This window comes from Rhodanobacter sp. G1, from assembly GCF_055397855.1.
In genome coordinates this window covers 2,365,055-2,422,725 of sequence record NZ_AP039674.1, presented here as the reverse complement: position 1 = coordinate 2,422,725, position 57,671 = coordinate 2,365,055, and the positions used below count along the sequence as shown (strand labels likewise).

The following is a 57,671-nucleotide window of genomic DNA, read 5'->3' as shown; positions in this document are numbered from 1 at the left end:
CGCTGCACTTCGTGCCGCCGATGCTGGAAGTGTTCCTCAACGAGGTGGGCGCAGGCGGCGGTCGGACGCTGCGGCAGGTGATGTGCAGCGGGCAGGCTTTGCCCCTGGAACTGCAGCAGCGGTTCTACGCCCATTGGGATCACGTGGCGCTGCACAACCTGTACGGGCCGACCGAGGCCTCGGTGGACGTGACGTACTGGGCGTGCCGGAAAGACACGACGCTGGGCAGCGTGCCGATCGGTCATCCGATCGCGAACATCCAGATTCACCTGCTGGACGAGGCGCTGGAGCCGGTGCCGGTGGGAGTGGTGGGGCACCTGTATATCGCGGGCGTGGGCCTGGCGCGGGGGTATCTCAAGCGGCCGGAGTTGACGGCGCAGTCGTTCGTGCCGAACCCGTTCAGTGCGGAGCCTGGGTCGCGGATGTACAGGTCGGGGGATCTGGCGCGCTACCTGCCGGACGGCACGATCGAGTACCTGGGTCGCAGCGACCACCAGGTGAAGATCCGTGGTCTGCGGATCGAGCTGGGGGAGATCGAGTCGGCGCTGGCGGGACAGGCGTCGGTGCGCGACGTGGTGGTGCTGGCGCGGGAGGACAGCGCGGGCGACCAGCGTCTGGTGGCCTACGTGGTGGGCCAGGACGGTCGGGTGGCGCCGGAGGCGGACGAGCTGCGGGCGGTATTGGCGCAGACGCTGCCGGAATACATGGTGCCGGCCTACTACGTGGTGCTGGAGCGGCTGCCGCTGACGGCGAACGGCAAGGTCGACCGCAAGGCCCTGCCGGCGCCGGACATGAGTCAGGGCAGCATCGGCCGCGTGGCACCGCGTACCGTCGCCGAGCAACTGGTCGCGGACATCTGGCGGGATCTGCTGAAGGTCGACCTGGTCGGCATCCATGACGACTTTTTCGCACTCGGCGGCCATTCCATGCTGGCCGTGCAACTGGTGTCCCAACTGCGCAAGCGCACGGCGGCGGCGATCGAGCTGCGCCACCTGTTCTCGTATCCCACGCTGGAGGCGCTGGCGGCCTTCATCGATTCGAACCAGCCGAAATCCCGGCATCCGAACCTGGTGCCGATCCGCCCGCAGGGCCGGCGGACGCCGCTGTTCCTGATCCATCCGGTCGGCGGTGAAGTCCAGTACGCCTTCGAGCTGGCACGCCATCTCGATCCGGATCAGCCGGTGTATGCGCTGGCCGCCAGCGGCCTCGCCGCCGGCGAAACGCCGCGCAGCAGCATCGTCGAGATGGCGGCGGCTTACCTGCAGGCGATGCGCGAGATCCAGGCCCACGGCCCGTATAGCGTGGCCGGCTGGTCGCTGGGCGGCATGATCGCCTACGAGATCGCCCACCAGTTGCTGGCAGCCGGCGAGGCGGTGAACTTCGTGGGCATGATCGATACCGGCAGCAGCCAGTTCCTGCGCGACCGCTGGTATGCCGAGAACGATGCCGAATTCGACGAATGCCAGGCGTTCCTGAACTGGATCGCTGACCAGCGCGCTGAATGCGGCGATGCCGGGCCGCATGCCGAGTTGCTCGCACTGGCGCAGGCCAAGGACATCGACGCGATGATCGCGTTCTGCCAGCGCGAGGCCTTGTTGCCGGAGCAACTGGACATGGCCTGGGTGCGCCGCATCCTGGCAGTCTATTTCAGCGGTGCCAAGGCGGCCATCGGCTACCACGCGCCCCCTGCGGCAGCGCCGGTGATCCTGCTCACCGCCGACCACGGCCAGGACGAGGACGCGACGCTGGGATGGGGCAGCTTGGCGGGAGATCGGTTGCAGCTGGTTCCCGTCGGCGGTAGCCACCTCACGATCGTGAAATCGCCCTGCATCGAAAAAGTGGCGCGCGAGTTCTCGGCGCGGATGCGCCGCCACGTTCCGAGCGCCCAGCTCTCCTATGCCGACTGACTGGCTCCCGGCCAAGACTGCAAACCGCTCCCCATACCTAGGAGACCATCCATGAATTCAAGCACGCTACCCCCAGAGCTGGACGCGGCCGACAAGGGTGCATTCAAGTATTCGCGCACGATCGCGGATCTGCCTGGCCCCAAGGGCCAGCCCCTGGTCGGCAACATGCTGCAGATCGGGGGGCGACAATCGCATCTCACCTTGGCAAAGTGGATTCGCGAGTTCGGCCCGATGTTTCGCATCAACGCCTTCGGGCGCCACATCGTGGTCATCTCGGATCACGCATCCGTCAACAGCATCCTGAAGGATCGCCCGAACGGCTTCAGCCGAAGCCAGAACGTCAAGACAGTGATGAATGAGCTGAACATCAGCGGCGTCTTCACCGCGGAGGGCGACGACTGGCGCAAGCAGCGCAAGCTGGTGATGGGCGGACTGAGCGCGGAGGTCGTGCGGAATTTCTTTCCCACCATGGTATCCATGACGGAGCGCTTGCTGCGGCGTTGGCGGGCGGCGGCAGAGGAGGGCAGGCCGATCGACCTGCGCCGTGACCTGAAGGCGTACGCGCTGGATATTACCGTGGGCATTGCGATGGGGCACGACATCGACGCGACCAACGACGACGGCAATCAGCTGCAGCGCAATATCGACAATGTGTTCCTGCGTCTGGAGAGTCGCAGCACGGCGCTCTTTCCGTACTGGCGCTATTTCCGCCTGCCGGTGGATCGGGCGGTAGACCGGTCATCGGCCGAGATCGAGCAGGCGGTGATGCAGTTCATCCGCAATACGCGCGAACGCATGCGGCAACAGGAAGGCCTGCGCCAGAAACCCGCCAATATGCTCGAGGCGATGATCCTCGCCAGCGACAATCCCGAGTCGGGCTTTACCGATCAGGAGTTGGTCAGCAATGCCTTGCTGAGCGTGATCGGCGGTGAGGACACGACTGCCAACACCATAGCCTGGATGATTAACCTGCTGGCCGAGAATCCGGCCGCGGCCACCGCGCTGACCGCCGAGGTCGATGCGGTGCTGGGTGATGCACCGCTCTTGCATGAATGGGAGTCGATGAAGCAGTTTCCCTATCTCGAGGCTGCCCACAACGAGACGCAACGGCTGCGCTCCGTCGCGCCCCTGATCGGGCTGATCAGCAACGGCGATTGCGTGGTGTCCGATACCTTCATTCCGAAGGGGACGGCGGTCATCGTGTCGAATATCGGCGAAGGCCTGGACGAGACGCAGTTTCCGCAGAACGACGTGTTCCGGCCGGAACGCTGGATCTTCGAACATCGGCCGCAAGGGGACGCTGATCCCACCCGCAAGCTGTTCCCGTTCGGCGGCGGCGTGCGTCTATGCCCTGGCCGCTTCCTGGCGCTGACCGAAATCAAGATGGTGGTATCGATGCTGGTTCGCAATTTCGAACTGGAACGGGATGCAGATGCTCCGCCGGTCGAGCAGATCATGAATTTCTTCGTCGGTCCAAGCGCCCTGCCGGTGCGCCTCAAGCTTCGTCGTTGAGGCCATGCTTTCTGGTCGGCAGCCGGCGGCGGGGAGAGCGTTCGGTGCACGCCGGGCTCGACCCATCAGCGTAGGCGCACGTTCGGTACGGACGAGTGGCCGAAAGACTCCATTGATAGACGGGGCATGCAACCGCTGCCGTGGCCTCTGCAACTGGCCGATCGCGGCGTTGCAGGGCGGCATTCCATTTACGGAGATATTGCGTTGAATTCCAGCAACCTCGGTCTCGATTTTCGGATCGCCAGGCGAATCCTGAGCGTCTCCATTCCGCTGATGGGTTCGATGGTCGGGAACCTGATCATGATGCTGGTCGATCGCATCTGCGTGGCCAGATATTCGAGCGACGCGTTGGCGGCTTCCGGACCCGCCATTTTCACTTCCATGGCCATCATCGGGGTATTCACTTCGATCGTGGGCTTCTCCCGGTCTTTCGTGGCTCAGGCATTCGGGCGCTCGGGACACGGCGAGGCGGCTTATCAGGCGGCAATCGGCATCCTGATCGGCGTCCTGTTCTCCGTCCTGCTGGCGCTGCTGGCGCCGCTGGTCGCGATGATTCCCTTCCTGAGCAGTCGGCCGCCGGCCGTTACGCATCTGGAATCGCAGTTCATGTATTGGGCCGCCCTTTTCGGCGCGGTGATGACGCTGAACATATCGCTCACCTCGTACTTCAACGGCATCGGCAAGACACGCATTACCATGGTGGTCGGCCTGATCGGCCAGGCGGTCGATGTCTTCATGAACATCGGCCTGGTATTCGGCAAATTCGGCCTGCCCGAGCTGGGCATGCGCGGCTCCGCGATCGGCACCTTGATCGGCACGCTGACGATGCTTGTCTGCTATGTCTGTTATGTGCCGGGCGAAGTCTGGTTCCATGCGCGATCCTTGATCCGCGGGCGCGGTAGGATCACCGTCGCCGACATGCTGCCGCGCATGAAGAAGAGTTTCGCGTTGGGTGCGGCGACGGGCATCGACAATTTCGGAAACGTGGCCTTCATCTGGATCGTCGCCGGTCTTGGCGCGATATCGCTCGCGGCTAACAGCGTCAATCTGACGGTGAACAACCTTGGGATCATTCCGCTGATCGGCCTGAGCATCGGTTGCAGCGTGCTGTGCGGCAATGCGCTCGGCGAGGACGATTATCCGCAGATATCGCGCATCCTTTTCGTGACCCTGGCGATTGAGCTGATCTACGTGGTGGTGATTTCCTTCTTTCAGATCGCGACACCGCGCCTTCTGATCGGCCCGTTCGGCGTTGCCGATAAGCCGGAAATCCAGGCCGTGTCCATCGCGACTTCACGTGTGCTGTGGGTCTATTCGGTGGCGTTTGCACTCGCGATGACCGGGGCTTCGGTGCTCGAAAGCTTCGGTCTGACCCGCTTCCTGTTCATGACGCGGTTGATCCTGATGTGGTCGATCAGTGTGCCGACGATCTATGCGATGGTCGCTTCGCATGCGGGCGAGGCCTCCTATCTCCCTGTCTGCTGGGTGGTTGGGTCGGCTTTCGAGGCCCTCATCGGTGCCCTGTATTTCTGGCGCATCTGGTTAGCAGTTAGGCATCGCCAGAACAGCATCTTGCTGGTTCGTGCTGCCGAGTTGAGCGAATCGAGACGAACTTAGTAGGCTGTTGAGAAATGCCCCGCAGTCGCGACAATAATAGCCCTCATCAATGATCGAGTGATGGCAGTGCGCGGAGCAGACATCTAGCAGTTGGGCATGTTCTCGTATGTGTCGGTGGAAAATCGCGTGCCGGCGGATCATCCGATCCGCAAGCTGCACGTATTGGTCGATACGATCCTGAAGGAACTCAATGCGCTGCTGGCATCGCGCTACGCGCCCGATGGCCGTGTCTCGATTTCGCCAGGGCGGCGGCTGCAGGCCGCGTTGCTGCAGGTGGTCTATAGCGTGCGCAGCGAGCGGCTGCTGATGGAGCAGTTGAACTACAACCTGCTGTTCCGCTGGTTCGTAGGCCTAAACATCGACGATCCGGTGTGGGATCACTCCACGTTTTCCTTCAGCCGCGACCGGCTGTTCGACGCGAAGATCGCGCAGGGGTTCTTTGCCCACACGGTGTTACTGAACCGCCTGGGCGAACTGGTCAGCGACGAGCACTTCTCGGTCGACCGCACGCTGCTGGAAGCCTGGGCCTCGCACCGCAGCTTCCGTCCCAAGGGCGGCTCGGACGAGGGGGGCAGCAATTTCCGCGGCCAGAAGCGCAGCAATGCCACGCATGCCTCGACGACCGATCAGGACGCGCGGCTAGCTCGCAAAGGCAACGGCCAACAAGCCCGCCTTGCCTATCTGGCCAATGACTTGATGGAAACCGCCATGGCTTGCTGGTGGGTGTGGACGTCCGTCATGCCATGGGTATGGGGGAACGGGAGGGCGCCTTGGCCTTGGTCGATGCGCACCTGTCTCGAGGCGCGATACTGGGCGCTGACAAGGGATACTAGGCCGATGAAGAGAAAGCCCTACCCAAGCGACATCAGCCGAGAGAAGTTTGCCGAGATTGAACCGCTGCTACGCAGCGTTCGGCGCAGTATCAAGCTGGTCACCGTTGATGTGTACGAGGTGTTCTGCGCAGTGCCGTACCTGCTGCGCACGGGCTGTCAGTGGCGCTTTCTACTGTCGGACTTTCCCAAGTGGCCAAGCGTTTACGCCTACTGGCGCAAGTGGAATGAGCCCGACCCGCACGGCACAAGCGTGCTGGAACGGGCCCTCAAAAAATCAGGTTGGCGTGGCCCGCGAGAAACGGGGGCGCAACGCCTGCAGGAGGCTCACCCCGTCCTTGTCGACTTCGCTCCATATCTGGAAATACGCGTGCACCGTGCGCCACTTCGGGAACCCCTCCGGCAGCATTCGCCACTGACAACCATTCTTGAGTGCGTACAGCACCGCGCAAAAGACTTCGTACAGCTCCACCGTCCTGGGTCGAGTCTTCTTCCGTGCCTCTTCCAGCAGCGGCTTCACTTGTTCGAACTGCCTGCGGCTGATGTCACTGGGATAGCTTTTTCTCATCTGCCTAATTTCGGCCATGCCGGAGAGATTTTGAACAGGCCAAGGGTTCGCAGACGCGGTCTGGCTGGCGCCGCTTGCCTCGACGTGGCAGGTTGAGCCTCATGGCCACGTAAACCCGCCAACTGCGGATCTTGCTGAAGCCCCTTGACTGCAGCGTCTGGTCAAACAGCAGGCCAAAGCCGTGGTCGGGTTTGTCCTTCAGGTGCACCTTGATCGCCTCGATACGTGTACACGCCGCTGGAGCCAATGTTTGTACAACGCGTACACATATTGGTTCCATGCCCACCGGCCATGACGATGCATCTATGACTTCCGGCGCATGCACTAGTGTGAAGTAAATACTATGCTTCAGTCCAAGCTATGCAGCAGGGCGGGCAAGCACGTGGACGAGAGCGACGGCCAACTGAAGAAGTTCCAGAAGGAGCTGTCCGCCGGCACCGTGTCGCTGGTGCTGCTGGCGGTGCTGGGGCAGTCGCGCCAGCCGCTGTACGGCTACCAGATCGCCAAGCGGCTGGAGCAGGCGGGCGAGGGCGTGCTGGCGGGCAAGCAGAGCGCGCTCTATCCGGTGCTGCGCAACCTGGAGGGCGCGGGCCTGCTGGCCAGCGAAGTGGAGCCCTCGGTGAGCGGGCCGCCGCGCCGCTATTACCGCATCACGAAATTCGGCCGCGAGGTGTTGCGCGAATGGATCGCCGCGTGGAACGCCAGCCGCGACTCCGTCGACAAGGTTCTGCAAGGGGAAGTGTGATGACCAAGCCGCGCACCATCAACGAGTACCTCGAACAACTGCGCGTCGCCTTGAGCGGCGCCGATCCCGCGCTGATCCAGGACGCGCTGTACGACGCCGAGGAACACCTGCGCGCCGAACTCTACGAGCGCCCCGGCCGCGATGAGGCCGCCATGCTCGAGCACGTGGTGGAGAGCTACGGCGCGCCGGAGGAAGTGGCCGAGATTTACCGCGACCAGGAGATCCGGATCCAGCGCGCGATCCGCCCGCCGCCGTCGCCGAAGCGGCGCTCGGCCGCCGGCCGCTTCTTCGGCGTGGTCGCCGACCCGCGCGCCTGGGGCGCCTTGTTCTACCTGCTGTTCGGGCTGGTCACCGGCATCGCCTATTTCACCTGGGTGGTCGCCGGCCTCTCGATGTCGGCCGGTTTTTCGGTGCTGATCATCGGCCTGCCGTTCATCATGCTGTTCTTCGGCAGCGTGCGCGGCCTGGCCCTGCTGGAAGGGCGCCTGGTGGAAACCATGCTGGGCGTGCGCATGCCGCGCCGGCCGCCGTATCCGCCGAAGCACATGTCGCTGTTCCAGCGTATCGGCGCGATGTTCACCGACCCGCGCAGCTGGAGTTCGATGCTGTACGCATTACTGCTGCTGCCGCTGGGCATCTTCTACTTCACGCTGGTCGTGACGTGGCTGGCCGTTTCGCTGAGCTTTGCCGCCGCGCCGGTGCTGAAGCTGGTCGCCGAACTGGGTCATTGGGACACCGGCACCTGCACCGGCCTGACGGACTCGGCCTGCCGCAGCATCGAGTGGCTGAGCGGCTGGGGCGGCGCGGGCGTGCTTTGCGTGCTGGGCGTGCTGCTGTTCTTCGTGCTGTTGCACGTGGTGCGCGGACTCGGCCGCCTGCACGGCCAGCTCGCCAAGCATCTGCTGGTGCGGAGGGCCTGAGCATGACGATGGAGAACGCACTGGGCCTGCTGGCCGGCGAATGGGAAGGCGAGGAGGTCATCGCCACCACGCGCTGGGGCGAAGGCGGTGCGGCCCGCGGATGCTTTTCCGCACGCCTGGATCTTGACGGGCGTGCGCTGCTGATGGACTACCGCGAGGAGCGCGGGGGCCGGATCGCACTGCAGGCGCATGCCGTGTTCACGGCCGGCCCGGGGCACGACGAGTATGCACTGCACTGGTTCGACAGCTACGGCTTCGTGCCTGCGCAACCGGCGCCGGGACATTGGGATGGCGGGCGGCTGGTGTTCCTGCGCAGCTCGCCGCGCGGGCAGACCCGGCACACGTACGCATTCCGCGACGGCGTGTGCGCACTCACGCTGGAGAGCTCGTTCGACGGCGGCGTGCATTGGGAACCGGTGATGCAGGGCAGCTACCGGCGCGTGGCGTAGCCGTCCCCTCTCTTGCGCGAGCGGGAGCGGGCAGGGGATCTTTCGCGCCGTTGACCCGGGCCGGCGGGCTTTCTACGCTGGGCTGGCGCATCTGCGCGCGACCAACGGGGAGAAACCATGCGCTTCCGCCGAACCGGGCTTGCGGCCCTCGCACTGGTTTCGCTTGCGGCCGCCGCCGCCGATGCGCCGGTCAAGGGCTTCCCGCCCGCCTTGCCCGCCGCCGACCTGGTGCTGCGCGACGCCAGCATCGCCACGCTCGATCCGCTGCAGCCGCACGCGCAGGCGTTGGCGGTGAAGGACGGCAGGATCGCCGCGCTGGGCAGCGACGAGGCCATCGCGCGCTACGTCGGCCCGAAGACGAAAGTGCTGGACTTGCACGGCGCCTTCGTCACGCCCGGCTTCATCGAGGGCCACGGCCATCTGCTGGACACCGGCGACTCGCTGATGCAGCTCAACGTGGGCGAGGCGCCGAACTGGGACGTCATCGTGGCGATGGTGACGGCCGCGGTGGCCAAGGCCAGGCCGGGCGAGTGGATCGTCGGCCAGGGCTGGCAGCAGAGCAAATGGGACAAGGTGCCCCAGCCCAACGTCGACGGCCTGCCGCTGCCGGCCAGCCTCGACGCGGTGTCACCGAACAACCCCGTGCTGCTCGCGCACGCCAGCGGCCACGCTATCTACGCCAATGCCGCGGCGTTGAAGCTCGCCGGCATCGGCCGCGACACGCCCGACCCCGTCGGCGGCAGTATCGTGCGCGATGCCCAGGGCAATGCCATCGGCGCGCTGCGCGACACCGCAAGCGACGCGGTGTACGCCGCCTACGACCGCTACCTTGCCAGCCTGCCGCCGCAGGAACTGGCCGCGCGCAAGGAGCAATCGCTGAAGCTGGCCATGCAGAATGAGGTGAGCAAGGGCATCACCGGCTTCGTCGACATGGGCGAGGACTTCAAGACCATAGCCTGGTTGAAGCAGCAGGCCGCCAAGGGCTTCCCGCTGCGTCTGTACGTCAACGTCGGCGTGCTCGGCGTCGACAGCCTCGACAGGAACCTCGCCAGGTACCGCACGATCGGCTACGCCGACGACCACTTCACCGTGCGCGGCGTGGGCGAGGACGTCTCCGATGGCGCGCTGGGCACGCACAGCGCGTGGCTCCTGAAACCTTACGACGACGCGCCCGGCGTCACCGGCAAGAACGTCACGCCGATGGCCACGCTCGCGAAGATCGCGCGCATCGCAGCGCGCGACGGCTTCCAGGTGTCGATCCACGCGATCGGCGACCGCGCCAACCGCGAGGTGCTGGACATGTACCAGCAGATCTTCGACGAAGATCCCGCCGCGCATGACCTGCGTTGGCGCATCGAGCACGCGCAGCACCTCGATCCCGCCGACATCCCGCGCTTCGCGCAGATGGGCGTGATCGCGTCCATGCAATCCATCCACGCCTGCTCGGACGCGCCCTACGTGGTGGCGCACCTGGGCGAGCAGCGCGCGAAAGAGGGCGCCTACGTGTGGCACACGCTGATCGATAGCGGCGCCATCGTGCTGGATGGCAGCGACACGCCGGTGGAAGACACCAACCCCATCGCCGGCTTCTATTGCGCGGTGACGCGCGACAACGGCCATGGCCAGCGCTTCTTCCCGGCGCAGGCGAAGACGCGGATGGAAGCCCTGCGCTCCTATACCTGGAACAACGCCTACGCCCTGTTTGAGGATCACCAGCTGGGCTCGCTCAGCCCCGGCAAGCTTGCCGACATGGTGGTGTTCTCAGGCAACCTGCTGACCATCCCCGACAATCAGATCCTGCGCACGCGGGTGCTCTACACCATCGTGGGCGGCAAGCTGGTGTACGAGCGTCCGGATGCCGGCGCGTGGCGCAGCGGGAAGCTGTTCAAGGCGATGCCGGAGTTTGATCATGTGAATTGAGGGGGCGGCATAAGAAAACACCCCTGGCGTGTTTGGAAAATATTCCAGGAATAGTATTGACGTGATCCTGGATTTAAATATAGACTTGCCTGGATACAAAAATCAGTCCGGGAGGTTCTATGAATATGAACGATGTCGTTGCGGCCGTGCCTGCCCCTTTTGAGTCCTTTAGCGACGTTTTGGCGGAGGGCGACACGAGCGAGAAGCCTTTTAAGGTCTTCGTTGGTCACAACCTTGGCTACAGGGTGAATCTGCTTCAGATCCCCATGCATGAGTTCGTGCAAATGTCGGCAGTCGCCAACGACCCGACCTTGGATGAAGGGCAGATCGCGCAGCGCAAGCTTGACCTGCCGCATGCACAGAAGCTGGCCGTCTACATCCTCAAGGGGCTGATCTACGGAGCAATCGACTTCCGGGCGGAGCGTAAGCAGCCGCTATCCACCGTACTGCAAGAGTTGCGCGACACACTCGGGCCGCAGCCATACGTTGCGCTCCAGCCACTCGTCGCGAATATCCGAAACTGCCGTCGGGCCGGAGAGGGTCTCAAGGTAAGGAAGCTGGTGACCACGGATGATCGCTTGGCTGCGTTTGAGGTCTTCTTGTCTCAGCAGCATGTGCTATGGGTGATCGACGGTCAGCATCGACGGAAGGCCATGGAGATCGTGTTCGATTTCCTTGATCACGTCCTGCGGACTCACACATATCCTAAGAAGGGGTCTCTGTATCCGGCCGTTAGCTTGGAAGTAGCTCCGGCCTACTTGGCGGCTTGGCAAGAGGTGATGACTGCTACTCGTTCCTTCTGCAAGGTGTCGGTCGAGCTTCACCTCGGCCTCGATATCGACCAGGAGCGTCAGCTCTTCCATGACCTGAATAACCTTGGCAAGAAGGTTGATCGAAACCTTGCTCTCAAGTTCGACAACTCGAACCCAGTCAATCTCTTCATCAAAGAAACCTTGCATGAGGAGATGGGGCTCAAGATCGTCGAGAAGGATGCGGTCGACTGGAAGGATGATCAGGGCACGCTAGCTTGGAAAGACGTGGTCGGCGTTAACGCGATTCTGTTCTTGAATAAGACGAACATCGGAGGAGCGAAGCCTGCTGATGTCACGGACAAGACGGAGGTGGCCAAGCGCATGTGGGAGGGCGTTATGGCGATCACAGGTTTCGGTGAGATGCACGCCAAGGAAAACACTGTTGCGGCTCAGCCAGTCGTTTTGAAGGCCCTGTCAAAGTTGACTTATGACTTCGCATTTTCAAACCGCCGACCCAAGGATGGTGAGCAGCTCCTGGATGTACTCCTCTCGTCTATCTCAGATATCGACTTTTCACACCAGAACCCAATGTGGCGCTACTACGAGCTTACTGAGGGGCAGCGATTGGATTATGGCCTGAGCGGGCTTGCCGACTATCTCCCTTCCACAGAAACCGGGAATCGGGACATCGGCTCATTCCAGGAGGGTGTTATGCGGTTCGGCGCAAAGCACAACGACATCTATCCGATCATCGGCGACATGATCCGCTGGAAGCTTGGTCTTCCCAGCAGGCATAAGCAGTAACAGCTGGTAACGCGGGCGACCAATCATCGCCCGCGTTACGTGTTCTCTAATTTTGGGAAATAGCGGCAGTATTTCGCCGTCCGTAGTCAGTAATCCCGCACGTCCAGCACCACGAAACCATGCGCGCTGTAGTCGCCATCCTGCGGCCATGCCAGGGCGGTCAGCGCCAGTGTCCCCGCCGCCCACGGCTCGTTGTCGAGCAGCACTTCGCAGCGCGCTTCGCCATCGGTGGTCTTGCGGTACACCAGTCGCAACCAGTGCAGCTCGGGAGTCAATGCCTCACGCTGCAGTGCGGACTCGATGGCCGCAGGCACCTGTTCCAGCATCTCCAGATCGGTGATGTCCGCGCCGTGCAGGGCGAAGGGGCCGGCGAACACGTCCCAGGTGCGGATGCCGATCTCCCATGCCGTGATCGTCAGCTTGCGGTCGTCGGTGACGTACCAGCAGGCGGTCAGCAGCGGATGCAGCGCGCTGTGCTCGAATGCGCGCAGGGCGGCCATGCAGCCGTCCGCGCCGTTGCCGTGCCCGGCGAAGCTTTCCTCGATGCAGCGTTCCTCGCTCAGCACGACGTCGATGTCGAGGCGTCCCGGTTCGTCGGCGGTATCCGCGTGCCATTGGGCACGCACGGACGGGAAGTCGCCGTCGGTGGTCAGCCAGCCGTCCTCGTCGGGATCGAGTTCCACGCCGTTCCGTTCGAACAGCCGCAACAGGTGTTTCTGCAGTGCCGCACTGTCCATCGTCATTCCTGCGGGTTGGTGGTGCTTGTTGAAGGCAGCCGGGTCGAAGGCAGCTCGCGCCAGGTCAGGTACATGCGCAGGTCGAATTCCCGCTGGTGGTAGTCCGGCAGCATGTGCTCGCACAACTGGTAGAACGCCTTGTTGTGCTCGTTTTCTTTCAGGTGCGCCAGCTCATGCACCACGATCATCTGCAGGAACTCCGGCGCGGCGGCCTTGAACAGGCTGGCCACGCGGATCTCCTTTTTCGCCTTGAGCCGGCTGCCCTGCACGCGCGAGATCGCGGTGTGCAGGCCCAGCGCCCGCTGCACCACGTCGAGCTTGCTGTCGTACAGCACCTTGTCGATGTTTGGCGCGGTTTTCAGGTGCCGCTGTTTCAGCGCGGCCACGTAGCCGTACAGCGCCTTGTCGCTCTGCACGTCGTGGCGATCCGGGTAGCGCGCGGCCAGGTGTTCGCCGAGACGCTCCTGCGCGATCAGCCGGCGCACCTTGTCCTGCAGGGCGGGCGGATACGCCTGGAGATATTTCAGCGGAGTCATCGGCGCATTCTCGCATTGCGCCGATACGCATGTGTCGCGTCAGGCCGCCGCGCCGATGCGGATGCGCCATGGCCAGGCAGGCTTCGTCCGATGCGGGTTCGGAATCCCGCAGGCCTCGTTTGCCGGCGAGCCACCCTTGGCGGGCAGCTACACCAGTTGCAGATCCTTCGGCCGCGCCTGCGGAAACACCGTCTGCAACTGGTTGCGGTTCAAGCCCCACTGCCGCGCGAACAGGCCGCCCAGCACGTCGCGGTAGTCGTTGAGCACCGGGTAGTCGCGGTTCTGGAAGAGGTTCGACTGGGTCACGGCGAGCTGCTCGCCGGCGATGCGGCCGCCGGCCACCTTGCCGCCCAGCACCCAGTGCACGGTGCCGTGGCCGTGGTCGGTGCCGCGGTCGCCGTTCTCGCGGAAGGTGCGGCCGAACTCGGAGAGCACCACCACGGTGGTGTCGTTCCACGCGTCGCCCATCGCGTCGGCGTAGGCGGCGAGGCCTTCGCCGAGGTTCTTCAGGTTGTTGGCCAGGCCGCCCTTGGTGCTGCCCTGGTTGACGTGGGTGTCCCAGCCGCCCACGTCCACGAAGCCGAGCCGGTACCGGTCGCGCATCAGGGTGGCGATGCGGCGCGTCTCGGCGGCGAAGTTGTGCGCGCTGGGCGCGCCGCGGCTGGCTGCCACCATCTCGTTGCGCAGATCGTCGGACACGGTCTTGGGCAGGGCGAGGCCGTCGGCGCTGGCCTGCGCCAGCGCGGTGCCCTTGTACATGCCGGCGAGGATGGCCGATTGCCGCGCATCGAAATGCGCCCTGGGGTCGCCCTTCAGCGAGATGTTGGGAATGTCGCGGCCCGCGCCCTGGAAGCTCAGCGGCAGGTTGTTGGTGAAGGCGATGGACGGCGTGGCCTTGCCGAGCGCGCCGGAGAGCCGCGCCATGAAGCCGGAGCGGTAGTTGGCGTTCTGCCCCAGCGGCTCGCCGCGCTCGATGTGATCCTGCGTCTCGAAGTGGCTGCGCGTGAGGTCGTTGGTGCCGGCGAAGGGGACGAAGGCGAGCTGCTTCTTCTGCCACAGCGGGTAGAGCGAGTCGCGCACCACCGGGTTGAGGCCCCAGTCCGCGTCCAGCGCCACCGCGCTTTCGGGATTGCTTGCGTCGGGCTTCGCGATGGCGAGGGTGGGGCGCGACGCGTAGTAGAAATCGCTGCCGCAGGGCACCAGCAGGTTGTTGCAGTCGTAGCCGCCGCGCAGGAACACCAGCAGGAAGCGCGGCGAGCCGGCGGGCGCGGCGAACAGCCGGCTCGAGAACGACAGCGTGGACGCGGCGGCGGCGCCGGCGGCGGCAAGCAGGAATTCGCGGCGGTTCATGGCGTCACCTCAGCGGTAGTTGAAGTCGGGCGAGGACAGCAGGAAGGTGTTCCACTCGGCGGGCGACTTCGCCTTGGCGAGCGCGTCGCGGGTGGCATCGGAAAGCGTGGGCGCGATGGCGTCGCGGTACAGCGCGGAGTCCTGCAGGTCGGGCGCGTCGTGCGGCTGGCGATCGCCCTTGCCATCGGCGAACAGCCGGTTGCGGCCGCTGCCGATCACGCGGGCGAAGTCGAAGCGCTTGCTGAGCTGGCCGGAGCCCGTCCAGCTCGACGAGTCCAGCGGCCAGCCGTCCGGCGTGATGCGGCCGTACAGCGGCTCGCCCATCTGCTGCAGCCAGTTCTGCAGCGGCTCGGCGTTGGGGATGGGCTGGCCGTCGTAGGTCAGCCGCATCGCCGAGACGACGAAGCGCATCGGATCCTTGAACTTGCGCCCCCCCACGGCGGCGGCGTCCTTCGACAGCATCATGGTGCGCACCACCGCGGCGATGTCGCCGTCGGTGTCGCGGAAGGTGCGTGCCATCGCGTCCACCAGCGCGGGAGAGGGCTGGTCGGCGATGAAGTATTCGGCCAGTTGCCGCGAGATGAAGCGCGCGCAGGCGGGCTGGCGCACGATGAGATCCACCGCCTGGCCGATCTCGGCGTAGCCGTTGCCCTCGATGGTCTGGCCGAGGAAGGTCTTGTCGCCGTCGTCGTGCCTGGCCGGGTTGAACACGAACAGGCCGTCGCGCACGACGCCGGGGCGCCCGCGTCCGAAGCGGCCGCCGCGCATCGCCAGCTTCGGCGGCAGCAGGCCGGCGCCGGTGAGCACGCGCATCAGCTGCTGCACGTCGGCCTGGGTGTAGCCCGAGCCCACGCCCAGCGTGTGCAGCTCCATCAGCTCGCGCGCGTAGTTCTCGTTGGTCTTGCCCTTGACGTTCTGCGCGTTGTCGAGGAACACCAGCATGGCCGGGCTCTGCAGCGTGGCCATCACCAGGTCCCTGAACTTGCCCAGCGCGTGCGGGCGGATCGCCCGTTCCTCGTAGTTTGCGGCGAACACGCGCACCGCGCCCTTGTTCGCGTACACGCTGAAGTGGTTGAGCCAGAACCACACCAGCTGTTCCTTGAGCTGGTCGCCGCCGTACACCGCGTGCAGCAGCTCGGCCTGCGCGGCCTGCTGGTAGAGGTCGCGGCGGTACTTGCCCAGGGCTTTCTTCGCGGCGTCCTTGCCGGGGCCGGCGGGCATGTCCTTGAAGCGGCGCTGGCTGTCGCGGAAATCCGCCAGCAAGTCGGGCAGCGGCGTGTCCACGACCGGCAGCGCGTTGATCTGCGCGGCAACCTGCGGCGGCAGCGTGTCGTCCGTGCCGGCCAGTTGTTCGTCCAGGAAACGCGTGCGGCCGAGCTCGCGGTAGCTGGCCAGCGTGGCGCTGTCGAGGCCGAAGCCGTCGCGGCGCAGCCAGGCGATGTCGGCGAGCGAGAGGCCGTCCACCCTGGCCGTCACCGTGGCGGCGGCCATCATGCGCTGGGGTTGGGTCTGGCTTGCGCAAGCCAGCGCGGGCAGGCAGCCGAGCAACAGGCCAAGCGCATGGCGGCGTATCGGCGCGGCAGGCATGCATCCGTTCTCCAGCGAAGGTATGGGCGGATTCAACGCCGAGCATGCCGTGGAAGATGACCGCCACGCTGCGGCGCGCTGCGCGGATTCGCCGGCGGTTCATGTTTCGCAGCAACTTGCGGGCGTGCCGTGCCGGTTACCATGCGCCGTCCCGCCGGAGCCATGCGATGCCCAAGACCTACGACCGCGCCTATTTCGACAAGTGGTACCGCGACCCCGCGCACGCGGTGGGCTCGCCCGCCGAACTCAGGCGCAAGGTGGCGATGGCGGTGGCGCAGGCGGAGTACTACCTCGGCCGGCCGATCCGCAACGTGCTGGACGTGGGCTGCGGCGAGGGAACCTGGCGCGCGCCGCTGCGCGCCCTGCGGCCGGGCATCGACTACCGCGGACTGGACGCCAGCGAGTACGTGGTGGCGCGCTACGGGCGCAGCCGCAACATCGGGCGGGCCACGTTCGGCCAGCTCGAACACCTGCGTTTCGATGCGCGCTTCGACCTGGTCGTGTGCACCGACGTGCTGCATTACCTCAGGCCCGCGGAAATCCGCGCAGGCCTCGCCGGCATCGTCGAGATGCTGGAAGGCATCGCCTTCCTCGAACTGTTCACCAGCCGCGACGACGTGGAGGGCGACCGCCACGGCTTCGTGTCGCGCGCGCCTACCTGGTACCTGCGCGAGTTCGGCAACGCAGGGTTGCTGCCCTGCGGCTCGCATTGCTATCTCGGGCCGCGGCTGGAGCGGCGCATCGCGGCGCTGGAGAGGGCGCAGATGCCCGCGTGATCCAGTTTCCCTGCCCCGTTGCGGGCCAGGGAAATGCCGTCAGCGCGCCGCTTGTGCATCCTTGCCCTGCCACCAGCCGCCGCCGAGTGCCTGGAACAGGGCCGCCGTGTCGCTGTAGCGTTCGATTCTGGCCTGCACCAGCGCAACCTCGGTCTGTTGCCAAGCCTGCTCTGCTTGCAGGATGGCGAGATGATCCGTGTCACCCAGTGCGAACTGCTTGCGCGCAATGTCGAGGCTTTGCTTGGCCGCCTGCTCGGCGACCTGAGCGGCATGCAGCTCATCGGCATCGGCCCTCAGTGCGTACAGCGTGTCGGCCACGTTCTGCAGGGCGGCGATTACCGCACCGCGATACTGCGCCTTGGCCTCGTCCAGCGCGGCTTCGGCTGCGCGCTGCTGGTGCCTGAGCGTGCCGGCGTTGAAAACCGGTTCGCTGACGTCGGCGACGAGGTTCCAGAACGCCGAGCCGTCCTTGAACAAGTCGCCGATGTTCGTGGGCGAGCTGCCGGTATTCGCGCTGAGCGTGAATTTCGGCAGGCGGTTGGACACGGCCACACCCACTTGCGCGCAGGCGGCGTGCAACTGCGCTTCGGCGGCGCGCACGTCGGGCCGCTGCGCTACCAGTTGTGCGGGCAGGCTGAGCGGCAGCGTGTCGGGCAGATGCAGGTCGGCGAGGTCGAATCCGGTCGCCGCGGCCTCGGCGGGCGATTGGCCGAGCAGGGCGGCGATGGCGTCGTCCTGCTGGTCGAGCTGCTTCTGCAGCGGCGGCAGCGTGGCTTGCGCCTGCGCCAGCGCGGTGATCTGCGCGGCGACGTTCGCCGGCGCAAGTTGCCCCAGCTTGAGCTGGCGCCGGAACGAATCCAGCGTTTCCCGCTGCTCGGCGACGATCTTCCGCGTGGCTTCGACCTGAGCGCGCAGTCCGGCCTGCTGGATCGCGGCGACCACCACGTTGGCAGTCAGGCTGAGTCGTGCGGCTTCCAGCTGGAATCGCTGCACGTCGGTCTGCGCGCGCAGCGCCTCGAGCTGGCGGCGATTGCCGCCGAACAGATCCGGTGCCCACGACACTTCGAGCTGGGCGGTGTGCAGCGTGTAGTAGTCGGCGCTGGACGCGGCGGGGCTGGCCAAGGTGCCGGCCACGTGCTGGCGCTCCACGTTGTAGTCGGCGGTGACCTGCGGGAACAGCGCGCCCTTGCCGGCGGCCTGCGCCTCCTGTGCCTGGCGCAGCGCGGCCTGCGCGGCGGCCAGCCCGGGGTTGGCCTTGAGCGATTGCCTGACCAGCGCGTCGAGCTGCGGCGACCGGAACAGCGTCCACCACTGCGCGGGCACGTCCATGCCGGCGACGAGGCGCTGCGCATCTGCGCCTTGGCCGATGGAAGCGGGGAGCGGTTGCGCGGTGTAGCGGTCGCCCTGCGGCGCGTCGGGGCGATGGTAGTCGGGGCCGACCATGCAGCCGGCAAGCAGGATGGCGCCGGCCAGCAGCGGCAGCGCGCGGAATGTGCGGGTGATGTGTGTCTTCATGCGAGCACCTGTGGCGGCGCGCCGTGTGCGGGCGCGCCGCGTCGGATCAATGGACGATGCCTTGCGCGGGAACCGGGCTGGTCGGTCGCGGCGGATGCCGGCGTTCGACCCGGCTTTCCATCGCGTAATACAGCGCAGGCAGCAGGTACAGGGTGAGCAGGGTGGCGATGGCGAGGCCGCCCACCACCACGGTGGCGAGGCCGCGCTGCACGTCGGTGCCGACACCGGTGGCCAGCGCGGCGGGCAGCATGCCCATGGTGGCCACGGTGGCGGTCATCAGCACCGGGCGGAAGCGCTCGGCGGCGCCTTCCACCACCGCCTGCGCCAGCGCCATGCCCAGTGTGCGCAGGCGGTTGATGTTGGCGACCATGATGATGCCGTTCTGCACCGCCACGCCGAACAGCGCGATGAAGCCCACGGCGGTGGCGATGTTCAGCGTCTCGCCGCGCAAGTGCAGCGCGATGAGGCCGCCCAGCGTCGCCAGCGGCACCACGCCGAGCACCAGCAGCGCCTGGCGCAGCTTGCCGAACTCGCCGAACAGCAGCACCGCCATCATCGCCATCACCATGCCGAGCACCACGACCAGCCGCGCCTGCGCGCGCTCGGCCTCCTGGAAGGTACCGGCCCATTCGAGCCGGTACGCCTGCGGGTCGTAGTGCACCTTCCGTGCGATCAGCGCCTGCGCCTGCGCCACCAGTTTCGACAGCGCGAGCCGGTCGTTGTCCACCGTGATCGACAGCTCGCGCTTGCCGCCCTCGTGCGCGATGGTGCCTTCGCCGGTGCGGTAGGCGATGTGCGCCGCCAGCGACAGCGGGATCTGCGCGCCGCCGGCGGTGGTGAGCGGCAGCCGGCCGATGGCCTCCACGTTGTTCGCCACCGCGTCGGACACGCGTGCGGTGACGTTGTAGATGCGGTCGCCCACGTACACCTGGGTGATCGGCGCGCCGCCGATGGCGGTCTGGATCAGGTTGCTGATGTCGGACACGTTCACGCCGTAGCGCGCCGCGGCGTCGCGATCCGCCGCTATCACCAGCTGCGGGATCGGCGGCTCCTGGAAGATCGCCGCCGCGGTGCCGGGGATGGTCTTCAGCGTGTCCACGATCCTGTCGCTGAGCTTGCGCATCTGCCTGAAGTCGTCGCCGTAGACGTACAGCACCAGCGCGCTGTGCGCGCCGCTGACCATGTCGTCCTCGCCATCGCTGATCGGCTGGCTGACGCCGATGCTCATGCCGGGCAGTTCGCGCGCCAGCTTTGCCTGGAATTTCTCCACGAAGGCGGCCTTGCTCTCGTGGCCGGGCCAGCTGTCGTAGGGCTTCAGGCCCACCGCCACCTCGACGTGCGAGGGCGTCCACGGATCGGTGCCGGTGTCGTTGCGGCCCAGCTGGGTGACCACGTAGGACACCTCGGGGAAGCTGCGCACCACGCGGCGCAGGTCGCCGGCCATCGCACTGGCCTGATCCAGCGACAGGCCGCTGGGCATCTGCACCTGCAGCCACAGCGAACCTTCGTCCAGCGTGGGCAGGAAGGCACGGCCCAGCGTGGCACCCAGCACGAGCACGGCCAGCACCGCGAGCGCGGTGGCGGCGTAGGCCATGCGCAGGTGCCGCAGCAGCCGGCCCAGGCTGGACTTGAAGCCCGCATGCAGCCGCTCCAGCGGCTTGTTGTGGAACGGCTTGCGCGGCTTGCGCAGCGCGAGCCAGGCCAGCCCCGGGATCAGCGTGATCGTGCACAGCAGCGCGGCCAGCAGCGCGTAGCCCACGGTGAACGCCATCGGCCGGAACAGCTTGCCCTCGGCGTGCTCGAACGCGAACAGCGGCAGGTAGGCGGTGACGATGATCAGCGTGGCGAAGACGATCGGCTTGCCCACCTGCGCGGTGGCCGCCATCACGTCGGCGCTGGCCAGCTCCTCGTTCGGCCTGGCCTCGCGGCGCAGCAGGATCGCCTCGGTCACCACGATGGCGCCGTCGACGATCACGCCGAAGTCGATCGCGCCGATGGAGAACAGGTTCACGCTCATGCCGGTGAGGTGCATCAGGATGAACACCGTGACCAGCGACAGCGGGATCACCGTGGCCGTCACCAGCGCCGCGCGCGGGCTGCCGAGGAACAGGATCAGCACCAGGCAGACCAGGCCCACGCCTTCCATCACGGTGTGGAACACCTTGTCGGTGGTGGCGCGCACCAGGTCGTCGCGGTCGAGGTAGGGCACGATCCGCACGCCCTTCGGCGCCAGCTGCTTGTTGAGCTCGTTCACCTTGGCGTGCAGGCTTACCAGCACCGCGGACGGGTTCTGGTACTTCAGCAGATCGACGATGCCCTCGACGGTGTCCGGGTTGTTGTCCTTGCCGAGGATGCCTTCGCGCACCTGGTGGCCGTAGCGCAGCCGGCCGAGGTCGCGCACCAGCACGGGCGAGCCGTTCGACTGGCTCACCACGATGTCGCCCAGATCCTTCAGCGAATGCACCATGCCGATGCCGCGCACGATGTAGCTCTGCTCGCCGCGCGTGATGCGGCCGCCGCCGGCGTTGGCGGTGTTCGCGGTGATGGCCTGGGTCACCTGGTTCACGCTCACGCCGTAGCGCAGCAGGCTGGCCGGGTCGAGCACCAGCTGGAATTCCTTGGTGTAGCCGCCGAAGTTGTCCACGTTGGCCACGCCGGGCACGCTTTCCAGCGCGGGGATCACCACCCAGTCGTTGAGCTCGGACAGCTGCATCAGGTTCTGCGTGTCCGACTCCAGCGTGTAGCGGTAGATCTCGCCGGCCGGGCCGGAGACGGGATCGAGGCTGGGCGTGATGCCGGGCGGCAGCTGCGCCTGCGCGATGCGCTCGGTCACGCGCTGGCGCTCCCAGTAGTCCTCGCTGCCGTCCTTGAACACCAGGGTGATCAGCGACAGTCCGAAGGTGCTGCTGGAGCGCATGTGCACCAGCCCCGGCGTGCCGGCCAGCGCGCGTTCCAGCGGCGTGGTGATCTGCTGCTCGATCTCCTCGGCGGCGAGGCCGGGCACCTGGGTGGTGACCTGGGCGGTGACGGCGCTGAGCTCCGGGTAGGCCTCGATGGAAAGCTGCGTCCACGAGTACCAGCCGAAAAGCGCGACCAGGATGGCGACCACGAAGCATAGCGAGCGCTTCTGGAAGCAGAACTCGATGATGCGGTTAATCATTGAGCAGCACTCCGCCGGCCACCACCACGCGGTCGCCCGCCTTGAGGCCCTTCAGCACGCGGGCGCCGTCGTCCTCGTCGTAGCTCAGCTCCACCGTGCGGCGCTCGAACGTCCACGGCGCCACTTCCACGAACACGGTGGTGCTGTCGTTGTTCATCAGCAGCGCGGACTCCGGCACGAACACCTCGGCCGGCTGCGCCACGGCGAGGCTGGCGGTGGCGTACATGCCGGGCTTCAGCGCGTGGTCGGCGTTGTCGATGGCGATGCGCACCGGGTCGCGCCGGCTGGCGGGATCGATCACGGCGCCCACGGAAGCCACGGTGCCGCAGAACACGCGTCCCGGATACGCCGGCACGCTGGCCGTGGCGGGCTGTCCCTGCGCGACCAGGCCCAGCGCATCCTCGGGCACCTCGGCGGTGATCCACAGCTTGCCGGTGTCGACGATGGTCATCATCGAGGCGGTGGCGTCGTTGACGAAGGTGCCGGGCGCGATGGACAGCGCGGTGATCGTGCCGGCGATCGGCGCGCGCACCTGCAGCGGGCGCGCGCCGCGCTGGGCATCGGCGTTGCCGCCCAGCGCGGCGAGACGCGTCTGCGCGCGCCGGTATTCCGCTGCGGCCTGCACGTAGCCGCTCTGCGCCGCTTCCAGATCCTTCACCGCCGCGCCGCCGGCCTGCTGCACGCCGTGCGCGCGATCCAGCGCCTTCTTCGCCAGGTTCAGGGCATCGCGCGCCTTGTCCACGTCGGCATAGGCCTGTGCGAGGTCGCCGGAGTCGATCACCGCCAGCAACTGGCCCCGCTGCACGTGGTCGCCAAGGTTCACGTCCAGCGACAGCACGCGGCCGGTGAGCGCGGGCAGCACGTTGGCCATGTGCGCGGGATCGGCCTCGACATTGGCGGGGAAGACGAGGTCGTGCGGCGCTTGGTGCAGGCTCACCGGCGCGACCTTCAGGCGTTTGCGCAGCGGCGAATCGGCCGGCACTTCGAGTTGCCGGCCATGGACGACGAAGGCGGGCGCGGCTTCCTGCGCCGATTCGTCGCGCGAGCAGCCGCCAAGCAGGCAGGCGAGCGTGAGGGCGAGCGCGCAGAGGGCAGCGCGCGGGCGGAGATACGTGTTGGACATGGCTGGCATCCGATGCAGCCCGGATGGGCGGCGGCGGATGCCATGGGCGATCAGCCCTGCATCACGCCGGACGCGGCGATCCGGGGAGGTGTGGAATCGTTGGGAGTCGCGCCGGTATCGGGCGCGGAGGGAGGTCGACTGTCGTCAGGCATGGCGGCCTCCGTGATCCGTGACGAAGCAGGATGGAGCCTGCGATGCGCGCATGGCGGAAAGATGACAGGCACGCGCGGACGCGCGACGCGAGAGCGCCGGGCGGAATGTTCTTGAAACAGGGAAGCGGTGGAACATGGGGCTCGCCTATGCATGCGCACACGGCGCATGGCGGCGGCCCGTATCCCCCTCAGTCGAAGGAAACGCAGGCCGGCCGCAGGCGGTCGCGGGCGCTCATCGGGTTGTGGAACGCCAGCGTCCGCAAATGCTTGCGATCACTGGCGCATCGACTGGGATAACTGTCCATTTCTCGCTGGGAGTGGCCAAGGATGCCGTCAGCCGGGCTGACGGCGCGCGCACTGTAGTCGTGGGTTACGGGGCTGTCAACGCGCCTGGACGGCTGGATTTCCGGCTTGAGCGGCGCCCCGCAGGCCACGCTGCTCGGCAGCAGGATCGGGCGCCTGAATCGTGGCTGACGCGATGGGACGAACCGCGGCCGCGAGGCACGAAAGGCCGCCTTTGCGGTGGCCTTTCGATCGACTTGGGGAAGGTCTGATTAATCGGCGTCTTGCTCGTCATTCCGGCGAAAGCCGGAATCCAGTGCCATTTCTGTCAATGGCTTGGAGGCGCTGGATCCCAGCTTTCGCTGGGATGACGAGCAAAATCAGACCGTCCTTGGCGGGAGGGAACTGCCAAGGCATTGCATCGCTATGCCATGCGATCGCACCTGGCGAGGGCGCGCCGTCTCCGGCGCGACCCTAGTCGTTGTTGCCCAGCACCGAACCGATGACGCCACCGAGCAGGCCGGCGCCGATGCCGGTCGATGCCGCGCGGTTGCCTTCGCCCGGCATGTATTCGGCGATCTGGTGGGCCAGGCGCGAAATCGGCAGGGTCTGCAACCACACCGTGCCTGGGCCGGTGAGCGAGGCGAGGAAGATGCCGTCGCCGCCGAAGATGGCGTTCTTGATGCCGGGCACGGTGGTGATCTGGAAGTTCACCGAGGCCTGGAACGCGCCGACGTGGCCGGGATGCACGCGCAGCGTCTCGCCGGGCGCCAGGTTCTTCTGGATGAGTTCGCCGGACAGTTCCAGCCATGCCGTGCCATTGCCGCTGATCCGTTGCAGCAGCAGGCCGGAGCCGCCGAAGATGCCGGCGCCCAGCGACTGCTGGAAGCCCACGCCGATGGCCACCTGCGAGGTGGCGCAGAGGAAGCCGTGGCGATGCACCATGTATTCGCTGTTCGGCGCCACCGGCACGGGCACGATGTGGCCGGGCACCTTGGTGGCGAACGCCACCACGCCGGGTGACTGCACGGCGCGGTAATCCGTCATGAAGAAGCTGCCGCCGCCGGCCACGCGCTTGAACATGCCGAACAGGCCGCCGCCGCCGCCCATCTGGGTGTGCGTGGTCATCTGGATCGACGCGCTCATCCAGGACAGTTCGCCGCTTTCGGCAAACACGCTTTCGCCCGGATCGAGCTGCACTTCGAGTACCGGCATGGTCGTGCCCTGGATATGTGTCTGCATGCGAATCCTCCGGGTGAGTAGGGTGGAGCGGTTGGGATCCATCCGCGGTGTACATGCGCCGGCATGCGGTTCGATGGTGCAAATGGTGTCGGAAGCGATAATCCGGCATTGTCGCCGGAAGAGATTGTCACTTTACCGGAGGGCAGGCAATGGATCGTATGGCCGCGATGGAGACGTTGGTGGCCGTGGTCGAAGCGGGTTCGTTTTCCGCCGCGGCCAGGCGTCTGAAGTTGGGACAACCGGCGGTATCCAAATCCATTGCCCAGCTGGAGGAGCAGTTGGGGGCGCGTCTGTTGCTGCGTTCGACGCGTGGCCTGACCGTCACCGACGCGGGTCAGCGCTTCTACGAGCATGCGCGACGCGCCATCGAGGAGGCCGGGCAGGCCGAGCAGGCGGTGCGCGAATCCTCGACCGGGCTTTCCGGCCGGCTGCGGGTCAGCGCGGCGGTGACTTTCGCGCGATTGCACGTGCTGCCGTCGCTCAAATCCTTCCTGGATCGTCATCCCCATCTGCAACTCGACATCGTGCTGGACGACCGCTCGATCGACCTGCTCGAAGAAGGCGTCGATCTTTCCCTGCGCATGGGCACGCTGGACGATTCTTCGATGATGGCGCGCCGCCTGGCGCAGGGCCGGCGCCTGGTGATCGGCACGCCGCGGTATTTCGAGGCGATGGGTGTGCCGCGGACGCCGGCGGAACTGGGCCGCCACCAGGCCATCGTCCATGCATCGCGCGGCGGGGAGTCGTGGTCGTTCAACCGCAACGGGACAGAAGTGGCGGTGGCGGTGTCCGGCCGGGTGCGCGTCAATGCCGCCGAGGGCGTGCGTGCCGCCGTGCTCGGCCACATGGGGTTGGTCATCGCATCGGAATGGATGTTCTCGCCGGAGCTGGCCGACGGCACGGTGCAGGCCGTGCTTGCCGACTGGCAGTTGCCGCCGCTCGACCTGTGGGCGGTGTTTCCGGCGGGGCGCATGGTGACGGCGAAGGCACGTGCCTTCGTCGCCTTCGTCGAGGAAGTGCTGGCCGGCACGCAGGGGCCGCCGGGATAGGTGTGCCGGATCAGGCCGCCGTGGCGGCCGCGGCCTTTTCCAGCACCGGCAACATCTCGGACGGATCGGGGCGATGGGTGTAGTCGGGGTTGACCTCCGAATACAGCACCACGCCGTCCCGTCCGATGACGTAGCGCGCAGGCATCGGCAGCGTCCATGACGGATCGTCGTTGAACGAAGGCAGGTCGTTCCTGAGCGCCTTGTAGAGATCGACCAGATAGCCGGGCAGCGCGAAACGCAGCCCGAAGCGCGCGCCGGTTTCGCCGTTCACGTCGCTGAGCACGGGGAAGCCCAGCTTGTTCTGCCGTACCGATTTCCGGCTGTTGGCCGGGGTCTGCGGCGAGATCGCCACGACGTTGGCGCCATGGGCGCGGATGGCGGGCAGCGCCTCGTTCAACGCCTGCAATTCGATGTTGCAGTACGGGCACCACACGCCGCGGTAGAAGGTGAGCACCAGCGGCCCCTGCGCCAGCAGCCCGGCGGAGGAAACGGGGTGGCTGTCCTGATCCAGCAGGTCGAACGCCGGGGCATGGTCGCCGGCCTTGATGGCGCGGCCGGCCTGGCCGCTGGCGATCAGTTCGGCCGTCGCGCGCTCCATGACCGGGTGGATTTCCGGCGGCGCGTTGAAGGGCGGCTTGCCGGCGCGGAAGTCGGCCTTGAAGGCATCGAGTCGCTCTTGCAGGGACATGGTTCTGCTCCTTTGCGGTGTGTCGTTCGATCGGGGGAGGGAGAACAGCCCGCGTGGGCCGCCTCCGGGCATGCTTCAGGCCGCGGCCGACGTGGCGGCGGGCTTCGTCCATTCGTTGCCCTTCATGAACGCGTCGTAGGGGGTATGCACGATGTGGTTCGTATAGTTGCTCATGACCTTCGTGGCGACGCCTAGGATCACCTCGAGCACGTTGCGGCGGGTGTAGCCGGCCGCGAGGAAGGCATCCACGTCCGCCTCCGGCACGAAGCCGCGTTCGCGCACCACGGCGGTGGCGAACCGGTGCAGCGCCTCGAGCTTCGCGTCCGGCAGCGGCGTGCCGGCGCGCAGGGCGGCGATCACGCCGGCATCCATCTTGACCATCTTCGCCAGCGCGGTATGCCCGGCCATGCAGTAGTGGCAGTTGTTCTCGAAGTTGGAGCTCAGGTAGACGACCTGCTGCTCCTGCGGCGTCAGCGTGCCCTTCGAGAACAGGTTCCAGAGCGCGGCGTAGCCGGCCAGCAGTTCGGGCGACTCGGCCATGTACGACTGCAGGTTGGGCACGAAGCCGAACGCGCGCCGGGCGTCTTCGAGGCCGGCCCTGGAAGCGGCCGGGGCGGTGGCCATCGTGTGGGACTGGAAGGTGCTCATCGCATGCTCCTTGGTGGTGGGCGATGGGCAAATGATGCGTGGCGGCCGCCAGCCCCAGTAGACGGCCGGCGTCGATAACACTCATTCCGGCGCGGCATGGGGCCGGCGCCGGCGATGGCGCGCAAAAGCAAAGGCCGCCTCGCGGCGGCCTTCGGCGTCAATGCACGGGACGGCTTGCTCAACCGCCGCGCGAAGCCCGCTTGCGGTCGTTCTCGGTGAGGTGCTTCTTGCGCATGCGGATTTCCTTCGGCGTCACTTCGACCAGCTCGTCGTCGTCGATGAAGTCCAGCGCCTGCTCCAGCGTGAACTTGGTCGCGGGGGTGAGCTGGATCGCGTCGTCCTTGCCCGAGGCGCGCATGTTGGTCAGCGGCTTGGGCTTGATGGCGTTGACGGTAAGGTCGTTGTCCTTGGCGTGGATGCCGATCAGCTGGCCTTCGTACACCGAGTCGCCTTCGGCGGCGAACAGCTTGCCGCGATCCTGCAGCGGCCCGAGCGAGTAGGCCGGGGTGGTGCCGCCGGCATTGGCGATCATCACGCCGTTGGGGCGCTTGGCGATGGCGACCGGCGTGTACGGGCCGTAGTGGTCGAACACGTGGAACAGCAGGCCCGAACCCTGGGTGAGGGTCTTGAACTGGTTCTGGAAGCCGATCAGGCCGCGCGCCGGGATCATGTATTCCAGGCGCACGCGGCCCTTGCCGTCGGACACCATGTTCTTCAGGTCGCCCTTGCGGATGCCCAGGCGCTCCATGACGCCGCCCTGGTGCTGCTCCTCGATGTCGACGATCAGCTGCTCGATCGGCTCCATCTTCTGGCCGTCGATTTCCTTGATGATCACTTCCGGACGCGACACGGCCAGCTCGTAGCCTTCGCGGCGCATGTTCTCGATCAGCACCGAGAGGTGCAGTTCGCCGCGGCCCGAGACCAGGAACTTGTCGGCGTCGGAACCGTCTTCCACGCGCAGCGCCACGTTGTGGACTTTCTCGCGGTCGAGGCGCTCGCGCAGCTGGCGGCTGGTGAGGAACTTGCCGCCCGACAGGTCCTTGTTGCCGACGAACGGCGAGTTGTTGACCTGGAAGGTCATGCTGATCATCGGCTCGTCGACGCTCAGCGCCGGCAGCGCTTCGGGCACGTCCGGCGAGGTGACGGTATCCGAGATGGTCAGCTCGGGGATGCCCGAAATGGCGACGATGTCGCCGGCTTCGGCGCTGTCCTGCTCGATGCGCTCCAGGCCGAGGAAGCCGAGCACCTGGCCGATCTTGCCCTGGCGCTTCTTGCCATGGCGGTCGATCACGGCGACCTGCATGCCCTTCTTCAGGGTGCCGCGCTGGATGCGGCCGATGCCGATGACGCCGACGAAGTTGTTGTGATCCAGCTGGCTGATGCGCATCTGGAAGGCGCCTTCCGGATCGACGTCCGGCTTCGGCGCGTGCTTCATGATCGCTTCGTACAGCGGGGTCATGTCGCCTTCGCGGGCGTTTTCGTCCAGCGAGGCGTAACCGTTCAGCGCCGAGGCGTAGACGATCGGGAATTCCATCTGCTCGTCGGTGGCGCCGAGCTTCTCGAACAGATCCCACACCTGCTCGACCACCCACTCCGGGCGGGCGCCGGGGCGATCCACCTTGTTGACCACGACGATGGGCTTGAAGCCCATGGCGAACGCCTTCTGGGTCACGAAGCGCGTCTGCGGCATCGGGCCGTCCATCGCGTCGACCAGGATCAGCACCGTGTCCACCATCGACAGCACGCGCTCCACCTCGCCACCGAAGTCGGCGTGGCCGGGGGTGTCGACGATGTTGATGCGGTTCTTGGTGCCGGTCTTCTTGTCTTCCCAGGTGATGGCCGTGTTCTTGGCCAGGATCGTGATGCCACGCTCCTTTTCCTGGTCGTTGCTGTCCATCACGCGCTCGGCCAGCACGGTGCGCTCGTTGAGCGTGCCGGACTGCTTCAGCAACTGGTCGACGAGGGTGGTCTTGCCGTGGTCGACGTGGGCGACGATGGCGATGTTGCGCAGGTTTTCGATGGACATGGGCTGGGCTCGGGCGACGCGGGGTCGTCACGCAGGTTTCTGATAGGGGAACCTGTCGATTATACGCGCTTGCGCGCGCGCCTGCTTGCGCCCGGGCCGCCGCGTTCAGGTCAGGCCGGTCAGCGAATACGCGGCGATCACCACGAACACGGCCAGCGTCTTGATCACGGTGACCGCGAAGATGTCGCGGTAGGACTGGCGGTGGGTGAGGCCGGTCACCGCCAGCAGGGTGATCACGGCGCCGTTGTGGGGCAGGGTATCCATGCCGCCGGAGGCCATCGCCGCCACGCGGTGCAGTACTTCCAGCGGGATGCCGGCGGCGTGCGCGTTGGCGATGAAGGTGTCGCCCATCGCGCCCAGCGCGATGCCCAGGCCGCCGGAGGCCGAGCCGGTGATGCCGGCCAGCGCGGTCACCGCCACCGCCTCGTTCACCAGCGGATTAGGGATGGCGTGCAGCGCATCGGCCACCAGCCTGAAGCCGGGCAGGGCGGCGATCACCGCGCCGAAGCCATATTCCGAGGCGGTGTTCATCGAGGCCAGTAGCGCGCCGCCCACCGCGGCCTTGCTGCCATCGGCGAAGCGCAGCGCCACCGGCCTCCACGCGAACGCCAGCACGCAGACGATGCCCAGCAGCAGCGCGCCCTCCACCGCCCAGATCGCGGCGATCTTCGACACCTCCTGCACCACCGGCGCGTCCTTGCCCACCACGCTGGGCTGGAACGTGGCGGTACCGCCGTACAGGCGCGGGATCAGGCCGGTGAGCCACTTGTTCGCCACACCCACCAGCACCAGCGGCAGTAGGGCGAGCAGCGGATGCACCAGCCTGCCGTGCTCGAACGGTGCGGGTTCGTTGACCAGTTCGCTGCCGTAGCCCTCGCCGGCCCGGGCCGCCTTGCGCCGGCGCGACTCCAGGTAGGCCAGGCCCGCGATCAGGATGAACACCGCGCCCAGCGTGCCCAGCCACGGCGCGGCCCATGCGGTGGTGCCGAAGAACGCGGTGGGGATGATGTTCTGGATCTGCGGCGTGCCCGGCAGCGAATCCATGGTGAAGGTGAACGCGCCAAGCGCGATGGTGCCGGGGATCAGCCGCTTGGGGATGTCGCTGGCGCGGAACAGCTCGGCCGCGAACGGATACACCGCGAACACCACCACGAACAGCGACACGCCGCCGTAGGTGAGCAGGGCGCACACCAGCACGATGGAGAGGATCGCGCGGCTGCGCCCCACCAGGCCGATGGTGGCGGCCACGATGGCCTTGGAGAAGCCCGACAGCTCGATCAGCTTGCCGAACAGCGCGCCCAGCATGAACACCGGGAAATACAGCTTGAGGAAGCCCACCATCCTGTCCATGAAAAGGCCGGTGAACATCGGCGCCACCAGCGCCGGATCGGTGAGCAGCACCGCGCCCAGCGCGGCGATCGGCGCGAACAGGATCACGCTGTGGCCGCGGTAGGCCGCGAGCATCAGGAAGCACAACGCGGCCAGCACGATCAGGAATGCCATGCCTTCGAATCCCCTGCAGCCATCGGACGATGGCCGCAGTATTCGGCACCGCCGCGCCGCGCCGGCACTGTACGAAGGTACAAGTGCCGCGGGCGCGGGCGCTGCCTAAGCTCGCCGCATAATCGGCATCCGCGCCTGTCGGATGCGCCAACGACGAGGGGAAACCATGAAGCGCACGCATCTGAGTCTGGCGGTGGGTCTTGCGGTGGGCGCGGCGTTCGCGTCGCCGGCATGGGCGCAGTCGCAGCCCGCCGGGGCCGCCCAGCAGGGCGGCACGCCGGTCAAGGCCAAGCAGCTGGACCAGGTGGTGGTCACCGCGCGCAAGCGTGCGGAAACGCTGCAGGACGTGCCGATCGCGGTGAGCGCGTTCACCGCCGATGACCTGCGCACGCAGAACGTGCAGAACCTCGGCGACCTGCAGGGCAAGGTGCCCTCGCTGCAGATCTACGCCGCGCGCGGCTCTAACACCACGCTCACCGCCTACATCCGCGGCGTGGGCCAGGCCGACCCCACCTGGGGCTTCGACCCCGGCGTGGGCATCTACATCGACGACGTCTATATGGCGCGCCCGCAAGGCGCGATGCTGGACGTGTTCGACGTGGATCGCATCGAGGTGCTGCGCGGTCCGCAGGGCACGCTGTACGGCAAGAACACCATCGGCGGCGCGATCAAGTACATCTCCAAGCCGCTGCCGGTGAAGACCGAGGGTGCGGTCGAGGCCACCGTGGGCACGCACGGCGAGAAGGACGTCAAGGCCAACCTCGGCACCGCCAGCGCGGACCAGGTCTGGCGTGCGCGCCTCGCGGTGGCCAGCATGCACAACGACGGCTTCGGCAAGGACATCGAGACCGGCAGCCGCAACGGCAACAAGAACACCAACGCCGCGCGGCTCACGCTGGGCTTCTTCCCCTCGAACGACTTCAACGCCCAGCTGGAGTTCGACGGCATGCGCGACAACTCCAACCCGCGCGGCGCGAAGATGCTGGAGGTCAACTCGTTCTATCCCAACTACCAGCCGCTCTCCAGTGACTACGACACGCGCAGCGGCATGGCGCAGCTCAACCACACCAAGGTCTACGGCAGCTCGCTGACGATGAACTGGATCGTCGATCCGGCATGGTCGCTGAAATCGGTGACCGCGGTGCGCGGCTCGTCCACCGACACCAACATCGACTTCGACACGCTGCCGGCGCAGGTCGCCGACGTAGGCGCGCTGTACAGCGACCACCAGTTCAGCCAGGAATTCCAGGCCAACTACGATGCCGGCGGCAGCGTGCACGGCGTGTTCGGCCTGTTCTACTTCGACGGCAGCGCGGACGGCCAGATCCACAACATCTTCCTCGGCTCGCCGCCGTACTCCACGCTGGGCTATTCGCAGTACGGCAGCACCGGCGGCGACATGGACACCAAGAGCTATGCCGGCTACGGCGACTTCACCTGGGACATGAGCCCCGACTGGAGCCTGGACGTGGGCCTGCGCTACACGCACGAGACCAAGACCGCGCTGATCCAGAACTACGGCTACGCCAACGCCAGCTTCAGCACGCCGATCGCGACGCTGGCCGACTTCAACGGCTCGCACGCGACGGACAACGTGTCGCCCAAGGTGTCGCTGGACTGGAGCGCGAACCCCAACGTGAAGCTGTACGCCAGCTACAGCGAAGGCTTCCACTCCGGCGGCTACAACATCCGCGCGAACTGCGCGGCGATCCCCAGTTCGTGCCGGCCGATCGACGACGAGAAGGTGAAGTCCTTCGAGCTGGGCAGCAAGATGACCTTCTTCGACGACCGCCTGATGATGAACACGGCGGCGTACCGCAACGTGTACTCCAACATCCAGCTGTCGGTGTTCACCTCCTACACGCTGCCGAACGGCCAGCAGGGCTTCTTCGGCGACTTCACCAACGCCGGCAAGGGCCACATCGACGGCCTGGAGGAAGAGTTTGCGTGGATGCCCTCGGACGACTGGACGCTGCGCGGCAACTTCGCCTGGATGCACACCAAGTACACGCAGTTCATGAGCGGCGGCGTCAACATCGCCGATACGCAGCGGTTCACCAACGCGCCGAAGTTCTCCGGCGGCCTCACGCTGGAGCACAGCATCCCGCTGGGCAACGGCGGCAGCCTCACCGGCCTGGTCAACTACAGCTACCAGAGCATGGTGTATCCGGAAACCACGCTGTCGCCGCTGATCGCGCAGCCGGCCTACGGCCTGTGGAACGCCGGCGTGACCTGGCAGATCGACCAGCCGTGGTCGCTGAGCCTGCAGGGCAGCAACCTCGCCAACAAGGCGTACCGCACCACCGGCTACAACATCGCCGCGCTGGGCATCGTCACCGGCTACTACGGCAACCCGCGCATGGTGACGCTGAGCGCGCGCTACGAATTCTGACGATGATGCGTGCGGCGCACAAACCGGGAGAATCGCGATGCGTTGGATGAAATGGTGCATGGCCGCCGCCGTATTGCTGACGGCGGCGGCGCAGGCCGACGAGGCTGCGCCGCTGCCCAGGCTGAAGGTCGACACGGCACGCGTGGCGGTGGCCGGCCTGTCCTCCGGGGCGTATATGGCGACCCAGGCGCAGCTGGCGTACCCGGAGGTCTTCCACGGCGCGGCGCTGGTGGCGGGCGGCCCCTATGGCTGCGCGGATGGCCAGTTGAACCTCGCGCTTGGTAGTTGCATGAAGGGCGTGCCGCCACCCGACGTGGATGCGCTGGTGAAGCGCGCGGAGCAGCGCGCCAGCTCCGGCGAGATCGGCTCCCTGGACGCATTGTCGTCATCGCACGTGTACTTGTTGCATGGTCGCGCCGACGCGGTCGTCGCTCCCGTGGTGGCCGAAGCCGGCGCGGCGTTCTACCGCAAGCTGCGCGATGGCGTGCCGGGCCTCAAGGGCATGCGGGTGGTGGACGACGGCCAGCGCGACTTCGGCCACAACCTGCCGGTGGCGGCGCGTGGCGACGACTGCGGCAAGTCCGAATCGCCCTACCTCGGCCACTGCGGCTTCGACGCGGCCGGCGCGATCTTCGCGCAGTTGTACGGCCCCGCACCGCGGGCGGCCACGGCGGCGAAGGGGGCGTTGCGCACGTTCGACCAGGATGCCCTGCGCCCCGGTGGCGCCGACGCCTTCCTTGCCGACACCGGCTACGTCTACCTGCCGCCAGATTGCCTCGCCGGCAAACCCTGTGGCCTGCTGGTGGCTCTGCATGGCTGCAAGCAGAACGCCGAGGCGGTGGGCGAGGCCTTCGTGCGCGATGCCGGCTTCAACCGTTGGGCGGACGCCTACGACGTGGCCGTGCTGTACCCTCAGACCCGCGCAAGCTTCGCGCCCTTGAATCCGCAGGCATGCTGGGACTGGTGGGGATATTCCGGCACGAACTACGACACCCGGCAGGGCGTGCAGCTGCGCTGGCTGGTGGGGGCGGTGCGCGCCATCGAGAAGTGAGGGCGGGTACTTTTCATCTCTCTCCCCTTTGGGGAGAGGGTTGGGGTGAGGGGCGGGTGCTCGCGGCGGCCTTTGTTTCCCTCCGCCTGCTTGTGCGCTTGCGCAAGTTTCAAAGCGGTTTCGTGCCGCTGCTGCGGCCCGAGTTACTTCCTGCCGGCCATCCTGCGGGTTTTCCTTCGCCCACCCGCCGCGCCATAGGGGGCTCGGATAAAGCAGCGCGCTCCAAGCGAGCACTTTCAGAAAGAGCAAAGGCAGGGGCAACGACAAAAGCTGGAGTGCTGCGGGCTTGCAGCGCTCCAGCTTTTGCTTTTGCTTTTGCTTCTGGCGCGCACGATGCGCGCCTGCTTTTCTGGGGCCCCTCGGCGGCGGTGAGGTGTGGACGATCAGGCCGCGCAGCGGGCGTTGCCATGGATGGCAACGCCTTTTCGACCGGGCAGGATGCCCGGCCGAAAAGCCCGGCCGCGCCTCACGGACTTGCCGGGCAGGAAGCCCGGCAAGCGCCGCCGCGGGGTGTCGTTTCCTCTTGGTTACTTCTCCTTTGGACAAGCAAAGGAGAAGTAACTCGGGCGCCGGCAGGCGTCCGAAACCGCTTTGAATCTGGCAAGAGAAAGCACACGAGCCAAAGCCCCTCTCCCCCAACCCTTCTCCCGCAAGCGGGAGAGGGGAGCAATGGGCGCGCGCCATGCTGAGCGTCGCCTGGATCGCCGCCGCCGCCCTGCTGTGGCTGGGCCTGCTGTTCGCCGTCGCGCTGTACGGCGAACGCCACGCCAAGGTGTTCAACAAGCGCTGGGCCATCGTCTACGGCCTGTCGCTGGCGATCCACTGCACCTCGTGGACGTTCTACGGCACCGTCACCCAGGCCAGCCGCTCAGGCTGGTGGCTCCCCCCCACCTTCGTGGGCGCCATCCTCATCTATGTGTTCGCAGCAGGCTGGCTACAGCGCCTGGTGCAGTTGGCACGCGAGTGCAACGCCAGCTCCCTGGCCGACCTGATCGCCGCGCGCCTGGGGCGACACTCCGGCCTGGCGGCCCTGGTCACCGCGGTGATGCTGCTCGGCATGGTTCCGTACATCGCGCTGCAGCTGAAGGCCGTGGCGATGAGCTACGGCGTGCTCAACCGCGGCCACTACGCCGGAACGCCAGCCTGGCAGGACAGCGCGCTCTACGTCGGACTGGCGATGGCCCTGTTCACGATGCTGTTCGGCACGCGCCGCGCCGCGGCCACCGAGCACAACCGCGGGCTGGTGCTGGCGGTGGCGTTCGAATCGCTGTTCAAGCTCGGCGCGATGCTGGCGCTGGGCTCGCTGCTGTTCACCAAGGTGCCGGCGACCGCGGCGATCGGCACGCTGCCGCCGGTGGATCGCGAAGGCTTCCCCGCGCTGATCCTGCTCGGCGCCCTGGCGATGTTCACCATGCCGCACCAGTTCCACGCCGGCGTGGTGGAGTGCCGCGACGACGGTCACGTGCGCACCGCGCGCTGGCTGTTCCCGCTGTACCTGCTGCTGATCGCGCTGCCGATCCTGCCGCTGGCGCGGCTGGGCGACAGCTGGCTGCGGCCGGTGGGCGTGCCGTCGGATCTCTACGTGCTGGTGCTGCCGCTGGCGCGCGGCGAACACGGTCTGGCGCTCACCGCCTTCCTCGGCGGCTTGAGCGCGGCGACCAGCATGGTGGTGGTGTCCACGCTCACGCTGAGCCTGATGGTGAGCAACCACTTCGTGGCGCCGCTGCTGGTGCGCGCGGGCTGGGGGCGCGGCGAGCGCGGCGATCTGCGCGGCGCGGTGCTGATGCAGCGGCGGCTGGCGATCCTCGCCATCGTGCTGCTGGCCTGGGGCTACAGCCGCGTGCTGGCGCGCAGCGACGCGCTGGCCGACATCGGCGCCATCTCGTTCTCCGCGCTGGCGGGACTGGCGCCGGCCGCGCTGGCGGCGGTGTACCGGCCGCAGATCGGCGCGCGTGCGGTGGGTGCCGGACTGCTGATGGGCACGCTGGTGTGGCTGTATGCCTTGCTGCCGGCGCTGTTCGCGCCGCAGCCGGCCTGGGTGCTCGATGGCCCGTTCGGCGTGGAATGGCTGGCGCCCGCCCATCTGCTCGGTCTGGACGACTGGAGCCGCCTGGCGCGCGCGGTGGTGTTGAGCCTCGCGGCGAACGTGGCGGTGATGTGGCTGGTGGCGCGCTCGCGCCTGGCGCACGCGGCGCCGGCGCCGGGCGGCGGCGTGGTGCTGGCGGAACTGCGCGCGCTGGCGCAGCGCTTCCTGCCCGCGGCGCGCGTGCACGAGCTGTTCCGCGACGCGCCGGATCGCGTGCTGGCCGATGCCTTGCGCATCGCCGCGGTGGAGCATGAGCTGGCCGCGGTGATCGGCGCCGCGTCCGCGCGCCTGCTGCTGGACGTGATGCGCCATCAGGGGCGGCAGGATCTGGACGCGGTGGCCGCCATCGTGGGCGAGGCCGCGCAGGATCTGCGTTTCAACCAGCGCGTGCTGGCCGCGGCCCTGACCAGCATGAGCCAGGGTATCTGCGTGGTGGACGCGCAGCTGTGCGTGGTGGCCTGGAACCGTCCCTACGAGGAATTGTTCGCCTATCCGCCAGGCCTGCTCGAAGTGGGGAGGCCGGTGGCCGAACTGGTGCGCCACAACCTCGCCGCCGGCCTGGCTGGCGGCAGCGAGGTCGATGCCGACGTGCGTCGTCGCCTGGCGCACATGGAGGCCGGTTCGCTGCATCACTCGGAGCGGCAATTCCCGAATGGCGTGGCGGTGGAGATCCGCGGCAGCCCGATGCCGGGCGGCGGCTACGTGGCCACCTATACCGACGTCACCGCGTTCCGCAGTGCCGAGCGCGCGCTGAAGCGCATCAACGAGACGCTGGAGCAGCGCGTGGCCGAGCGCACGCAGGCGCTGGCACTGGCCAGCGACGCCGCGCAACGGGCGAACGAGGCGAAGACGCACTTCCTCGCCGCGGTCAGCCACGACCTGCTGCAGCCGCTGCATGCCGCGCAACTGTTCTCGCATGCCCTCCAGGTGCGCCTCGCGGGCGACGAAGCCGCCGCCACCGCGCGCCACCTGGACGGCGCGCTGGCCGCCACCGAAAGCCTGCTCGCCGGCCTGCTCGACATCGCCAAGCTGGAGGGCGGCCGTTTCAACGTGCAACCGCGCGACTTTGCGCTGGCCGAGGTACTCGACCCGCTGGCCGCCGAGTTCCGCGCGCTGGCCGAGGAACGCGGTATCCGCCTTCGCGTGGTGGGCACCCGCGGCTGGGCGCATTCGGATCCGCAACTGCTGCGTCGCGTATTGCAGAACTTCCTCGCCAACGCGCTGCGCTATACCGAGCACGGCCGCGTGCTGCTGGGCTGCCGTCGCGCGGATGGGCAGTGGCGCATCGAGGTGTGGGACAGCGGCCCGGGCATCGCCGAAGACGAGCAGCAATTGATCTTCGAACAGTTCCGCCGCGGCAGCGCGGCCAGCGGACAAGGCCTGGGCCTGGGGCTGGCGATCGCCGAGCGCATGGCCGGCCTGCTCGGCCATCGCCTGTCGCTGCGCTCATGGCCCGGCCGGGGCAGCGTGTTCGCGGTGGAATTGCCGCGTGCAGCCACCGGCCGCACGGTGCGTCCGCCGGCCGTGGCATCGACGCGGCAGTTGCCGCAGGGCCGTGCGCTGGTGCTGGACAACGAACCGGCAGCCCTCGCAGCGATGAGCGTGCTGCTGGCGAGCTGGCAATGGCAGGTGCACGAGGCGCGTACGCCGGCGCAGGCGGAACAGGCGCCGTGGACGCCGGATCTGCTGGTGCTCGACTACCACCTCGACGGCGGCCTCACCGGGCTGGATGCATTGGCCGCGCTGCGCGAACGCTTTGGCGCATTGCCTGCAGTGGTACTGACCGCCGACCGCGACGCCGCACTGCGCCAGCGCCTGCTCGAAGCCGGCGTCAGCGTGTTGTACAAGCCGCTCAAGCCGCTGGCGCTGCGGCAGTTGATCCAGCATCACATGGCGGCGCGCGAGGCGGCCTCGGTGTGAGACGCTACGGATGCGCCTCAGTCGACGCGCGCGGGATCGATCAGATCCAGGGTGCGCAGCAGCATGCTGGCCTGCGTGCGGTTGCGCACGCCCAGCTTCTCGAAGATCGCGGTGACGTGTGCCTTCACCGTGCGCTCCTGGATCGCCAGCCGGTCGGCGATCTGCTTGTTGAGCAGGCCCTCGGCGAGCAGGCCGAGCACGCGGTACTGCTGTGCGGTGAGCCGCGACAGGCGCGCGGCCAGCTCGCTGTCGTTCGGGTCGGAGGGCAGGGCGGCCACGCTTTCGCCCAAGTGCGGCGGCACCCATTCGCCGCAGTCGAGCACGGTGCGGATCGCGGTGGTGATCTCGCCGGGGCTGGCGCTCTTGGAGATGAAACCGGCGGCGCCGTGATCCAGCACGCGCCGCACCACGCGCGGCTCGTCGTGCGCGGACACCACCATCACCGCCACCGCGGGGAATTGCCCGCGCAGCGTGGCCAGACCGGACAGGCCGCGGCTGCCGGGCATGTGCAGGTCGAGCAGCACCAGGTCGGTGTCCGGCTCCGCGCCCAGCGCATCGAGCGTGCCGGGCAGGTCGCAGGCCTCGCCGATGCTGCCGTCGTCCAGCGCCGCCAACGCGGCCTGGTGCAGCGCGGCGCGGAACAGCGGATGGTCGTCGGCGATCAGCAGGCGTGGCATGCCGTCGAGGGTAACGGCACGCCGCGGCGGACGCATCGGACTTTCGTCCCATGGCCTGCGCGCGGCGGCGCGCTATCGTGCGGGGATGCTGCCCATCGTCCGCCTGTCCTGCCTTGCCACCGCCGTGTTCGTGCTGGTGGGCTGCGCCGCGTCGCCATCGTCCAGGGAAAACGCCATGACGCCTTCCTTCGTGGTCAGCCCGATCCGGGAGACCGTGCACCGCGGCGGCGACGACCTGCTCAGCGCCGGCCTCGGCCTCGCCGGCCTGCGCGGCGCGCCGTCGGCGTATGCCGATCCGTTGCATCCCACTTCCGCCGAGTTGCGTCGCCGCGCGATCCAGGCCAGTTGGAAAGGCATCGCCGATCTCGGCCCGTTGGGGGGCTACGGCAGCGTGTACGGCGCGGTGCCCGACGTGCCCGGCCGCGAGTACACGGCGTTCGCGCGCATTCCCGGCGCGCACTCGCCGCATCGCGTGCTGCTGCAGGCGCCCGACCATTTCGACCGCGTGGCGCGCTGCCTGGTGGTCACGGCCTCGTCCGGCTCGCGCGGCATCTACGGCGCCATCGCGCTGGCCGGCGCGTGGGGCCTGCCGAAGGGCTGCGCGGTGGCCTACACCGACAAGGGCACCGGCGCGGGCTATTTCGACACCGCCGACGGCACCGGCGTGGCGCTGGACGGTACGCGCGCCAAGGCCGGGCAGGCCCAACTGGAATTTGCGCCCGCCGACGCGCCCGCCGATGCCGGCATCGCGGTGAAGCATGCGCATTCGGGCGACAACCCGGAGGCCGACTGGGGACGCCATGTGCTGCAGGCGGCGCGCTTCGGGCTGGCGATGCTGGATCGCGCCTATCCCGACGCGGCGCCGTTCACCCCGCAGAACACGCGGATCATCGCCACCGGCCTGTCCAACGGCGGCGGCGCGGTATTGCAGGCGGCGGGATTGGACGACGATGGCCTGCTCGCCGGCGTGGTGGCGCTGGAGCCGAACGTGCACGTGCCGGGCCATGGCCGTGCGCTGTACGACTATGTCACCGAGGCCGCACTGCTGATGCCCTGCGCGCTGGCCGACGCGCGCTTCGCCGACACGCCATTCGCGCGCGCCAGCGGGGCGGTGCCGCCGGCTTTCCTCGCGCGTTGCGCCAGCCTGCATGCCGACGGCGTGCTGCAGGCGAACACGCCGAACAAGCAGGCGGCCGAAGCCCTGCAGAAACTGCACGACAGCGGCTGGCGCGACGAGGCCATCGCCACTGGCGCCAGCAGCACGGCGTTCGACGTGTGGCGCGCGGTGGCGGCGGGTTACGCCTCGGCCTACCTGCGCCGCGGCGTGGGCCACATGCCGTGCGGCTACAGCTATCGGGCGATGGACAATGCCGATGCCGCGGTGCGCGCCTCGTGGTGGGCGGACGCCTCCGGCATACCGCCGGGCAACGGCGTGGCGCTGGCTGGCGGCACCGACGGTTCGGCCGATCCCACGCTGCCGGGCCTGCGCTGCCTGCGCGACTTGTGGACGGGCGATGGCGCCGATGCCAGAGCGCTGCATGTCGCGGTGGCATCGCTGGCGGCACGCCTGCCGCGCGGCAATCTGCCGGTGTGGGTGGTGCACGGCGCCAGCGACGGGCTGCTGCCCACCGCGTTCACCTCCGAGCCCTACGTCGCATGGTTGCAGGCCAAGGGCCGCCATCCGCTGTACTGGAAGGTGCCGGCCGCGCAGCACTTCGATGCCTTCCTCGCCTTGCCCGGCTTCGGCGACCGCCACGTGCCGCTGCTGCCTTACGGCTACGCCGCGCTCGACCGGCTCTGGGCGCACCTGCATGCGGGTGCGCCGTGGCCGGCGAGCGTGCCCACGCCGGCCGCGCGTCCGCGTGGCGCCGCCACGCTGACGCGCGAGTCGCTGGATCTGCCGCAATAACGGCGGCAGGCGTTATCCTTGGCAGCCCGCGTGCGCCTGTCCGGGCGCACCCAGCCAACACCAAGGATCAAGCATGGCCATCCAAGTCACCCTGCACACCAACCGCGGCCCGATCCGCCTGAACCTGCACGACGACAAGGCGCCGCTGACCGTGGCCAACTTCGTGAACCTGGCCAAGCGCGGCTACTACGATGGCCTGTCGTTCCACCGCGTGATCGCCGACTTCATGATCCAGGGCGGTTGCCCGGAAGGCAGCGGTCGCGGCGGCCCGGGCTACAAGTTCGAGGACGAGTTCCACCCCTCGCTGCGCCACGACAAGCCGGGCGTGCTTTCCATGGCCAACGCCGGCCCGCGTACCAATGGCAGCCAGTTCTTCATCACCCACGGCGCCACGCCGTGGCTGGACGGCAAGCACAGCGTGTTCGGCGAGGTGGTGGACGCGAACGACCAGCAGGTGGTCGATGCGATCCGCCAGAACGACGTGATCGAGAAGGTCACGGTGGACGGCGACGCGGGCGCGCTGCTCGCCGCCAAGGCCGACCGCGTGCAGGAGTGGAACGAGACGCTGGACGCGCGCGGTTGATCGTTGCACGCGGGCAGCCCCGGGATGCCTGCGTTCCCGCTCCATGGCGACATGGAGCCTTGCCCCGGTTCTTCGTCGAACCTCATGAAAGGAGATCAGCGATGTCCCTACTCGACAGTTTGAGCGGCTTGCTTGGTGGTGGCCAGGGTGGTGCCGGCGGCGCATCGTCGCTGGTCAATGTGGCCGGCCAATTGATCCAGCAGGCCGGCGGCGTGCAAGGGCTGGCCAGCATGCTGCAGCAGCACGGCCTTGGCGACGCGGTGCAGTCGTGGATCGGCAGCGGCGCGAACCAGCCGGTATCGCCCGGGCAACTGGGCCAGGCGCTGCAGAACGGCGGCCTGGGTTCCGTGGTGCAGGAGGCGGCGGGCAAGCTGGGCGTGGATCCGGGCGAATTGCTCGGCCAGCTTTCGCAGGTGCTGCCGCACGCGGTGGATCACCTCACGCCCGACGGCCAGGCGCCGGCCACTGGTGGCGGCGGCTTCGATCTCTCGATGCTGGGCGGCCTGGCCGAGAAGCTGCTCGCATCGCGCGGTGCCTGATTTCTGCAATCGTCTCTGATCGCGAAGATCAAATGGGCGGCCATCCACCCTGGCCGCACTCTTCAGTTTAGGAAGGTTTGATCAATCGGCTCGCTGCTCGTCATTCCAGCGAAAGCTGGAATCCAGCGTCTTCGTATCCAGCGACTTGCAGGCGCCGGATCCCGGCTTTCGCTGGGATGACGATCAAAATCAGGCCTTCCTCAAAGGGAAGACAGGAAACAAAAAAAGCGCGGCAGGGCAACCTGCCGCGCTTTTCGTTGTGCCCGGCCGCTGGCTCAGTAGCCGGCGAACTTCAGCACGAACAGCAGGATGACCGCGCCGACGATGGACATCAGGAAGCCGGCGGTGTGGAACTTCGAGTCCGGCGCGGGCTTGCTGAACAGCCTGGCGACGAAGCCGCCGATGACGGAGCCGACGATGCCGATGATCGCGGTGATCCAGAAGCCGTGATGGTCGGCGCCCGGCACGATCCAGCGTGCGATGAGGCCGACGAAGAAGCCGACGATGATGGACCAGATGATATGGAACATGCGCATTACTCCTCGGGCTGCCTGAAATCTTCGGGTGGAAAGACCTGCCATCGCTACGCCTGACGGCGTCCGCATCATGCCAGCAGCACGGGGGCAGGGCGATAGGGCGAATTCCTGCGCAAGGAATTGACGCGTCGCCGCATGCTAAAATCCGCCGGCTAGCCGAACCAGAATCCGACGATCCCCTCCCCACGATCCAGAGGAAGCCATGCCCCAGCTCGCCCAGCGCGTCGGCCGCGCCAAACCCAGCGCGATCATGGTCATCGCCAGCAAGGCGAAGCAGCTCAAGGCCGAGGGCCGCGACATCATCAGCTTCTCCATCGGCGTGCCGAATTTCCTGCCTGGCGAGCACGTGTACGCGGCGGCGCGCGAGGCGCTCAGCCACGACAGCGGCCAGTACGGCAGCAACCGCGGCGCGGATGCGCTGCTCGACGCCTTCCTGAAACATATCGAGGCGATGGGCTTCAGCGGCTACGGCCACGCCAACCTGTCGGTGGGCATCGGCGCCAAGCAGGTGCTGTACAACCTGGCCGAGGCGATGCTGGACGAGGGCGACGAGATCGCCTTCGCCGCGCCGTACTGGACTACCTACCGCGACATCGCCGACATCGTGGGCGCGAAGGCCAACGTGCTGCATTGTGGCCCGGAGCAGGACTACAAGCTCACGCCATCGCAGCTCGACGCCGCGCTGGCGCGCAAGCCCAAGGTGTTCCTGTTCAACAATCCGTCCAACCCGACCGGCATGGTCTACACGCGCGAGGAAATCGCCGCGCTGGCCGAAGTGCTGGCGAAGCATCCGGACACCTGGATCATCACCGACGACATCTACAACTCGATGGTGTTCGACGGCATCGGCTACCACAACTTCGTGCATGCGAAGCCGGAGTTGAAGGATCGCCTGGTCTTCGTCGACTCGGTGTCCAAGACCTACGGCATGCCGGGCTGGCGCGTGGGCCTGATCGCCGGCCCCGAGAGCGTGGCCAAGGCGGTCACCACGCTCAACTCCAACCACATCACCAGCGTGCCGGAAGTGATCACCGCCGCCGCGGTGGCCGCGTTCGCCGGCCCGCAGGACATCCCGCAGGCCAAGTGCGCGGAATTCGCCAAGCGGCGCGACACCGTGATGGCCGCGCTCAACGCGATCCCGGGCGTCAGCTGCCCGCGGCCGCAGGGCGCGTTCTACGCGTTCCCCGACATCTCTGTCGCCTTCGGCAAGAGCCACAAGGGCGTGAAGATCACCAGCGACGTGGAGTTCTGCGCCGCGCTGCTGGAGGCCAAGGGCGTGGCCTGCGTGCCCGGCTCGGCCTTCGGCGAACCGCGCGCCCTGCGCATTTCCTACACCTGCCCGCCGGAACAATTGCAGCCCGGCCTGCAGCGCATCCAGGAGTTCTTCGCCGAACTCGCCTGAGACGTACCGCGTTTTCGTATCCGTAGCACCCATCCCGGAGATCCAACGATGAAAGCCCCCGTTCGAGTTGCCGTTACCGGCGCCGCTGGCCAGATCGGCTACGCCCTGCTGTTCCGCATCGCCGCAGGCGACATGCTGGGCCCCGACCAGCCGGTGATCCTGCACCTGCTGGAAATCACCCCGGCGCTGCCTTCGCTGCAGGGCGTGGTGATGGAGCTCAACGACTGCGCGTTCCCGACCCTGGCCGGCGTGGTCGCCACCGACGACGTCAACGTGGCCTTCAAGGACGTGGACTACGCGCTGCTGGTCGGCGCCCGTCCGCGCGGCCCCGGCATGGAGCGCAAGGATCTGCTGGAAGCCAACGGCGCGATCTTCGCCCCGCAGGGCAAGGCGCTGAACGACCACGCCAAGCGCGACGTGAAGGTGCTGGTGGTCGGCAACCCGGCCAACACCAATGCGCTGATCGCCCAGCAGAACGCGCCCAGCCTCGATCCGAAGTGCTTCACCGCGATGGTGCGCCTCGACCACAACCGAGCGCTGTCGCAGCTCGCCGAGCGAACCGGCAAGCACACCACCGACATCCGCAAGGTCACCATCTGGGGCAACCACAGCTCCACCCAGTACCCCGACCTGCACCACGCCACCGTGGACGGCAAGCCGGCGCTGTCGCTGGTCGACCAGTCCTGGTACGAGAGCGATTTCATCCCCACCGTGCAGCAGCGCGGCGCGGCCATCATCAAGGCGCGCGGCGCCTCGTCGGCCGCTTCCGCCGCTTCCGCCGCGATCGACCACATGCGCACCTGGGCGCTGGGCACCGCGGAAGGCGACTGGGTGTCGATGGGCATCCCGTCCGACGGCTCCTACGGCATCGCGCCGGGCGTGATCTTCGGCTACCCGGTGACGGTGAAGGACGGCAAGTACGCCATCGTGCAGGGCCTGGAGATCAACGCGTTCTCGCAGGCGCGCATCGACGCCACCGAGAAGGAACTGCGCGAGGAGCGCGCGGGCGTGGAGCACCTGTTCGCGAAGTGATCGCTTCGGGGCCCATGTGCGAAACGAAGAAGGGCGGCCATTGGCCGCCCTTCTTCGTTCCGGCGATGCGGATGCATCAGGCCGCGGCGGCCTCGATCGCCGGCGCCGAGCTGCGGATCAGGTGGTCGAACGCACCCAGCGCAGCGGTGGAGCCGGCGCCCATCGCGATCACGATCTGCTTGTACGGCACCGTGGTGGCGTCGCCGGCGGCGAACACGCCGGGCAGCGAGGTCTGGCCACGCGCGTCGATCACGATCTCGCCGCGCGGGGACAGTTCCAGCGTGCCCTTCAGCCACTCGGTGTTCGGCAGCAGGCCGATCTGCACGAAGATGCCTTCCAGCGAGAGGCTGTGCATGCCGCCGTCGTTGCGATCCTTGTAGACCAGGCCGCTGACCTTCTGGCCGTCGCCCAGCACCTCGGTGCTCTGCGCGCTGACGATCACGTCCACGTTGGGCAGGCTGCGCAGCTTGCGCTGCAGCACCTCGTCGGCGCGCAGCTTGCCGTCGAACTCGATCAGGGTGACGTGAGCCACGATGCCGGCCAGGTCGATGGCCGCCTCGACGCCCGAGTTGCCGCCGCCGATCACCGCCACGCGCTTGCCCTTGAACAGCGGGCCGTCGCAGTGTGGGCAGTAGGCCACGCCCTTGTTGCGGTACTCGTTCTCGCCGGGCACGCCCATCTGGCGCCAGCGCGCGCCGGTGGAGAGCACCACCGACTTCGATTTCAGCGCGGCGCCGTTTTCCAGCTCGACCTCGATCAGGCCGCTGGCGGACTCGCTGGCCGGCACCAGCCTGGTGGCGCGCTGCAGGTTCATGATGTCCACGTCGTAGTTGCGGACGTGCTGTTCCAGCGCGGCGCCAAGTTTGGGGCCTTCGGTGTAGTCGACCGAGATGAAGTTCTCGATCGCCATGGTGTCCAGCACCTGGCCGCCGAAGCGCTCGGCCGCCACGCCGGTGCGGATGCCCTTGCGCGCGGCGTAGATAGCCGCCGCGGCGCCGGCCGGGCCGCCACCGACCACCAGCACGTCGAAGGCGGGCTTGGTCTTGATTTCCTCGGCGGCGCGCGCGGCGGCGCCGGTGTCGAGCTTGGCGACGATCTGTTCCAGGCTCATGCGGCCCTGGTCGAAGACTTCGCCGTTGAGGTACACGGTGGGCACCGACATGATCTGGCGGCGATCCACCTCGTCCTGGTAGAGCGCGCCGTCGATGGCGACGTGGTGGACGTTCGGGTTCAGCACGCTCATCAGGTTGAGCGCCTGCACCACGTCCGGGCAGTTCTGGCAGGACAGCGAGAAGTAGGTTTCGAAGCGGAATTCGCCTTCGAGGTTCTGCACCTGAGCGATGGTTTCCGCGGCGGCCTTGGACGGATGGCCGCCCACCTGCAGCAGCGCCAGCACCAGCGAGGTGAATTCGTGGCCGAGCGGAATGCCGGCGAAGCGCACGCCGATGTCGGTGCCCACGCGGTTGATCGCGAACGAGGGTTTGCGCGCTTCGCTGTCGTCGCGGCGCAGGGAAATCCGGTCGCTGAGCGCGGCGATTTCATGCAGCAGCTCGTCCAGCTCGTGCGCCTTGGCGCTGTCGTCCAGCGCGGCGACGAGTTCGATCGGCTGCGTGAGTTTTTCCAGGTAGCCCTTCAGCTGGGCCTTGATGGCTTCGTCGAGCATGGCGAGCACTCCGGGAGGGAATCAGGGGGAGACGCTTGTGGCAGCGGCCGGCGCCGAGGGAGGGGCGACTTGCGGGGGAGGGGCGAAGCCGGGCACGGCGCAGGCCGCTGGCACAAACGTCTTGCAGGGAGGAGGGGAGCCGGGCGGCGTGCGCCCGGCTCCGGTGTCGCGTGTTGCGTCAGGCGATCAGATCTTGCCGACCAGATCCAGCGAGGGGGCGAGGGTCTTCTCGCCTTCCTTCCACTTGGCCGGGCACACTTCGCCCGGGTGGCTGGCGACGTACTGCGCGGCCTTCACCTTGCGCAGCAGTTCCTTGGCGTCGCGGCCGATGCCGCCGGCGGTCACTTCGACGATCTGGATCTTGCCCTGCGGGTCGATCACGAAGGTGCCGCGGTCAGCCAGGCCGGCGTCCTCGATCAGCACTTCAAAGTTGCGCGAGATCGCGTGGGTGGGGTCGCCCACCATGGTGTAGCCGATCTTCTTCACCGCGTCGGAAGTGTCGTGCCACGCCTTGTGCGAGAAGTGCGTGTCGGTGGAGACGCTGTAGATCTCCACGCCCAGCTTCTGGAACTCGGCGTAATTGTCGGCCAGGTCTTCCAGCTCGGTCGGGCAGACGAAGGTGAAGTCGGCGGGGTAGAAGAACACCACGGACCACTTGTTCTTGAGGTCGGCCTCGGTCACTTCGATGAACTTGCCGGCCTTGAGCGCCTGCGCCTTGAACGGCTTCACTTCGGTATTGATCAAAGACATTTCGTGGTCTCCGTTGCGGGTGGTTGGGTGAATCGATGCAGCCAATTCTAGGCGGCTCATCTGATTCGTCCAATTGATTGTTGACATGGAGATCATTGTTCGTGGCTATCGAACGGACGGCGGATCGCTGTGCTGCAGCAAGAGCTGCAGGGCGCGCGTGGGCTAAAATATGCGTTTTGACGGAGGCCATATGACCCAATCAGCCACCGCCGGCGCCCGCTTCCGTGCCGCGCTTGCCGCCGAAGCCCCGCTGCAGGTGATCGGCGCGATCACCGCCTATGCCGGCCTGATGGCCAAGCGGGTGGGCTACAAGGCGCTCTATCTCTCCGGCGGCGGCGTGGCCGCCAATTCGCTGGGCATGCCCGATCTCGGCATCTCCACCATGGAAGACGTGCTCACCGACGCGCGCCGCATCGTGGACGCCACCGGCCTGCCGCTGCTGGTCGACATCGACACCGGCTGGGGCGGCGCCTTCAACATCGCGCGCACCATCCGCAACTTCGAGCGCATCGGCGTGGCTGCGGTGCACATCGAGGATCAGGTGGGGCAGAAGCGCTGCGGCCATCGCCCCGGCAAGGAAGTGGTGCCGAAGGACGAGATGGTCGACCGCGTGAAGGCGGCGGTGGACGCGAAGACCAATGCGGATTTCGTGCTGATGGCGCGCACCGACGCCGCCGCGGTGGAAGGCATCGATGCCGCCATCGACCGCGCCTGCGCCTACGTCGAGGCCGGCGCCGACATGATCTTCCCCGAGGCGATGAAGACGCTGGACGACTACCGCAAGTTCAAGGCGGCGGTGAAGGTGCCGATCCTCGCCAACCTCACCGAGTTCGGTTCCACGCCGTTCTTCACCACCGACGAGCTGAAGAGCGCCAACGTGGACATCGCGCTGTACTGCTGCGGCGCCTATCGCGCCATGAACAAGGCGGCGCTGAACTTCTACGAGACGGTGCGTCGCGAGGGCACCCAGAAGAACATCATCGACACCTTGCAGACGCGCGAGGAGCTGTACGACTTCCTCGGCTACCACGCCTACGAGGACAAGCTCGACGCGCTGTTCGCCGACAAGAAAGCCTGATTCCGTTTCACCGGCCGGCGTCCTGCACCGGCCGGTTCCGTTTGTACTCGAGGAGAAGCATCCGATGAGCGAGCAAGTCCTTCCCAAGGCCAAGAAATCCGTGGCGCTGTCCGGCGTGGCCGCCGGCAACACCGCGCTGTGCACGGTGGGCCGCAGCGGCAACGACCTGCACTACCGCGGCTACGACATCCACGACCTGGCCACCAAGGGCTGCTTCGAGGAAGTGGCCTACCTGCTGGTGCACGGCGTGCTGCCGAACTGGACGGAACTGCAGAACTACAAGGCCAAGCTCAAGCGCCTGCGCGGCCTGCCGGCGCCGGTGAAGGCCGCGCTGGAGCTGCTGCCCGCCGCCACCCACCCGATGGACGTGATGCGCACCGGCTGCTCGGTGCTGGGCACCGTGCTGCCGGAGAAGGACGACCACAACGTCACCGGCGCGCGCGAGATCGCCGACCGCCTGATGGCCAGCTTCGGCTCGATGCTGTTGTACTGGTACCACTTCAGCCACAACGGCAAGCGCGTTGAGACGCAGACGGACGACGACTCCATCGCCGCGCACTTCCTGCATGTGCTGCACGGCAAGGCGCCCAGCGAACTGCACGCCAACGCGCTGGACAAGTCGCTGGTGCTCTACGCCGAGCACGAATTCAATGCCTCGACCTTTACCGCGCGTGTGATCGCCGGCACCGGCTCGGACATGTATTCGGCCCTCACTGGCGCGATCGGCGCGCTGCGCGGTCCGAAGCACGGCGGCGCGAACGAGGTGGCGATGGAGATCATCGCGCGCTACCGCAACGCCGGCGACGCCGAGGCCGACATCCGCGCCCGCGTCGAGCGCAAGGAGATCGTGATCGGCTTCGGCCACCCGGTGTACACGGTGTCCGACCCGCGCAACGTCATCATCAAGGAAATCTCGCGCAAGCTATGCGCCGAGGGCGGCAACCCGACCCTGTTCGACGTTTCCGAACGCATCGAGAAGGTGATGGGCGAGATCAAGAAGATGTTCCCCAACCTCGACTGGTACTCGGCCAGCGCCTACCACATGATGGGCGTGCCCACCGCGATGTTCACGCCGCTGTTCGTGATCGCGCGCACCTCCGGCTGGAGCGCGCACGTGATCGAACAGCGCGAGGACGGCAAGATCATCCGCCCCAGCGCCAACTACACGGGCCCGGAAGACCTGGCCTACGTGGCCATCGACAAGCGCTGAAGCGAGGCGCATCGCATGGGACAAGAAAGGGAGCCGCGGCTCCCTTTCTTGTGGATACATGGTTGGTTTGGCGCTTTCGATCTACTTCTTCGATCTACTCCGCATCCTGGATGGCATTCCCGCCGGAATCTGCGTCGGGGCGATATTCCAGCAGGTCGCCGGGTTGGCAATCCAGCGCCGAGCAGATCGCCTCCAGTGTCTGGAAGCGCACGCCTTTCACGTGCCCTTGCTTGAGCTGGGAAAGATTGGCTTCGGTGATGCCGATGCGCACAGCCAGCTCCTTGGATCGCATCTTGCGCTTGGCGAGCATCACGTCGAGGTTGACGACGATGGGCATCAGACGAACTCGCGATTCTCGGCCGTTGCAGCAGCGCCCTCGCGTACCAGCTCGGCCACGATGTAGGCCAAAAGGATGGCGACCAGCAGGCCCCAGGTACCCATGCCGAAGTTGACCCGGTACTGACCGGTCTGCATGGATGCCAGCATGGCGGATGCCGAGCCACCAAGCAGATTGAACAGCAGGGTGTGAGCCAGCGTGCGGAAGCGTTGCGCCACGTCCGGGCTCGGTACGGGGCCCAGCCATAGCGATTTGCCCAGTCGACGCAAGGCGAGCAGCGGTGCCAGCGTGGCAGCACTGCCCACCAGCCAGGCCAATGCCAGCATGCGGTAATCGGCATGTGCCGGCGGCAGCCAGTGAAACAAAGCAAGCAGGCGCGTCGTACCGGACTCGGCGACCCTTGCATGTTCGAGGATCAGCCCGGTTGCGATGACCAGCCAGCCCGATCCGGCGACGAAGGCTGCCAAGCTGGCTAGGGACATCAGGTCGCGTGAGCGGCGCTGCAATCTCGACGTGGATTGCCGTCGGGTGCGAAAGACGAGTTGCACGATTAGCTCCGTATCATCAATTAATTATCGTTAAACAATAAATAATTGATGATGGGCAGAGTGTCAAGCGTGGGCTCAATGGCTCGCTTGCCGCCGCCGCGCCAGCCAGCCACCGCCGCAGACGAGCGCAACCAGCGCGATCTCAAGCAGATGGCTTGTCCGCGGGTGGGCGGCGAACCAGCCGTGCAGCAGATGGTCATGCGCGATCATGCGGCCGGCCGTCCACGCGATGGCGGCCGCGCCCAGGTAGACGATCACGGGGAAGCGTTCGATCAACTTGAGGATCAGGGTCGAGCCCCACACCACCAGGGGCACGCTGATCAACAGGCCGAGCGCGAGCAGCGGCAGGTTGCCGTGCGACGCCCCGGCAATCGCCAGCACGTTGTCCACGCCCATCAGCGCGTCGGCGACGACGATGGTGCGCAGCGCCGACCAGAAGCTGTCGGCGGCGGAGACCTCGTGCGACGAATCGTCCTGCTTCAGCAGCTTCCAGGCGATCGGCAGCAGCAGTGCGCCGCCGGCCAGCATCAGCCCCGGCAGCCGCAGCAACCAGATCACCACGGCGCTGAGCGCGATGCGCACCGCCACGGCGCCGACCGTGCCCCACAGCACCGCACGCTTCTGCAGCGCCTTGGGCAGGTTGCGCGCGGCCAGCGCGATCACGATGGCGTTGTCGCCTGCCAGCACCAGGTCGAGCAGGACGATGGCCATCAAGCCGGAGAGGAATTCGGTGGGTGCCATGCGTCGGTCTCTGCGCGTAAGACAATGCAGCAACGACGGACACGCGCGATCCGCCGTTACCGCAAAAGTCTCGTTCGCGGCGGAGCCGCTGCAATGACCGGGGCGGTGCTCCGCCCGTGATGACGACCACTGCAAGGACGCGCGATGGGCTGGCGTCCGGAACTACTCCCTTTTGGGATCAGTACCCGGCTATGGTCGATGCTGCCATGCGCGCCAGTCAAGCCGAGGCCGTGGAGCCTGTTCGATGCTCAGCATGGCCCGCGTTGCCTTGCCGTGGCCGCCATGCGGCAGCACGCGGCGGCAGGCGGGCGCTGTGCCACGCACCGTCGCCTGACGATCATGCGAGGGCAGCATGAGCTGCGTGGGGATAACGGACAGGCTCTTAAGGAAGCGGCCGGCACCGGCTAAAATGTGCCGTTAACACGTCAGCCGGGCGTCCAACCAAGGGTTCCTGATTCCATGAATACCGTCTACCGCCAATCCCTTCCCGGCACGTCGCTGGATTATTTCGACGCGCGCGCCGCCGTGGAGGCGATCCAGCCGGGCGCCTACGACACGCTGCCGTACACCTCGCGCGTGCTGGCCGAGAACCTGGTGCGCCGTTGCGATCCGTCGATCCTCACCGAGTCGCTCAGGCAGATCATCGAGCGCAAGCGCGAGCGCGATTTCCCGTGGTTCCCGGCGCGCGTGGTGTGCCACGACATCCTCGGCCAGACGGCCCTGGTCGACCTTGCCGGCCTGCGCGATGCGATCGCCGAGCGCGGCGGCGATCCGGCCAAGGTGAATCCGGTGGTGCCGGTGCAACTGATCGTCGACCACTCGCTGGCGGTGGAGTGCGGCGGCTTCGATCCGGACGCGTTCGCCAAGAACCGCGCGATCGAGGATCGCCGCAACGAGGATCGCTTCCACTTCATCGAGTGGACGAAGCAGGCGTTCGAGAACGTCGACGTGATCCCGCCGGGCAACGGCATCATGCACCAGATCAACCTGGAGAAGATGTCGCCGGTGATCCAGGTGCAACACGATGATCAGGGCAGGGGCGTGGCCTACCCGGATACCTGCGTGGGCACCGACAGCCACACGCCGCACGTGGATGCGCTCGGCGTGATCGCCGTGGGCGTGGGCGGCCTGGAGGCGGAGAGCGTGATGCTCGGCCGCGCCTCGTGGATGCGCCTGCCCGACATCGTGGGCGTGGAGCTGACCGGCAAGCGCCAGCCCGGCATCACCGCCACCGACATCGTGCTCGCGCTCACCGAGTTCCTGCGCAAGGAGAAGGTGGTCGGCGCCTACCTGGAATTCCGCGGCGAAGGCGCGGCCAGCCTCACGCTGGGCGATCGCGCCACCATCTCCAACATGGCACCCGAATACGGCGCCACCGCCGCGATGTTCTTCATCGACGGCCAGACCCTCGACTACCTGCGCCTGACCGGCCGCAGCGACGAGCAGGTCAGGCTGGTGGAAGCCTATGCCAAGGCCGCCGGCCTGTGGGCCGACACGCTTGCCGCTGCGCAGTACGAGCGCACGCTGACGTTCGACCTGTCCTCGGTGGTGCGCAACATGGCGGGCCCGTCCAATCCGCACAAGCGCCTGCCCACCGCCGATCTCGCCGCGCGCGGCGTCGCCGGCCAGTGGGAAGAAAAGCCGGGCCAGATGCCCGATGGCGCGGTGATCATCGCCGCCATCACCAGCTGCACCAACACCAGCAACCCACGCAACGTGATTGCGGCGGCCCTGCTGGCGCGCAACGCGAACGCGCGCGGCCTCACGCGCAAGCCGTGGGTGAAAAGCTCGCTCGCACCCGGCTCCAAGGCGGTGGAGTTGTACCTGCAGGAAGCGAACCTGCTGCCGGAGCTGGAGAAGCTCGGCTTCGGCATCGTCGCGTTCGCCTGCACCACCTGCAACGGCATGTCCGGCGCACTCGACCCGGCGATCCAGCAGGAGATTGTCGAGCGCGACCTGTACGCCACCGCCGTGCTGTCCGGCAACCGCAACTTCGACGGCCGCATCCACCCGTACGCCAAGCAGGCCTTCCTGGCCTCGCCGCCGCTGGTGGTGGCCTACGCCATCGCCGGCACCATCCGCTTCGACATCGAGAAGGACGTGCTCGGCCACGACGCCGACGGCCAGCCGGTGACGCTGAAGGACATCTGGCCCAGCGACGAGGAGATCGATGCGATCGTGTCTTCCAGCGTGAAGCCGGAGCAGTTCCGCAAGGTCTACGAGCCGATGTTTGCGCGCACCGGTCGCAGTGGCACGCGCGCCGCCCCGCTGTACGGCTGGCGTGCGCAGAGCACCTACATCCGCTGCCCGCCTTATTGGGAGGGCGCGCTCGCGGGCGAGCGCACGCTCAAGGGCATGCGTCCGCTGGCGGTGCTGGGCGACAACATCACCACCGATCATCTTTCGCCGTCGAATGCGATCCTGCCCAACAGCGCCGCCGGCGAATACCTCGCGAAGATGGGCCTGCCGGAAGAGGACTTCAATTCGTACGCGACGCACCGCGGCGATCACCTCACCGCGCAGCGCGCCACCTTCGCCAACCCCACGCTCGTCAACGAAATGGCGATGGTCGACGGCGAAGTGAAGAAGGGCTCGCTGGCCCGCGTGGAGCCGGAAGGCAAGGTCATGCGCATGTGGGAAGCGATCGAGACCTACATGGAACGCAAGCAGCCGCTGATCGTGATCGCCGGCGCCGACTACGGCCAGGGATCCTCGCGCGACTGGGCGGCGAAGGGCGTGCGGCTGGCCGGCGTGGAGGCGATCGCGGCCGAGGGCTTCGAGCGCATCCATCGCACCAACCTGATCGGCATGGGCGTGCTGCCGCTGGAGTTCAAGCCCGGCACCAACCGCAAGACGCTGGGCATCGACGGCACCGAGACCTTCGACGTGGTCGGCGCACGCACACCGCGTGCGGATCTCACCCTGGTGATCCACCGCAGCAACGGCGAGCGCGTCGAAGTGCCGGTGACCTGCCGCCTGGACACCGCCGAGGAAGTATCGATCTACGAGGCCGGCGGCGTGCTGCAGCGCTTCGCGCAGGACTTCATCGAGGCTTCGCAGGCGGCGTGAGCGACACACACATGACGGATACGACCATGGCATACGCTCCCCAGATCCGCATCCCCGCCACCTATCTGCGCGGCGGCACCAGCAAGGGCGTGTTCTTCCGCCTGCAGGATCTGCCCGAGGCGGCACGGGCGCCGGGCGCCGCGCGCGATGCGCTGCTGATGCGCGTGATCGGCAGCCCCGATCCCTACGGCAAGCAGATCGACGGCATGGGCGGCGCCACCTCCAGCACCAGCAAGACGGTGATCGTGTCCAGGAGCACGCGGCCGGATCACGACGTGGATTACCTGTTCGGCCAGGTGGCCATCGACAAGGCCTTCGTCGACTGGAGCGGCAACTGCGGCAACCTGTCGGCGGCGGTCGGCCCGTTCGCCATCGCCGGCGGCCTGGTCGACCCCGCGCGCGTGCCGCGCGACGGCATGGCCATCGTGCGCATCTGGCAGGCGAACATCGGCAAGACCATCATCGCGCACGTGCCGATGACGAACGGCGAGGTGCAGGAAACCGGCGATTTCGAGCTGGACGGGGTGACCTTCCCGGCGGCCGAGGTGCAGCTGGAGTTCATGGATCCGGCCGCCGAGGAGGATGGCGCGGGCGGGGCGATGTTCCCGACCGGCAGGCTCGTGGACGATCTGGAGGTGCCGGGCGTCGGCACGCTCAAGGCGACCATGATCAACGCCGGCATTCCCACCATCTTCGTCGAGGCTTCGGCCATCGGCTACACCGGCACCGAGCTGCAGGACGCCATCAACGGCGATGCCAAGGCGCTGGCGATGTTCGAGACCATCCGCGCGCACGGCGCGCTGCGCATGGGGTTGATCAAGTCGCTGGACGAGATCGCCACGCGCCAGCACACGCCCAAGGTGGCCTTCGTCGCTAGGCCGGCCGGCTACGTCGCGTCGAGCGGCAAGCCGGTGAAGGCGGGCGACATCGACCTGCTGGTGCGCGCGATGTCCATGGGCAAGCTGCACCACGCCATGATGGGCACGGCAGCGGTCGCGATCGGCACGGCTGCCGCGATCCCGGGCACCCTGGTGAACCTCGCGGCCGGTGGCGGCGAACGCCAGGCGGTGCGCTTCGGCCACCCGTCGGGGACGTTGCGGGTGGGGGCCGAAGCGGCGCTGGTCGACGGCGAGTGGGTCGTCACCAAGGCCATCATGAGCCGCAGCGCGCGCGTGCTGATGGAAGGCCGGGTGCGCGTGCCTGCGGCGTGAGTCCGCAAGGAGGGCGTTGACTCCCGCCTGCCGCAGCGACATGGTTGGTCAGTCTCGACCAGACCTGTTGCCGGGAGGCGAGCCATGAGTCCGCACGACATCCGCTCCGCCCAGCGTCCAGAGCCCGATCAGGCGATGGTCGACGTGGCCGACTACGTCGTCGACTACACGATCGACTCCGCCGATGCCTACGACACCGCGCGTTACATGCTGCTGGATTCGCTGGCCGCCGCGATGATGGCGATGAGGTTTCCCGAGTGCGTCAAGCACCTGGGCCCGCTGGTGCCGGGCGCCATCCTGCCGGGCGGTGCGCGCGTGCCTGGCACCGGCCACGAGCTCGATCCGGTGCAGGCGGCGTTCGCGATCGGCACGCAGATCCGCTGGCTGGACTTCAACGACACCTGGCTGGCGGCCGAATGGGGCCATCCCTCGGACAACCTGGGCGCCATCCTTGCAGTGGCCGATTGGCTGGGTCGCAGGGCCGAGCGTGAAGGCGGCAGGTCGCTGACCGTGCGCGACGTGCTGGGTTACGCAATCAAGGCGCACGAGATCCAGGGCTGCTATGCGCTGAAGAACAGCTTCAACCGCGTGGGCCAGGATCACGTGATCCTGGTGCGGCTGGCTTCCGCCGCGGTGGCCACGCACATGCTGGGCGGCGGCAAGGAACAGATAGTCACCGCCATCTCGCACAACTGGATCGACAACGGCGCCCTGCGCACCTATCGCCACGCACCGAACACGGGGCCGCGCAAGAGCTGGGCGGCCGGCGACGCCTGTCGTCGCGCCGTGACCCACGCCATCAATGCGGTGTATCGCGGAGTGGCGGCTTATCCGTCCGCGCTGTCGGCCGAGACCTGGGGCTACTACGACGCGGCCTTCAAGGGCCGGGCGTTCGAGTTCGAGCGGCCGTTCGGCAGCTACGTGATGGAGAACGTGCTGTTCAAGATCAGCTTCCCGGCCGAGTTCCACGCGCAGACCGCGGTGGAATGCGCGATGAAGCTGCACGGCGAGGTTGCCGGCAGGCTCGACCGGATCGAGAGGGTGGCGATCGAAACCCAGGAGGCGGGCGCGCGCATCATCGACAAGACCGGCCCGCTGGCCAACTATGCCGACCGCGACCACTGCCTCCAGTACATGGTGGCGGTGCCGTTGATCTTCGGTCGCCTCGAAGCCTCCGACTACAACGACGAGGTGGCGGCCGATCCGCGCATCGACGCGTTGCGCGGGAAGATGGTGGTCGGCGAGAACCCGCGGTTCACCAGGGACTACTTCGACCCCGGGAAGCGCTACATCGGCAATTCGGTGCAGGTGTTCTTCGACGACGGCACGTCGACGGAGAAGGTTTCCATCGATTACCCGATCGGCCATCGCAAGCGCCGTGCCGAGGGCATTCCGCTGCTGCTCGAGAAATTCGAAGCGGCCATGCGTGGCCATCTGTCCGCCGACAAGGTCGACGCCATCCTCGCGGCCACCAATGACAGTGCGAAACTGGATGCCATGCCGATCCAGCAGTTCCTTGGCTTGTTCACGCTTTGAACACGCTATTGCGGCAACCTTCGCCGAAGCTGTGGGCTTCTGGAAGCCGTGAGGAAGTAATCGCTGCGACGTGATTTGCGTGTTAGAATTGCGTAAAGCCGAATGAGCCGGTTTGTTCATGCAAGATTGCCGCATCTCAACGGATGCGCCTATTTCAACATCGAAAGGGAGAGACCTGATGAAGCACAAGGGCCTTTATTTCATGGTTGCCCTGGCCTTGGCCGGCGTTGGCGCCGCCCATGCGCAGGACAACACGGCGAGCACCGGCAGCAGTGGCAGCGCCGCCGCGCCCGCGTGGCCGAACGGCTTCGATGACCGTTGGTACATCGCGCCGACCATCGGCGGCTACTACAACGACACCGACCGCAACACCAACAGCCGTCAACCTTATTTTGGTATCGCCGTCGGCAAGTTCTTTTCGTCCAACACTTCGGTCGACGTGTTCTTTGACCGTACCCGTCGCAAGGTGGATGACACGGTCGGTGGCGGCCACTGGGCCAGTAACAATCTCGGTGTCGCCGTGCGCTATTACTTGGGGCAAGCGCGGTGGCGTCCGTATCTTGTCGCGGGTGTTATGGGCAGCCAGCATCAGAATCCGTTCGACCATGATTGGTCACCGGCTGCTGAACTGGGTTTGGGCCTTTCTGCTGCCATTAACGACAGCGCGGATTTCCACGTGGAAGGCGGTTACCGCTACGATTGGGACGACAAGAGCCTGCCGACTAAGGACGGCTATGGCGACTGGTTCCTGGGCCTGAGCATCGTAGCGAGAATCGGTGCGGTACCGGCTCCGGTGCAGGCGGCCGTTCCGGCGCCTGCACCCGCCCCGGCCCCGGTGCAGGAAGCCCCGGCCCCGCAGAAGGTGGTGATCGACCTGCGCGGCGTGAACTTCAAGTTCGACTTCCCGAAGAAGGGCCACGTGCACGCCTCGGAGATCGAGAAGGCGCTGGCGGTGCCGACATCGGACTCGGTGGCGATCCTGGATCAGGCGGTGGACACGCTG

Annotated in this window: 43 protein-coding genes and 3 pseudogenes (2 of these 46 running past the window's edge); 26 read left to right on the top strand and 20 right to left on the bottom strand. The window is 67.1% G+C overall.

The features are described 5' to 3' along the window. From ACZ5Z2_RS10930 to ACZ5Z2_RS10910, 5 genes and pseudogenes are all read left to right on the top strand, one after another. Nucleotides 1-1,907: the 3' end of an amino acid adenylation domain-containing protein gene (locus ACZ5Z2_RS10930; protein ID WP_464758601.1), read on the top strand. The gene continues 34,783 nt to the left of window position 1, outside the view; the window shows 1,907 of its 36,690 coding nt (coding positions 34,784-36,690); its start codon lies beyond the left edge, outside the window; the stop codon is at nt 1,905-1,907. A 51-nt stretch (nt 1,908-1,958) separates the two neighbouring features. Then, nucleotides 1,959-3,419, top strand: coding sequence for a cytochrome P450 (locus ACZ5Z2_RS10925; RefSeq protein ID WP_464758599.1), 1,461 nt, complete (start codon nt 1,959-1,961; stop codon nt 3,417-3,419). 126 nt (nt 3,420-3,545) lie between these two features. Continuing rightward, the gene (locus tag ACZ5Z2_RS10920) at nt 3,546-5,036 is read left to right on the top strand and encodes an MATE family efflux transporter (protein ID WP_464758598.1); all 1,491 of its coding nucleotides are present in this window, start codon (nt 3,546-3,548) and stop codon (nt 5,034-5,036) included. Nucleotides 5,037-5,132: 96 nt separating this feature from the next. Continuing rightward, nucleotides 5,133-5,462 (top strand): annotated as a pseudogene (locus ACZ5Z2_RS10915) (transposase); the annotation flags it as partial. Between the two features lie 411 nt (nt 5,463-5,873). Beyond that, nucleotides 5,874-6,182: pseudogene (locus tag ACZ5Z2_RS10910) on the top strand (transposase); the annotation flags it as partial. Here the strand turns inward: ACZ5Z2_RS10910 and ACZ5Z2_RS10905 are convergent. Continuing rightward, nucleotides 6,174-6,434 (bottom strand): annotated as a pseudogene (locus ACZ5Z2_RS10905) (transposase); the annotation flags it as partial. The pseudogenes ACZ5Z2_RS10910 and ACZ5Z2_RS10905 sit on opposite strands and share 9 nt — an antisense overlap. Nucleotides 6,435-6,777: 343 nt before the next feature. Between ACZ5Z2_RS10905 and ACZ5Z2_RS10900 the strand changes: the two are divergent. The 5 genes from ACZ5Z2_RS10900 (at nt 6,778) to ACZ5Z2_RS10880 (ending at nt 12,024) form a co-directional block, all read left to right on the top strand. Continuing rightward, nucleotides 6,778-7,179: a PadR family transcriptional regulator gene (locus ACZ5Z2_RS10900; RefSeq protein ID WP_464758597.1), complete on the top strand. Its 402-nt coding sequence runs from the start codon at nt 6,778-6,780 to the stop codon at nt 7,177-7,179. After that, a complete protein-coding gene (locus ACZ5Z2_RS10895; RefSeq protein WP_464758595.1) occupies nt 7,179-8,099 on the top strand; it encodes a sensor domain-containing protein in 921 nt (306 codons plus the stop codon). The genes ACZ5Z2_RS10900 and ACZ5Z2_RS10895 overlap by 1 nt, the downstream gene beginning before the upstream one ends. Nucleotides 8,100-8,101: 2 nt before the next feature. After that, a complete protein-coding gene (locus tag ACZ5Z2_RS10890; protein WP_464758594.1) occupies nt 8,102-8,548 on the top strand; it encodes a DUF1579 family protein in 447 nt (148 codons plus the stop codon). Between the two features lie 117 nt (nt 8,549-8,665). Continuing rightward, on the top strand, nt 8,666-10,468 hold the full coding sequence (locus ACZ5Z2_RS10885) for an amidohydrolase (RefSeq protein WP_464758593.1): 1,803 nt from the start codon (nt 8,666-8,668) through the stop codon (nt 10,466-10,468). 119 nt (nt 10,469-10,587) lie between these two features. Next, complete coding sequence (locus ACZ5Z2_RS10880) at nt 10,588-12,024, top strand: DNA sulfur modification protein DndB (RefSeq protein ID WP_464758592.1); 1,437 nt, start codon at nt 10,588-10,590, stop codon at nt 12,022-12,024. 86 nt (nt 12,025-12,110) lie between these two features. Here the strand turns inward: ACZ5Z2_RS10880 and ACZ5Z2_RS10875 are convergent, their stop codons facing one another. From ACZ5Z2_RS10875 to ACZ5Z2_RS10860, 4 genes are all read right to left on the bottom strand, one after another. After that, entirely contained in the window at nt 12,111-12,761 is a 651-nt protein-coding gene (locus ACZ5Z2_RS10875; RefSeq protein ID WP_464758591.1) for a DUF6348 family protein, read from the bottom strand. A gap of 2 nt (nt 12,762-12,763) precedes the next feature. Next, a complete protein-coding gene (locus ACZ5Z2_RS10870) occupies nt 12,764-13,297 on the bottom strand; it encodes a M48 metallopeptidase family protein (protein WP_464758590.1) in 534 nt (177 codons plus the stop codon). Between the two features lie 147 nt (nt 13,298-13,444). Then, a complete protein-coding gene (locus ACZ5Z2_RS10865) occupies nt 13,445-14,647 on the bottom strand; it encodes a DUF1501 domain-containing protein (protein ID WP_464758589.1) in 1,203 nt (400 codons plus the stop codon). 9 nt (nt 14,648-14,656) lie between these two features. Continuing rightward, complete coding sequence (locus ACZ5Z2_RS10860) at nt 14,657-16,234, bottom strand: DUF1800 domain-containing protein (RefSeq protein WP_464758588.1); 1,578 nt, start codon at nt 16,232-16,234, stop codon at nt 14,657-14,659. 167 nt (nt 16,235-16,401) lie between these two features. Between ACZ5Z2_RS10860 and ACZ5Z2_RS10855 the strand changes: the two genes are divergently transcribed. Beyond that, nucleotides 16,402-17,010, top strand: a complete 609-nt coding sequence (locus ACZ5Z2_RS10855) for a class I SAM-dependent DNA methyltransferase (RefSeq protein ID WP_464758587.1) — start codon at nt 16,402-16,404, stop codon at nt 17,008-17,010. 39 nt (nt 17,011-17,049) lie between these two features. On the opposite strand, the gene ACZ5Z2_RS10850 is transcribed toward ACZ5Z2_RS10855, so the two are convergent. The 4 genes from ACZ5Z2_RS10850 to ACZ5Z2_RS10835 all read right to left on the bottom strand — a co-directional run bounded on the left by ACZ5Z2_RS10850 (nt 17,050) and on the right by ACZ5Z2_RS10835 (nt 24,484). Beyond that, nucleotides 17,050-18,525, bottom strand: coding sequence for an efflux transporter outer membrane subunit (locus tag ACZ5Z2_RS10850; RefSeq protein WP_464758586.1), 1,476 nt, complete (start codon nt 18,523-18,525; stop codon nt 17,050-17,052). A gap of 46 nt (nt 18,526-18,571) precedes the next feature. Beyond that, the gene (locus ACZ5Z2_RS10845) at nt 18,572-21,685 is read right to left on the bottom strand and encodes an efflux RND transporter permease subunit (RefSeq protein WP_464758585.1); all 3,114 of its coding nucleotides are present in this window, start codon (nt 21,683-21,685) and stop codon (nt 18,572-18,574) included. Further along, nucleotides 21,678-22,808, bottom strand: coding sequence for an efflux RND transporter periplasmic adaptor subunit (locus tag ACZ5Z2_RS10840; protein ID WP_464758584.1), 1,131 nt, complete (start codon nt 22,806-22,808; stop codon nt 21,678-21,680). The genes ACZ5Z2_RS10845 and ACZ5Z2_RS10840 overlap by 8 nt, the downstream gene beginning before the upstream one ends. A 908-nt stretch (nt 22,809-23,716) precedes the next feature. Next, nucleotides 23,717-24,484 (bottom strand): TIGR00266 family protein, encoded by a 768-nt coding sequence (locus tag ACZ5Z2_RS10835; RefSeq protein ID WP_464758583.1) that lies wholly within the window; start codon nt 24,482-24,484, stop codon nt 23,717-23,719. Nucleotides 24,485-24,633: 149 nt separating this feature from the next. Between ACZ5Z2_RS10835 and ACZ5Z2_RS10830 the strand changes: the two genes are divergently transcribed. Next, nucleotides 24,634-25,533, top strand: coding sequence for a LysR family transcriptional regulator (locus tag ACZ5Z2_RS10830; RefSeq protein ID WP_464758582.1), 900 nt, complete (start codon nt 24,634-24,636; stop codon nt 25,531-25,533). 10 nt (nt 25,534-25,543) lie between these two features. Here ACZ5Z2_RS10830 and ACZ5Z2_RS10825 read toward each other — a convergent pair whose 3' ends face one another. The 4 genes from ACZ5Z2_RS10825 to ACZ5Z2_RS10810 form a co-directional block, all read right to left on the bottom strand. Continuing rightward, nucleotides 25,544-26,221, bottom strand: coding sequence for a peroxiredoxin-like family protein (locus tag ACZ5Z2_RS10825; RefSeq protein ID WP_464758581.1), 678 nt, complete (start codon nt 26,219-26,221; stop codon nt 25,544-25,546). A gap of 75 nt (nt 26,222-26,296) precedes the next feature. Continuing rightward, nucleotides 26,297-26,869 carry a carboxymuconolactone decarboxylase family protein gene (locus ACZ5Z2_RS10820; protein ID WP_464758580.1) on the bottom strand — a complete coding sequence of 191 codons (573 nt, stop codon included), beginning with the start codon at nt 26,867-26,869 and terminating at the stop codon, nt 26,297-26,299. A gap of 178 nt (nt 26,870-27,047) precedes the next feature. Then, entirely contained in the window at nt 27,048-28,895 is a 1,848-nt protein-coding gene (gene typA, locus ACZ5Z2_RS10815) for a translational GTPase TypA (RefSeq protein WP_464758579.1), read from the bottom strand. 105 nt (nt 28,896-29,000) lie between these two features. Continuing rightward, nucleotides 29,001-30,398 (bottom strand): GntP family permease, encoded by a 1,398-nt coding sequence (locus ACZ5Z2_RS10810; protein ID WP_464758577.1) that lies wholly within the window; start codon nt 30,396-30,398, stop codon nt 29,001-29,003. Nucleotides 30,399-30,564: 166 nt separating this feature from the next. Between ACZ5Z2_RS10810 and ACZ5Z2_RS10805 the strand changes: the two genes are divergently transcribed. The 3 genes from ACZ5Z2_RS10805 (at nt 30,565) to ACZ5Z2_RS10795 (ending at nt 37,847) form a co-directional block, all read left to right on the top strand. Then, on the top strand, nt 30,565-32,790 hold the full coding sequence (locus tag ACZ5Z2_RS10805; RefSeq protein ID WP_464758576.1) for a TonB-dependent receptor: 2,226 nt from the start codon (nt 30,565-30,567) through the stop codon (nt 32,788-32,790). Nucleotides 32,791-32,848: 58 nt separating this feature from the next. Further along, nucleotides 32,849-33,841, top strand: a complete 993-nt coding sequence (locus tag ACZ5Z2_RS10800) for an extracellular catalytic domain type 2 short-chain-length polyhydroxyalkanoate depolymerase (RefSeq protein WP_464758575.1) — start codon at nt 32,849-32,851, stop codon at nt 33,839-33,841. 682 nt (nt 33,842-34,523) lie between these two features. Next, nucleotides 34,524-37,847: a hybrid sensor histidine kinase/response regulator gene (locus ACZ5Z2_RS10795; protein ID WP_464758574.1), complete on the top strand. Its 3,324-nt coding sequence runs from the start codon at nt 34,524-34,526 to the stop codon at nt 37,845-37,847. Between the two features lie 17 nt (nt 37,848-37,864). On the opposite strand, the gene ACZ5Z2_RS10790 is transcribed toward ACZ5Z2_RS10795, so the two are convergent. After that, complete coding sequence (locus ACZ5Z2_RS10790) at nt 37,865-38,524, bottom strand: response regulator (RefSeq protein WP_464761695.1); 660 nt, start codon at nt 38,522-38,524, stop codon at nt 37,865-37,867. Nucleotides 38,525-38,609: 85 nt separating this feature from the next. Between ACZ5Z2_RS10790 and ACZ5Z2_RS10785 the strand changes: the two genes are divergently transcribed. The 3 genes from ACZ5Z2_RS10785 to ACZ5Z2_RS10775 all read left to right on the top strand — a co-directional run bounded on the left by ACZ5Z2_RS10785 (nt 38,610) and on the right by ACZ5Z2_RS10775 (nt 41,555). Continuing rightward, the gene (locus tag ACZ5Z2_RS10785; RefSeq protein WP_464758573.1) at nt 38,610-40,433 is read left to right on the top strand and encodes a 3-hydroxybutyrate oligomer hydrolase family protein; all 1,824 of its coding nucleotides are present in this window, start codon (nt 38,610-38,612) and stop codon (nt 40,431-40,433) included. A 73-nt stretch (nt 40,434-40,506) separates the two neighbouring features. Further along, complete coding sequence (locus ACZ5Z2_RS10780; protein WP_464758572.1) at nt 40,507-41,016, top strand: peptidylprolyl isomerase; 510 nt, start codon at nt 40,507-40,509, stop codon at nt 41,014-41,016. A gap of 101 nt (nt 41,017-41,117) precedes the next feature. Continuing rightward, the gene (locus ACZ5Z2_RS10775) at nt 41,118-41,555 is read left to right on the top strand and encodes a YidB family protein (protein ID WP_464758571.1); all 438 of its coding nucleotides are present in this window, start codon (nt 41,118-41,120) and stop codon (nt 41,553-41,555) included. Between the two features lie 275 nt (nt 41,556-41,830). Here ACZ5Z2_RS10775 and ACZ5Z2_RS10770 read toward each other — a convergent pair whose 3' ends face one another. Then, a complete protein-coding gene (locus ACZ5Z2_RS10770) occupies nt 41,831-42,085 on the bottom strand; it encodes a GlsB/YeaQ/YmgE family stress response membrane protein (RefSeq protein WP_464758570.1) in 255 nt (84 codons plus the stop codon). A gap of 208 nt (nt 42,086-42,293) precedes the next feature. Between ACZ5Z2_RS10770 and ACZ5Z2_RS10765 the strand changes: the two genes are divergently transcribed. Continuing rightward, entirely contained in the window at nt 42,294-43,493 is a 1,200-nt protein-coding gene (locus ACZ5Z2_RS10765; protein ID WP_464758569.1) for a pyridoxal phosphate-dependent aminotransferase, read from the top strand. Between the two features lie 48 nt (nt 43,494-43,541). After that, on the top strand, nt 43,542-44,525 hold the full coding sequence (locus tag ACZ5Z2_RS10760) for a malate dehydrogenase (protein ID WP_464758568.1): 984 nt from the start codon (nt 43,542-43,544) through the stop codon (nt 44,523-44,525). 76 nt (nt 44,526-44,601) lie between these two features. Here the strand turns inward: ACZ5Z2_RS10760 and ahpF are convergent, their stop codons facing one another. After that, a complete protein-coding gene (gene ahpF, locus ACZ5Z2_RS10755) occupies nt 44,602-46,188 on the bottom strand; it encodes an alkyl hydroperoxide reductase subunit F (protein WP_464758567.1) in 1,587 nt (528 codons plus the stop codon). Between the two features lie 186 nt (nt 46,189-46,374). Then, nucleotides 46,375-46,938 (bottom strand): alkyl hydroperoxide reductase subunit C, encoded by a 564-nt coding sequence (gene ahpC, locus ACZ5Z2_RS10750; RefSeq protein ID WP_464758566.1) that lies wholly within the window; start codon nt 46,936-46,938, stop codon nt 46,375-46,377. A 190-nt stretch (nt 46,939-47,128) separates the two neighbouring features. Here ahpC and prpB point away from each other — a divergent pair, with 190 nt between their 5' ends. Further along, nucleotides 47,129-48,016 (top strand): methylisocitrate lyase, encoded by an 888-nt coding sequence (prpB, locus tag ACZ5Z2_RS10745; protein ID WP_464758565.1) that lies wholly within the window; start codon nt 47,129-47,131, stop codon nt 48,014-48,016. Nucleotides 48,017-48,080: 64 nt separating this feature from the next. Further along, nucleotides 48,081-49,226, top strand: coding sequence for a bifunctional 2-methylcitrate synthase/citrate synthase (prpC, locus tag ACZ5Z2_RS10740; RefSeq protein ID WP_464758564.1), 1,146 nt, complete (start codon nt 48,081-48,083; stop codon nt 49,224-49,226). Between the two features lie 94 nt (nt 49,227-49,320). Here the strand turns inward: prpC and ACZ5Z2_RS10735 are convergent, their stop codons facing one another. From ACZ5Z2_RS10735 to ACZ5Z2_RS10725, 3 genes are all read right to left on the bottom strand, one after another. Continuing rightward, entirely contained in the window at nt 49,321-49,563 is a 243-nt protein-coding gene (locus ACZ5Z2_RS10735; protein ID WP_464758562.1) for a helix-turn-helix domain-containing protein, read from the bottom strand. Next, a complete protein-coding gene (locus tag ACZ5Z2_RS10730) occupies nt 49,563-50,111 on the bottom strand; it encodes a hypothetical protein (RefSeq protein WP_464758561.1) in 549 nt (182 codons plus the stop codon). Before ACZ5Z2_RS10730 ends, ACZ5Z2_RS10735 begins: the two co-directional genes overlap by 1 nt. A gap of 75 nt (nt 50,112-50,186) precedes the next feature. Then, entirely contained in the window at nt 50,187-50,852 is a 666-nt protein-coding gene (locus tag ACZ5Z2_RS10725; RefSeq protein WP_464758560.1) for a TerC family protein, read from the bottom strand. Between the two features lie 459 nt (nt 50,853-51,311). Here ACZ5Z2_RS10725 and acnD point away from each other — a divergent pair, with 459 nt between their 5' ends. From acnD to ACZ5Z2_RS10705, 4 genes are all read left to right on the top strand, one after another. After that, entirely contained in the window at nt 51,312-53,921 is a 2,610-nt protein-coding gene (acnD, locus tag ACZ5Z2_RS10720) for a Fe/S-dependent 2-methylisocitrate dehydratase AcnD (protein WP_464758559.1), read from the top strand. Between the two features lie 26 nt (nt 53,922-53,947). After that, nucleotides 53,948-55,132 carry a 2-methylaconitate cis-trans isomerase PrpF gene (gene prpF / locus ACZ5Z2_RS10715; protein ID WP_464758558.1) on the top strand — a complete coding sequence of 395 codons (1,185 nt, stop codon included), beginning with the start codon at nt 53,948-53,950 and terminating at the stop codon, nt 55,130-55,132. Nucleotides 55,133-55,216: 84 nt separating this feature from the next. Continuing rightward, nucleotides 55,217-56,668, top strand: coding sequence for a bifunctional 2-methylcitrate dehydratase/aconitate hydratase (locus ACZ5Z2_RS10710; protein WP_464758556.1), 1,452 nt, complete (start codon nt 55,217-55,219; stop codon nt 56,666-56,668). Between the two features lie 178 nt (nt 56,669-56,846). After that, nucleotides 56,847-57,671 carry the 5' portion of an OmpA family protein gene (locus ACZ5Z2_RS10705; RefSeq protein WP_464758554.1) on the top strand. It continues 246 nt past the right edge of the window, so 825 of the gene's 1,071 nt are visible here — the first part of the coding sequence; its start codon is at nt 56,847-56,849; its stop codon lies off the right edge, out of view.

Coding starts and splice junctions, on each gene's coding strand:
- ACZ5Z2_RS10925 (WP_464758599.1), top strand. CDS start 1,959: ATGAATTCAAGCACGCTACCCCCAGAGCTGGACGCGGCCGACAAGGGT.
- ACZ5Z2_RS10920 (WP_464758598.1), top strand. CDS start 3,546: ATGCAACCGCTGCCGTGGCCTCTGCAACTGGCCGATCGCGGCGTTGCA.
- ACZ5Z2_RS10900 (WP_464758597.1), top strand. CDS start 6,778: ATGCTTCAGTCCAAGCTATGCAGCAGGGCGGGCAAGCACGTGGACGAG.
- ACZ5Z2_RS10895 (WP_464758595.1), top strand. CDS start 7,179: ATGACCAAGCCGCGCACCATCAACGAGTACCTCGAACAACTGCGCGTC.
- ACZ5Z2_RS10890 (WP_464758594.1), top strand. CDS start 8,102: ATGACGATGGAGAACGCACTGGGCCTGCTGGCCGGCGAATGGGAAGGC.
- ACZ5Z2_RS10885 (WP_464758593.1), top strand. CDS start 8,666: ATGCGCTTCCGCCGAACCGGGCTTGCGGCCCTCGCACTGGTTTCGCTT.
- ACZ5Z2_RS10880 (WP_464758592.1), top strand. CDS start 10,588: ATGAATATGAACGATGTCGTTGCGGCCGTGCCTGCCCCTTTTGAGTCC.
- ACZ5Z2_RS10875 (WP_464758591.1), bottom strand. CDS start 12,761: ATGGACAGTGCGGCACTGCAGAAACACCTGTTGCGGCTGTTCGAACGG.
- ACZ5Z2_RS10870 (WP_464758590.1), bottom strand. CDS start 13,297: ATGACTCCGCTGAAATATCTCCAGGCGTATCCGCCCGCCCTGCAGGAC.
- ACZ5Z2_RS10865 (WP_464758589.1), bottom strand. CDS start 14,647: ATGAACCGCCGCGAATTCCTGCTTGCCGCCGCCGGCGCCGCCGCCGCG.
- ACZ5Z2_RS10860 (WP_464758588.1), bottom strand. CDS start 16,234: ATGCCTGCCGCGCCGATACGCCGCCATGCGCTTGGCCTGTTGCTCGGC.
- ACZ5Z2_RS10855 (WP_464758587.1), top strand. CDS start 16,402: ATGCCCAAGACCTACGACCGCGCCTATTTCGACAAGTGGTACCGCGAC.
- ACZ5Z2_RS10850 (WP_464758586.1), bottom strand. CDS start 18,525: ATGAAGACACACATCACCCGCACATTCCGCGCGCTGCCGCTGCTGGCC.
- ACZ5Z2_RS10845 (WP_464758585.1), bottom strand. CDS start 21,685: ATGATTAACCGCATCATCGAGTTCTGCTTCCAGAAGCGCTCGCTATGC.
- ACZ5Z2_RS10840 (WP_464758584.1), bottom strand. CDS start 22,808: ATGTCCAACACGTATCTCCGCCCGCGCGCTGCCCTCTGCGCGCTCGCC.
- ACZ5Z2_RS10835 (WP_464758583.1), bottom strand. CDS start 24,484: ATGCAGACACATATCCAGGGCACGACCATGCCGGTACTCGAAGTGCAG.
- ACZ5Z2_RS10830 (WP_464758582.1), top strand. CDS start 24,634: ATGGATCGTATGGCCGCGATGGAGACGTTGGTGGCCGTGGTCGAAGCG.
- ACZ5Z2_RS10825 (WP_464758581.1), bottom strand. CDS start 26,221: ATGTCCCTGCAAGAGCGACTCGATGCCTTCAAGGCCGACTTCCGCGCC.
- ACZ5Z2_RS10820 (WP_464758580.1), bottom strand. CDS start 26,869: ATGAGCACCTTCCAGTCCCACACGATGGCCACCGCCCCGGCCGCTTCC.
- typA (WP_464758579.1), bottom strand. CDS start 28,895: ATGTCCATCGAAAACCTGCGCAACATCGCCATCGTCGCCCACGTCGAC.
- ACZ5Z2_RS10810 (WP_464758577.1), bottom strand. CDS start 30,398: ATGGCATTCCTGATCGTGCTGGCCGCGTTGTGCTTCCTGATGCTCGCG.
- ACZ5Z2_RS10805 (WP_464758576.1), top strand. CDS start 30,565: ATGAAGCGCACGCATCTGAGTCTGGCGGTGGGTCTTGCGGTGGGCGCG.
- ACZ5Z2_RS10800 (WP_464758575.1), top strand. CDS start 32,849: ATGGCCGCCGCCGTATTGCTGACGGCGGCGGCGCAGGCCGACGAGGCT.
- ACZ5Z2_RS10795 (WP_464758574.1), top strand. CDS start 34,524: ATGCTGAGCGTCGCCTGGATCGCCGCCGCCGCCCTGCTGTGGCTGGGC.
- ACZ5Z2_RS10790 (WP_464761695.1), bottom strand. CDS start 38,524: ATGCCACGCCTGCTGATCGCCGACGACCATCCGCTGTTCCGCGCCGCG.
- ACZ5Z2_RS10785 (WP_464758573.1), top strand. CDS start 38,610: ATGCTGCCCATCGTCCGCCTGTCCTGCCTTGCCACCGCCGTGTTCGTG.
- ACZ5Z2_RS10780 (WP_464758572.1), top strand. CDS start 40,507: ATGGCCATCCAAGTCACCCTGCACACCAACCGCGGCCCGATCCGCCTG.
- ACZ5Z2_RS10775 (WP_464758571.1), top strand. CDS start 41,118: ATGTCCCTACTCGACAGTTTGAGCGGCTTGCTTGGTGGTGGCCAGGGT.
- ACZ5Z2_RS10770 (WP_464758570.1), bottom strand. CDS start 42,085: ATGTTCCATATCATCTGGTCCATCATCGTCGGCTTCTTCGTCGGCCTC.
- ACZ5Z2_RS10765 (WP_464758569.1), top strand. CDS start 42,294: ATGCCCCAGCTCGCCCAGCGCGTCGGCCGCGCCAAACCCAGCGCGATC.
- ACZ5Z2_RS10760 (WP_464758568.1), top strand. CDS start 43,542: ATGAAAGCCCCCGTTCGAGTTGCCGTTACCGGCGCCGCTGGCCAGATC.
- ahpF (WP_464758567.1), bottom strand. CDS start 46,188: ATGCTCGACGAAGCCATCAAGGCCCAGCTGAAGGGCTACCTGGAAAAA.
- ahpC (WP_464758566.1), bottom strand. CDS start 46,938: ATGTCTTTGATCAATACCGAAGTGAAGCCGTTCAAGGCGCAGGCGCTC.
- prpB (WP_464758565.1), top strand. CDS start 47,129: ATGACCCAATCAGCCACCGCCGGCGCCCGCTTCCGTGCCGCGCTTGCC.
- prpC (WP_464758564.1), top strand. CDS start 48,081: ATGAGCGAGCAAGTCCTTCCCAAGGCCAAGAAATCCGTGGCGCTGTCC.
- ACZ5Z2_RS10735 (WP_464758562.1), bottom strand. CDS start 49,563: ATGCCCATCGTCGTCAACCTCGACGTGATGCTCGCCAAGCGCAAGATG.
- ACZ5Z2_RS10725 (WP_464758560.1), bottom strand. CDS start 50,852: ATGGCACCCACCGAATTCCTCTCCGGCTTGATGGCCATCGTCCTGCTC.
- acnD (WP_464758559.1), top strand. CDS start 51,312: ATGAATACCGTCTACCGCCAATCCCTTCCCGGCACGTCGCTGGATTAT.
- prpF (WP_464758558.1), top strand. CDS start 53,948: ATGGCATACGCTCCCCAGATCCGCATCCCCGCCACCTATCTGCGCGGC.
- ACZ5Z2_RS10710 (WP_464758556.1), top strand. CDS start 55,217: ATGAGTCCGCACGACATCCGCTCCGCCCAGCGTCCAGAGCCCGATCAG.